A 50,000-nucleotide genomic window follows, 5' to 3' on the forward strand; every position below is an offset into this window, starting at 1 on the left:
GGGCTAAACACACCACCGAAGCTATGGCTTGATACTTTGTATCAGGGGTAGGGGAGCGTTGAATGAAGATTGAAGGTGTACCGCAAGGAGCGCTGGACCTCATTCAAGTGAGAATGCCGGTATGAGTAACGAAAAGATCAGTGAGAATCTGATCCGCCGAAAACCCAAGGATTCCTGAGGAAGGCTCGTCCTCTCAGGGTAAGTCGGGACCTAAGGCGAGGCCGAAAGGCGTAGTCGACGGACAACAGGTTGAAATTCCTGTACCACCGAAAGCCGTTATGAGCAATGGGATGACGCAGGAGGATAGTGACGCGGACTGATGGATGTCCGTTCAAGCAGTGAGGCTGGTATGTAGGCAAATCCGCATACCCCAAGGCCAGGCTGTGATGAGGAGCGAAAATTACAGTAGCGAAGGTCATGATTTCACACTGCCAAGAAAAGTCTCTAGCCAGGAAGCAGGTGCCCGTACCGTAAACCGACACAGGTGGGTGAGAAGAGAATTCTAAGGCGCGCGGAAGAACTCTCGTTAAGGAACTCGGCAAAATGACCCCGTAACTTCGGGAGAAGGGGTGCCCCGGTAGTGTGAATAGCACGAGGGGGCCGCAGTGAAAAGGCCCAAGCGACTGTTTAGCAAAAACACAGGTCTGTGCGAAGCCGCAAGGCGAAGTATACGGGCTGACGCCTGCCCGGTGCTGGAAGGTTAAGGGGAGTGGTTAGCGCAAGCGAAGCTATGAACCGAAGCCCCAGTAAACGGCGGCCGTAACTATAACGGTCCTAAGGTAGCGAAATTCCTTGTCAGGTAAATTCTGACCCGCACGAATGGCGTAACGATTTGGGCGCTGTCTCAACGAGAGATCCGGTGAAATTTTAATACCTGTGAAGATGCAGGTTACCCGCGACAAGACGGAAAGACCCCATGGAGCTTTACTGCAACTTGATATTGAACTGGGGTGCGATTTGTACAGGATAGGTGGGAGCCGTAGACATCGGAGCGCAAGCTTCGGTTGAGGCGCCGTTGGGATACCACCCTGATCGCATTTGAGTTCTAACCTCGTACCGTGATCCGGTACAGGGACCGTGTCAGGTGGGCAGTTTGACTGGGGCGGTCGCCTCCTAAAGTGTAACGGAGGCGCCCTAAGGTTCCCTCAGAATGGTTGGAAATCATTCGAAGAGTGTAAAGGCATAAGGGAGCTTGACTGCGAGACAGACACGTCGAGCAGGGACGAAAGTCGGGCTTAGTGATCCGGTGGTACCGCATGGAAGGGCCATCGCTCAACGGATAAAAGCTACCCTGGGGATAACAGGCTTATCTCCCCCAAGAGTCCACATCGACGGGGAGGTTTGGCACCTCGATGTCGGCTCATCGCATCCTGGGGCTGAAGTAGGTCCCAAGGGTTGGGCTGTTCGCCCATTAAAGCGGTACGCGAGCTGGGTTCAGAACGTCGTGAGACAGTTCGGTCCCTATCTGTCGTGGGCGTAGGAAATTTGAGAGGAGCTGTCCTTAGTACGAGAGGACCGGGATGGACGCACCGCTGGTGTACCAGTTGTTCCGCCAGGAGCATCGCTGGGTAGCTACGTGCGGAAGGGATAAGCGCTGAAAGCATCTAAGCGTGAAGCCCCCCTCAAGATGAGATTTCCCAGTATGTAAGACCCCTTGTAGACGACGAGGTTGATAGGTTGGGGGTGGAAGTGCCGCAAGGCATGGAGCTGACCAATACTAATCGGTCGAGGGCTTATCCAATAAGCTAACACGCGATGTTTTCGTTTTCGGATTCAGTTTTCAGGGAGCAACACACCTGCCTGTTTGGTAATGATGGCGGAGGGGTTCCACACGTACCCATCCCGAACACGACCGTTAAGCCCTCCAGCGCCGATGGTACTTGGACCGCAGGGTCCTGGGAGAGTAGGACGTTGCCAAGCAACGCGCAAGACCCAAAAGAGTGATTCCTGATTCCAGGATTCGCTCTTTTTTTGTGTATAAAAGAATGGAAACCATGGTGTTGGAACAAGTCTGATGAACGGGGTGGAGGGAAAAGTGTAGGTATAGGGTGTAGATGTAAATGGTCCACTGCTGATGGTGTAAGCGAGGAATGTGCAAACTCTGGTGGCTGGGTCGCTTCGTCTGATGAGTTTTGTCTAACCTTCTTCGATTAGTTTTTTTAGTAGGTTATTCCTTTGTCGCTCTAACGAAGCGTTTCCCATCTCTACTTTCACGTTCCATTATTTCTATTGTACTGTTGGTGTTCTTTTCTCTCTACTGATCGGCTCTGCCTAAATGTTGCTCTTTCCTTCTCCTACTGTCATTTATGATTTCCTGATAGTACATTACATATATATTAGTAGAGTTCTCTGTTTTTCTACTTTAGGCTTGTTGGATAGCTTTCCTTAAGTATTTTTACTTTGCTTTTCTAATTATGTTTATTTCTATCAGCTTTCTGCTATTTAAGGAGGGAGATTATAATTATTTGCGCTATCTCTTATTATCTATGTGTATACTTGTTAAGCTAAATATAAAAATATCACCATTTTATAGCCTATATACAGATAGAAAAATGAAAGTAGAATAATCCGTTTTATGCAGCATACTTATATTTCTTTTCCTTGATAAATAAGGAAAAACATAGGTGAATGTCTCTACTAGGTGGACATTCGTTTGCGAGGAGAAATCAATTGTAGATAATACTTTAACATTCTTGACAGTCTGTAATACGCTTTGCTAAGATTGCAATAATATATTTTCAGAAACTAATGCAGAAACTCATTTTCAGCTATTTTAACGCCTTATTTGTGTAAGGTTTTTTTATTATAGAATAAAAAAAGAATAAGGGAGGAACATCCTTGTGTGGGAAACAAAATTTGCTAAAGAGGGACTAACATTTGATGATGTATTGTTGGTACCCCGTAAGTCTGAAGTTTTACCAAAAGAGGTAAGTGTTGCTACAGTTCTTAGCAAGCACGTGAAATTAAATATTCCTTTGATCAGTGCAGGAATGGATACAGTAACCGAAGCAGCTTTAGCTATCGCTATGGCTCGTGAAGGCGGTATTGGTATTATTCACAAAAATATGTCTGTAGAACAACAAGCAGAAGAGGTAGACCGTGTAAAACGTTCTGAAAGTGGCGTTATCACTAATCCATTTTCTTTGACACCGGACAAAAAAGTATCTGATGCTGAAGCAGTAATGGCGAAATATCGTATTTCTGGTGTACCTATCGTAGATGAGAATAATGCATTAGTAGGTATTATTACTAACCGCGATCTTCGTTTTATTCATGATTACAATATTGATATTACAGAAGTGATGACTAGTGAGAAATTGGTCACTGCTCCTGTAGGAACTACTTTACAAGAAGCAGAAGTATTATTGCAACAACACAAAATCGAGAAATTACCTTTGGTGGATGAGAATAATATTCTTAAAGGTCTTATTACGATTAAAGATATTGAAAAAGCTATTCAATTCCCTAATGCAGCTAAAGATGCTCAAGGACGTTTGTTAGTAGGTGCGGCTATTGGCGTATCTCAAGATTCGTTTGTACGTGCCGAAGCATTAGTAAATGCAGGCGTGGATTTGTTAGTAGTGGATTCGGCTCATGGTCATCATATTAATATTTTGGATGCTGTACGCAAACTACGCTCGATGTTCCCTGAACTTACTATTGTAGCGGGTAATGTGGCTACTGGTGAAGCAACTCGTGATCTGATCCAAGCAGGAGCTTCTGTCGTTAAAGTCGGTATTGGCCCAGGTTCGATCTGTACAACACGTGTTATTGCAGGTATTGGTGTACCGCAAATTACCGCGATCTATGATTGTGCAACAGTAGCTCGTGAATATGGTATTCCGATCATTGCAGACGGTGGTATCAAGTATTCTGGTGAAATCACTAAAGCTTTAGCTGCTGGTGCAGATGCTGTTATGTTAGGAAGTCTATTTGCTGGAACAGAAGAAAGCCCAGGCGAATCTGAAATTTATCAAGGTCGTCGCTTTAAAGTGTATCGTGGTATGGGTTCTATGGCGGCAATGAAACAAGGAAGTAAAGATCGTTATTTCCAAGATGATGATAAAAAGCTTGTTCCTGAAGGTATTGAAGGACGTGTCGCTTATAAAGGGCCTTTATCTGAGACGATTCATCAGTTGATTGGTGGTCTTCGTTCTGGTATGGGTTACTGTGGTACAGGGGATCTAACTGAATTACGTAATGATACTCAATTTATTCGTATTACAGGTGCTGGATTACGCGAAAGTCATCCACATGATATTCAAATTACAAAAGAAGCTCCTAACTATTCGATGTAATTGTATTTATTCTATAATGTAGCTTTGACTAAAGCTAACGTATAGATATAAATACGCCAATATAAGCAAAAGAATGAAGATTTTACAGCTTCTTCTTTTACATTTTAATTGACGTTTAGACAAGCTTGTGATTTTAAGACAAGCTTGTCTTTTTTTGCGTTTAACCGTATGTTAAAATGAGAAAGTCGTTGTGATATTCGGTAATTTTCGGTATATACCTCTATATGGTGATACATAATGACCAAGAACAAGAAATTGTAGAGATTTATACGAATTTATTGGATTGTATGACTATTTTTGAATTTAATTTAGGTTAAATTGTACCGTTCATATAACTGTAAGCTACTTATTTGGAATAGACTCCTAATAAGGTCTTGGTATATTCACACATACCAAGTTTATTTTGAATTGAATTGCAATCAAGTAGTAGGTAGTCTTTGAACAATATTCACATGCTTAAACATTTGAGGGGAGCATCAGCACATTGAAACGCAACAAATGGTTAGAAAACGGAATTTGGAATAAGTCGAAACGTCAAATGGTTACAAAAGGAATTACAGTTATTATGGTGGCAAATATGTTCTGTATGGCGGTTATTCCTACAGTTACTATGGCTGCGGCATCTGCTACAGATTCGAAGAGCACCACTACAGACAGTAAATCTACACCAGCTACTTCAAATGCTACAGGCAAATTACCTACTGCTGAATCACTTGGTTTGGATGTAAAATCGGCTGTCTTAATGGAAGCTTCTACCGGTAAGATTTTATTATCTATTAATGCAGATGAAGCATTACCACCTGCTAGTATGTCCAAAATGATGACAGAATATCTAGTATCTGATTATGTCAAACAAGGTAAAATTAAATGGGACGATGTAGTAACTGTATCTGAAAATGCTGCTGCTCAAATCGGATCACGAGTATTTTTGGCTAAAGGCGACAAGCATACAGTACTTGATCTTTATAAAGCGATGGCTATAGGATCAGCAAATGATGCTTCGGTAGCGCTAGCAGAATTTATTGGTGGAACAGAACAAGACTTTGTAAAAATTATGAATGAAAAAGCAAAAGAATTTGGCATGAAAACTGCTCATTTTGCTAACTCTACAGGCTTAGATATTGCAGATATGCCTGCTGCAACAAGACCGGATTCAAATCAAGAAACGATCATGTCCGCAATGGATACTGCGTTGTTAGCTCAACATATTGTAGATGATCATCCTGATTTTAACGATGTTACTAAAATTCAATCGTTCAAATTCCGTCCAACGGATAAGGATCCGGTTGTCAACTGGAACTGGATGTTAGAATCCAATGCTTCGATCACTAACTTTAAAGCTTATGCTTATAAAGGATTAGACGGTCTAAAAACAGGACATACGAATGCAGCCGGACAATGTTTTACAGGAACAGCTGAGCGTAATGGTATGCGTCTAATTAGCGTCGTAATGGGTACAACTTCTGAACCTGAACGCTTTATTCAAACGAAAAAGATTCTTGATTATGGATTTGATAATTTTGAAGTCAAACAAGTAGTTGGTGCAAAAGCGGCTGTATCAGGTCTTGCTTCTCTACCGGTTGTAAAAGGTACAGCGAAAGAAGTTCCTGTTGTTACAGATGCAGCTGTCAATGTGGTTGTTCCTAAAGGGACAGCACCTAAAAATGTTACGTATACTGTAGCAGCGGCAAATGAAGCAACACGTACAGCACCGATAGCAGCAGGTAAAGCATTAGGAACGATTACGTACACGTATAAAGATTCCAATATGCCAGAAGATCAAGTTGAAACGGTAAACTTGATTGCCGCAGAACCTGTAGAAAAAGGTAGTTGGATACGATTATTTTTCCGGGCTATTGGTGATTTGTTCGTTGATTTATTCGATTCCGCTAAAAATATGTTTTAATATCTAAAAGTTGGCTGAATGCAATATAGATGATCCTATCAAATGTATTGTATATTCAATAGCTCTACTGTAAAATGATGAGTTAGATTCTGTCTCAAATTTAACGATGAATTTGAGACGTAAGCATCCAGTTATTTATGATTCCTTATGGAGTATAAATAGTCTTTGTAATCGAAGAATAATCTTATGTTATATATCGAATTCAGGGGGCATGAACATGGAAACCGGTACATCCAGAGTTAAAAGAGGTATGGCAGAAATGCAAAAAGGCGGCGTCATTATGGACGTTATGAATGCAGAGCAAGCTAAGATTGCAGAAGCTGCTGGTGCTACAGCAGTTATGGCTCTTGAACGTGTGCCTTCTGATATTCGCGCCGCTGGTGGCGTAGCTCGTATGGCTGATCCAACGATCGTAGAAGAAGTTATGAAAGTTGTATCAATTCCTGTAATGGCTAAGTCTCGTATCGGTCATTATGTAGAAGCTAAAGTATTAGAATCCCTAGGCGTAGATTATCTGGATGAGAGTGAAGTTTTGACTCCAGCGGATGAAGTGTTCCATATTGATAAACATGAATTTACAGTTCCATTTGTGTGCGGTGCTAAAGATTTGGGTGAAGCTCTTCGTCGTATTGGTGAAGGTGCATCAATGATCCGTACGAAAGGTGAGCCAGGAACAGGTAATATTGTAGAAGCTGTTCGTCATATGCGCTTTATCAATAGCCAAATTCGTAAAGTAACGAATATGTCTAAAGATGAGTTATATGCTGAAGCGAAAAATCTTGGTGTTTCTTACGATCTATTGGTAGGTGTACACGAAGCAGGTAGTCTTCCAGTAGTTAACTTTGCAGCAGGTGGAATTGCTACTCCAGCAGATGCAGCATTGATGATGTATTTGGGAGCAGACGGAGTATTTGTTGGTTCTGGTATTTTCAAATCAGATAGCCCTGAGAAATTCGCACGTGCTATCGTTGAAGCAACTACACATTTTGATGATTATAAATTGATTGCAGAAGTATCCAAAAACTTGGGTGCTCCTATGAAAGGTATCGAAATCTCCAAATTGGCTCCTTCAGAACGTATGCAGGATCGTGGCTGGTAAGAAAGAAGGTAGACCATGAAGATTGGTGTATTAGCATTACAAGGTGCTGTTGCAGAGCATTTGAAAAGCCTTCAACTGGCGGGTGCAGAAGCGATCAGTATTAAGCGTATCGAGCAATTAGAAGAGATTGATGGATTAGTAATCCCTGGTGGGGAAAGTACTACGATCGGTAAATTAATGCGTAAGTATGGATTTATCGAAGCGATTCAGCAATTTTCGGAGCAAGGAAAGCCACTGTTTGGAACGTGTGCAGGACTGATTGTATTATCAGAACGAATTGCCGGGCAAGATCAACCTCATCTTTCTTTAATGGATATGACCGTTTCACGTAATGCTTTTGGCAGACAACGTGAAAGCTTTGAAACCGATCTGGATGTGGTTGGAATTGACGAGCCGATTCGTGCAGTATTTATACGCGCTCCTCTTATTCAAGAAGTTGGAGAAGGCGTACAAGTATTGTCTACGTATCACGATGAGATTGTAACAGCAAGACAAGGGCATTTGTTAGCTTGTTCTTTTCATCCAGAGTTAACAGATGATTATCGCTTGCATCAGTATTTCGCAGACATGGTGCAAGAGTACGTCTCTCATAAGTAATCGCATGTTGTAATTAGCTAGATCGTTTAAATACATTACACCTTAACTCTTGGTAGCTTCTGTGATTAGGAATTTCTCCTGATACAGATGGCGGCAAGTTCTCACTTGCCCGGTATAAAGCGTTCACTCTTTTTGTAAAAGAATGAAGCTTGACGGCGGAAAAGAGAACCAGGAGTTAAGGTTATTTTCATTAGGAGGGGTTTATTGATGTTAGACGTAAAGATATTACGTAATGACTATGCACGTGTAGAACAAGCATTACAAAGCCGTGGCAAATCGTTAGATTTAATCGCAGAATTTCCTGCACTTGATTCCAAGCGTCGTGAATTATTACAAGAAACAGAATTACTTAAAAATCGCCGTAATGTAGTATCAGGTGATGTAGCTAAACGTAAAAAGAACAAAGAAGATGCAGAAGAATTAATTCTTGAAATGCGTGAAGTATCTGATCGTATTAAAGGATTAGATGAAGAGATTCGTCAATTGGAAGCACAAATCGATATGATGATGTTATCGATTCCTAATATTCCGCATAGCAGTGTACCTATTGGTGCTTCTGAAGACGATAATGTAGAGATTCGTCGTCATGGAGAACCACGTGAGTTCGCATTTACTCCAAAAGCACACTGGGATGTTGCTCAAGATCTAGATATTATTGATTTTGAAGCGGCTGCTAAAGTAACAGGTTCACGTTTTGCTTTTTATAAAGGGTTTGGAGCACGTTTAGAACGCGCATTGATTAACTTTATGATGGATCTGCATAGCAGTGAGCATGGGTATGAAGAAATTCTACCTCCATATATCGTAAACAAAGATAGTCTTGTAGGTACAGGACAATTACCTAAGTTTGAAGAAGATTTGTTTAAGCTAAATGATACAGAATATTATTTGATTCCTACAGCAGAAGTACCGGTGACCAATTATCATCGTGAAGAGATTTTGCCAGCCGATCAATTACCAAAACATTACGTAGCATATAGCTCTTGTTTCCGTTCTGAAGCAGGTGCTTCAGGTCGTGATACTCGTGGCTTGATTCGCCAACATCAATTTAACAAAGTTGAAATGATCAAAATCGTACAACCAGAGACATCTTATGATGAATTAGAAAAAATGACAGCTAATGCAGAGCGTGTATTGCAGTTATTGGGTCTACCTTATCGTGTACTTGCTCTATGTACAGGGGATATGAGCTTCACAGCTGCTAAGACGTATGATTTGGAAGTATGGTTGCCTGAGAGTAATATGTACCGCGAAATCTCTTCTTGCTCGAATGTAGAGGATTTCCAAGCACGTCGTGCCAATATCCGTTTCCGTCAAGATACGAAGAGCAAACCTGAATTTTTGCATACGTTAAATGGATCAGGATTGGCTGTAGGCCGTACGGTTGCAGCGATTCTAGAGAACTATCAACAGGAAGATGGCAGTGTCATTATCCCTGAAGTATTGCGTCCATATATGCGCGGGGCAGAAGTAATTACAAGCAAAAAATAATTTTTTAAATCTTTTTTTATAAAAAGCTTGTCAAATCTTAAAATCCATGATATGATATTTATGTTGTGCAAGATTGATAAAGCTTTTCTGGAGAGGTACCGAAGCGGTCATAACGGGGCGGTCTTGAAAACCGTTAGGGGGCAACTCCACGTGGGTTCGAATCCCACCCTCTCCGCCATATATTTAAATCCAAGTCGTTCCTTTACAGGAACGGCTTTTTTGTTGCTCATTGATAAGCTATAAGTATTTTTATACTATCTGCATTTGATTTATGTAGGACAACCCACTATTTTATGTCATAATAAATAGTGACTACTCTGATATATAGATTATGGACTCCTGATCATATGGTATGTGGTCATTTCACCCATTATCATCTACTGCAAGAAAAACATGTTACCAAACTCTATATCTCTACGTACATAAGAATAGGAGGACATACCATGGTAGATATGAATCAACCTCCCGATTTATCCACATTCGTGCCGATCAAGCACGGTAGACGGTCTTTGAAAAGTACAGTGATGCGTACATTGCTTATCGTGCTCGGTGCTATGATTGTAGCTGTCGCGTTAGAGCTGTTTCTGGTTCCTAACAATATTACAGATGGCGGAATTACAGGCATATCTATTATTTTGTCCTATATCACAAAGTGGCAATTAGGTCTGTTTCTATTTGTAATTAATATTCCGTTTTTGATTATTGGTTATAAGCAAATAGGTAAAACATTCGCTTTGTCTACTTTGTTAGGTATAACTGTGATGTCGATAGGCACATTTTTATTGCACCCTGTAGAAGCATTTGTCAAAGAAACCGTACTTGCTTTTGTATTTGGAGGTATGTTTCTCGGATTAGGCACAGGACTTGTACTACGTTCTGGCGGATCATTGGATGGTACAGAGATTGTAGCAATCTTATTGTCGCGACGGTCTATTTTTTCAGTAGGCGAGATTGTTATGATTATCAACGTGTTTATTCTATGCGGAGCAGGCTTTGTATTTGGCTGGGATCGAGCAATGTATTCTATTATTGCGTATTATATTGCAACCAAAGTGATCGATATTACAATTGATGGTCTGGATCAATCCAAGTCCGTATGGATTATAAGTGATCGTATTCAGGATATCGGAGATGCTATTATTCATCGTCTGGGACGAACAGTCACGTATCTGTCTGGTGAAGGTGGATTTTCCGGAGAAGAGAAGAAAGTCATTTTCTGTGTTATCACCCGCTTAGAAGAAGCCAAGTTAAAAGAAATTGTGAATCATTTTGATGAAACCGCATTTATGGCTGTTGGTAATATCCATGATGTTAAAGGTGGAAGATTCAAGAAAAAAGATATCCATTAACAAAGTGTAACTTCATTTTCCAGAATGTATGGTATGTTGGTAAAAGCTTCATCGTCAGTATATTCGTAAAAAGTAAGTATTAATAACCAATTTTGAGTTTTTGTATTTCAAAATTAGCTAAAATGGGTTATTATGTATGCTGGCTTTATACCTGTCGTATTTTGAAAATGAAGTAAAACTTCATCGCTGTAAAAAAAGAGAGGGGTAACAAAATGAAAAAAAGAATGACACTTGGGCTGTTAGTTATGCTCATGATACTTACAGTTGCACTTGTAGGTTGTACAAAGAAAGCTGAACCGAAAGAAGCGGTAAAGGCGGCAACAACCAACGCAGCTAAAATGACATCTTATGCAATTGCAACTAAGTTGAAAGTAAATGAATTATCTTTTACTACTGCTGATGGCAAAGCTACAACAGATGCTCAAAGTGCACAAATCGCAAGTTTACTTAAAAATGCAGAATTTAACGTAACAGGGGTATATCAAGGTGACCCTATGCAAACGGAATTGACGATGGAATTGAAATTGAGCGGCGATATGGCAATGACATTTACAGTGCCTATGGTTATGACTCAAGAAGTTCTGTATATCAAAATTCCACAGATCCCAATGTTGGCTTTGCCTGATACATTAGTAGGTAAATTCTTGAAATTGGATCTAAAAGAATTGGCTGCTCAACAAGGTCAAGAATACAAACCTTTAAGCCCAGCTACAACACAACAATTAACTCAAGACTTGTCTAATGCAGTGTTAGACAAATATGACCAAGCTAAATACTTCAAAGATGTAGATACAAAAGATGCTGCTCTTCCTGAAGGTGTAGATGCAAAACAAGTAGTTCAATTCGCAGTAACAAATGATAATGCTAAAGAAGCAGTAACAATCTTCGTAAAACAAGCATTGCCAGCTGTACTGGATGTATTGTCTAAAGAAGAATATCGTAATGCTTTGAATATCAAACAAACAGATATTGATGAAATGAAAAAAGAACTTCAATCTGAAGATTCTCAAAACAGCTTCAGCAAATCTGTCAACGAATTGGATAAATATTTGACTCTAAACCAATTCCATATCAATACAGCAATCAACAAAGATGATTTCCCTGTATATCAACAAATGGTAATGGATGCTGTATTCTCTGATCCTGATACTAAGCAGAATGTGAAATTGTCTGTAGATGGTAGCAGTCAGTATTCCAAAATCAACGAAAAACAAACATTTGCTATTGGTATCCCAGCAGATGCTGATGTTGTAACAATGGATGAATTCCAAAAACAAGTTGGTTCCATGTACGGTGGTAACTAATCATTTGGTAGCAAAAAGCTCACTGCTTATACGCAGTGAGCTTTTTTTATGTGTGAAATCAATCTAGATACCAGTCAGTTTAGTTATAATGTAGAAGTATCTACTGTAGAATCGGTTGAGAGACGCGTAAATTCTTCTTCTAAAATCGAAAACATCTGGTGGTCTTCCCACTGATCGTTGATTTTGACCAGCTTACGTGCAATTCCTTCTGCTTGAAAGCCGCATTTCTCCAGTACACGCCTTGAAGCAATATTATGAGGCAAAATACCTGCTTGTACCCGGTGAAGCCCTAGAGAGCGAAAAGCGTACGCTAAAAGCAATTTTACACCACCAGTCATATACCCTTTACCTTGAAAACTAGAATCCATAGAATAACCGATGTCTGCAAATTGACCTACACCACGTACTAGATGTGTCAGAGATAACGTACCTCGTAACTCATGATCTTCTGAAGAAAATAAGCCAAACAGATACGCTTTATCTTCCCAGGCTTCTTGTTGTCTGCGATAGATCAAGTCCAATTGACTAGGAAGTGTAAAAAACTCATTAGGATATCTTGGCTCAAAGACTTGATTGGCTTCACGACTATTGACTCGTAACTGGAGAAGGGCAGAGGCATCCTCTGGCTCAAGTAAACGAATATAAATACCTAATGTACGATCAGACAATTCTAGCGACATACAACCCCTCCTTATACAGAATTATGATTGTAACGGTTTGCGCTTTTTGAGTCGCAAGCGTAGCTGTTTGAAAAAGTCAGTTAATAGTAACGCACATTCAGGTTGCAATATATCTGTAATGATCTCTGTACGATGGTTAAATCTAGGTTCTTGTAGCAGATTCATCAATGTACCAGCACAGCCTGCTTTGGGATCTACAGTTCCGTAGACTACAGTTGGTACACGACTCTGTACAATCGCCCCTGCACACATCGGGCAAGGTTCTAAAGTAACATACAGGGTACAATCTAATAATCTCCAGGCGCCCAATGTTTCACTCGCCTGTCTAATCGCTATAATTTCGGCATGAGCAGTAGCATCGAATGAAGTTTCACGTAAATTATAACCCCGGCCAACGATCACATTATCTTTGACTACAATCGCTCCGATCGGTACTTCACCGAGCTGTTCAGCTTTGCGAGCTTCGGCTATCGCTTCTCGCATCCAATACTCATGTACTTCTTGAGAAATAATAAACCCAACCTTTCACTGTGGATACTTTCTTTACTTGTACATCGAACAGATATTCGTTGTTAACACGTTGTGGATAGAACTGTGGATAACTCTTGAAAAACGAAAATGATACCGTTTTAGCGGAAAAAGTTGTGGATAACTATATTTAAATGATAAAAATTAGCCCGTATTCTATTTTAGGCAAACTATTGTCTATTTTCAATCTATCGTTATTATTTTGAAATAAAAAAGAAACTTTAGAGAGATCTCTAAAGTTTCTTTTTTTTAGTTTGATTGTTATTTACCGTTGTTCGCCATAGATTGAAGTGTAGGATTCACATCTTCGTCTACATACTTACGAATAATCGATACTTCTACCCGGCGATTTTCTGCACGTCCTAGATTAGTAGAGTTACTAGCCACAGGTCGATATTGTCCATATCCGATTGCACTGAATTTACGAGGATCTAATTTGTTGTTTAACAATAGAATTTTCATAAAGTTGAGTGCACGGTCTGAACTTAGATTCCAGTTCGATTCATATTGCGAGTTCGAGATTGGAATATTGTCTGTATGACCAGACACGATAATATCGTAATTCGGGAATTGTTGCAAAATATTAGAGATTGATTTGGCAAGTATACGAGATTCTGGTTTTACGGTAGCTCGTCCAGAAGCAAATAACGTATTATCACTGATTGTGATACTTAATTGAGATTGATTGAGCTTGGTAGCTAACTGCTGGCTCAATCCATTGTTTTTGATATAACTATCTAATTGTTTTTTTAGTTTTTCTAAATTTTCTTGTTCTTGCTGTTTAAGTTTTTCACGTAAACTTTCTCTGCTTTTTTGAGTATTGTCTGCCGGTGAAGCCGCAGAAGCAGGTGTTTCATTATCGTCGGATTTAGGTGTTTGTCCGCTGGTTTCTTCCATAGCATTTTGATCCAAAACACCTGTACCACCGGTGAACGCTGCATTCATCGCTGCTGCCATTTGTTGAAACTTGGATGCATCCAATGAACTCATAGCAAATAGAGTAATAAATAATGCTAGCAAAAGGGTCATTAAGTCAGAATAAGGAAGCAACCAACTTTCATCTGGATGTTCTTCATGAGGCTCGTGTCTACCTTTTTTACTCACTGGCTACCGCCTCCCCTACAGCCCCACCGCTACTTTCTTCGCTGTTCATTTTTGCATTTTCAGTAGGTGTTAAGAACACAGCTAATTTCTGGCTAATCGCAATAGTAGATACACCGGATTGAATAGATAGTAGGCCTTCTACCATCATTAGCTTAACTTCTACTTCAGCTTTGGATAAACGTTTGAGCTTCGTTGCAATAGGATGCCATAATACATAACCACTAAAGATACCGAGCAATGTTGCCATAAAAGCCCCTGCAATCGCATGAGAAAGCTTTTCCAAGTCAGTCAAATCCGCCATCGCAGCAATCAGACCTACTACCGCTCCAAGTACACCCAGTGTAGGAGCATACATACCTGCTTGTGAGAAAAGAAGTGCGCCTGAACGGTGACGTTCTTCTGTCGCATTAATATCTTCCATCAATACATCTTGTACAAACTCTTGATCATTACCATCAATAATCATGCGCATTCCGTTACGAAGGAAAGGATGATCAATTTCTTCGACTTTGGATTCCAATGCAAGTAGACCTTCACGACGCGTAATAGAAGCCCACTCCATAAACATACCTACTAGATCTTTTTTGTCCATTAATTTTTGTTGAACAAAAACAACTTTAAACAATTTGCCAAGACGTTTAACTTCATTCATTGGAAAAGCCATAAAGATTGTTGCTGCTGTACCAACAAAAATGATGACATAAGCAGCCGGGTTATTAACCAGATTGATAAGGGGGGCACCTTTTAGAAGCATACCGAATATAAGTGAACCCAAACCAAGTATTAGACCAATAATTGTTGAAATTTGCATAATACACCTCGTCCGTGAGTATATAGTTTATCTCTCTCATCATCCACTTCCATGTAATGATGTGTTTTCCAAAAACATCTGATACTCTTTTATCGACAAGATATGCTGCATTGTTAAGAGTTTTTTAGTGTATATTTGCGTTATAATGTAAATAAGTTGGGAATTGTAACAATATCGACAGATCGGGAGGTTGAGTATGGGCGTTAAGCATGGAAGAGATTATGAAGAGATATTGAGTGATTTAACATCAGCAGTAGCCATGATTCCAGACAGTTATTTGTTTTTTGATATGGAACCTCAAGAGTGGGAAGTGCTTGCTGAAGGTGAACGAAATGAAGTAAATGAAGCGTTGGCAGAAGACTTATTTTTTGCGCTCGGCTCACAATCTATGATCCACGTAGGTAGTGGGGTAGTCATCTATGATGCAGACACACATCGCATTGATATTTTGATTGGCAAAGAAGAAATGACATTTGTGACCTTGATCTAACAAAAGATTAATAAAATACGTATATAGCAAAAGCACAGAGCAGATGAACTAGAAGATCATCTAAGCTGTGCTTTTTGTTTGTTTATATATCAAGATAACGTGCATCAGTAGGTGCTTGATAGACCATGCAGTAAAAAGGCTTCATACCATCAGGCGTTCTACGCTCATACATATCTGTAATATAAAAGCCTGCTTTTTGATACGTACGGATAGCCCGCTGATTCCAGGTCAACACTTCCAGATCGATTTCGGCTGTCGCGTTACGGTTTTGAGCCGTTTTTACAATAGCTTCTACAAAAGCTTCTCCATAACCATGACCACAAAGATCAGGACGCATACCAATCCCTAAGCGTATCGTATCTCCTAATGGAAAAAGTTGAGCAAATCCGGCTAACTGTTCTGTCTGATCCAATACCGATACATACTGTTGTTGCCGAATCTCAGGATCACCGAACTCAATCCCTAATTCTTTCATTTGATCCCAGGGCATCCAGCCGTAGATATTATAAGGAGGATCATATATCCATGTACATACTTGGGCAGCATGTTGTTCTGTCAAAGGAATCGTATGAAAAATAGAATGTGACAGTGAGCTCATGACATAACCTCCTCTGACTGTACTTTATATATACCATAAAAAAAACTTAAAAAATTTGCAATATCCTGTTTACCATAATTACGAGTAGGTTAATAATAAGTAGACATAATTATAAAGAACAATTGATATAAATTTATTATTTTATGTAACCTATTGGATGTTTAATACGTCTTACTTATATAGGAACATAAAAAAACCACTAAAGATTCTGGCGGGAATCTTCAATGGTTTATAGGTTCATTTATATGAGTTGTAAATACGATGATTAATTGTCAGTTGCGAAGGTGTTATATGTGGAATCGCTCATAACACGTTTAGCACCAACGTAACGATTTTGATAGTAATCCATGCTCAAACTGTCAATTCTCACACCTTTGGAAGTAGAAGCGTGTGCGAAGTTACCATTTCCTACATAAACCGCTACATGTGAAACGCCAGCCCCAGTAGTATTGAAAAATAACAGATCTCCAGCAATTAAATCACTTTTTGATACAGGCTCGCCTACTTGATATTGAGAGCTAGATTGGCGAGGAAGATCAATGTTCATTTTGCTGAATACATATTGTGTAAATCCCGAGCAGTCAAAACCGCTAAAAGATGTTCCACCAATACGATAAGGTGTTCCAATAGCTCCATCGATAACTTGATCCATTTTAGAATCTGCATGCGCACTTGTTACTCCAAGTGACGTAAATGCAATAGCAAGTCCCATTACTGCGGCTGTTAGTTTCTTTTTCATGTTCAAAATCAATTGTCCCCTTCCAATTGCCTACGAGGTTAGCTTAAGGATTCGGTAGAAGGTATTCCCCTATGATCCCTCCGAAACAAGATCAATTCACCCAAAACGGTTCCCCCGTTTCCCGGTACCACGGAATTTGGCTCAAAGCTTGGTGTGTACCGTACACGGATCATTACGACAAAACGACAAAATTTTCAGTTGCTATAAAGGTTACAGCATTTAGTTTTAAAGTTTACAAAGTTGTTACTAAAATCTCACTGGATTTATTCTACCAGAGGTTTTTTACTTTGGCAAACGTTTATTCATCTGTTTTTAAGATTTACTTTTGTATTTTAGTGTTAAATCTCTGTGAAAGCCTATGGTTATCGTCTTTTTAAAAGTTAAAAAATTTTAATCTTTTGCTCATATAGTGACTTTTGATGAAGAATTGTGATCACTATATATACTTTATTCGGTTCATCCATCTCAATAATGAACGTTTTTTTCCTTTTTTTATGAAAATTGATGACAATAATCGACTTTATTGGCTTTTAAGGCAATATTCGATACAATATGAATAATAAATCGAACCATAAATCTATGTATAATAACCTTATTTATACTGACCCCACAAAGGAGTATTTGAACGATATGGATGAAAATCAACCAAGTAAAAAGTCGATGTCACTTAATATTGTAAGTAGTAGTGCAAAAAGCAGTAAACACAAAGGTTTTGGAGCAGGAGCGATTAACCTCAATAATGTGTCCCCTATCATTATAGACCATGGCGAAGCAAAAATCGATGTTGGCGCAATGCACGCCAAAAGTAAAGTAGAAAAAGGGATCAAATTTACGACTAACCGCGAAGAAGTAAATGGTGGTCGTCAAGTATGGTTAGTATGGGTAGCAGTCGATAAATTAGCTGAAGGTGTCAATTATGCTGGCGCTACAGCTTGCGAAATGTGGATTAACGAAGAAGAGAAAAAAGGCTGGAAAATCCTCGCAGAGCATGTGAACAAATTGGATTATGCTATCAAGCGTCGCATTATGTTAGAAGGTTTGGGAAGCGAAGAAAAAGCTGCCCTTAAAAAATTATTGGTTGCTCATAACGAAGAATGGTGGAACCAATCTTCTGAAGAGTTTAAAACAGCATTAGAAGGTTAATAATACTTTATATAGTCTACTATTTACACAAAAGACCGACGACCCTCAGATCGTCGGTCTTTTATTATTCGTAGTGTTTTGAAGCATTCTCCAAATATGTAGCTTCTATAGAAGAATTATATTTTAAAAGCAATTATTCAGGATTCAAAATAGTAGGATTATCTTTATTTATATCATATAATAACAAGTAAAATATGGTAAAAAAGGTTGTGAATACAATGCGTCTTTTTCTGCCCTTACCGAAATTGGAAATTTGCTTTCTTCTATCGATAAAGCCTTGCTATAATTAAGATAAAGTTATCATCGTAAGAAGCTGTCCCTTGCTTGACTAAAATATTCTACAGATGGAGGGAACACTACATGCAAAAAAGTGAAGCTGCTTATATTAGTACATTAAAACAGCCAATTAGTACAGGTATCCCGGGACTGGATGATATTTTATGTGGAGGCATACCGCCAGGAGGCGTCGTGATTCTGGAAGGCGAACCAGGCACAGGAAAAACTACAATAGGCATGCAATTTTTGGTTGAAGGTGCTATTAAACATAATGAACCGGGGATATACATTACATTTGAAGAACTTCCTGAACAAATTTACGATGATATGGAACGGTTCGGTTGGAATTTGAAAGAATTGGAACGGCGTAACTTATTACGTGTGATCTGTATAGAACCCGAGATTTTATTAGAACAAATGCTTGAACCCAATGGTCTTTTTGAACATATGATCAAAGAAATTGGTTGTAAACGCGTAGTTATGGATAGTATTAGTTTATTTCGCTTACTCAGTAGTGAACAAGAAGCCAGGACAAATGTTTATACCATTCGTAACATTATGCGCAAGCATGCTTTAACTTCTTTTTTTATAAGAGAATATTCAGAAGTAGAAGGGATGAATATTCCTTTCGAGAATTATATCTGTGATGGGATTATCAGACTTTCGTTAAAGCCTTTAATGGAAAAGTATCGTAAGCGTACTATTGAAGTGCTTAAAATGCGTGGTACCCGAATTTTGGAAGGTGAACATACGTATAAATTTATCGAAGATGGAGTATATATCATTCCTTCGTTATCCATGGCAGAAGATAAAATATTGGTACAGGAAACTGAAGTGCTATCCACAGGTATTGATTCATTAGATGATCTGTTGATGGGTGGTATTCCTAAAGGCAGTGTCTTTATGATCGATACGAATAGTAAAGCCAACTATAGATATCTACTTTCTTCTATTTATGCACAACGTATCAAAGACGATGATTGTACCGTAACGATGATGTCTGGTAATACCACTTTAGATATGTTTGCCGATACGATCGATTTGTTTGGAGTGTCTTTGCGTCAGGCTGCCGATGAAGGGAAAGCTCATTTTATTGAGCACTATAAGCGTGCTGTAGACAGTGGATTAGAAAAAGCGCTTATTCGTGTAGATGATGTAGAGAATGATGAATATGCTAATACGTTAAATGAAAAGCTTTCTCCTATTTTTGAATGTGAAGAGCTTTGTGATAAGCGTTGGTTCATTTATTATGATCTAAATACAATTATTTCAGAACGTGGCAAAGATTTCGTTGTGAAATACTTCTCAGAAGAAATTTCACTTTGGCGGGCGTTAGGTATTACTGTAATGGCGCATTGTAATTTTAGTGAAATTGGAACAGAGACAGCTTCATTTTTGGAACGTACTTGTAATGGAGTAATCAGAACATGGGTTGATGGTAATTATCAGTATTTACAAGTAACTAAATCACCAAGCGGAAGAGTGTCAGCACCACACATCGTAGCTAATATTTCAGAAACACCATTTGTCCGGCTGGTATAAGGAGGGATTAAGCTTTTATGGTATCAGAAAGCGATGTAATCACATTACAGATGGAATGTACCTTATTTTTTGAAAATAATCCTTATGCATTAGAAACCAGTACGGGCATGTCCAAACGACTTGGACGCAATGCGCATTTAATTGAACGTGCGCTTGATCGTTTGACTGAATTATCGATTTTAGAAAAAAATGGTCAGGGTACGCGTGCTATTTATCGTTATAAAACGCCTTATATTCAAACAGAAGTGGACATGAATGCTTATGATTGAAAGCTATTTTATAAATGATAACTTGGACAGCTGTCAGGAACTCCAAAATGTATATGCAGAACTTACAGGTTTATTTATTTTTATCACAAATCATGAAGGGCATTTGTTAAGCACGCCTTCAGATGCTGAAATCGCTAATTTGTTCATCACGTATCCCAAAGAACTTGAAAGTATGTTAAAAACAGAAATCGATAAGTTGAAAAGGCTTCGAGTTACTGCTTTGTCTGATCAATGGATACCTGGGATCAAGTGGATTATTTCACCTGTTAGTATCGATCAGCAACCGATTGAGATGTATATCTGGGCAGGCATTATTATTCAAGAAAATACCAGACAAAACATTATCGATCATGTGAATTACAATAGCCCGGATTTGAAAGGGCCTGCGGAACTTTTCCGTCTCATGAGAGAACGAATACAAAGTACACCAGAAGACGATGTTACGCAAATAGAATATAAAAAAGATAAGATTAATAAATTATCTAAAGCTATCGCGCTTATCTTGAAATCAGGATACAAAGAGAAAAAGTTCGCAGAACGTCTGACGACTCTTAATGAAACGTTGCGGTCGGATTCCAGTCGCAATATGCCTATAGAAGAAGTGACACGAGCGGTGCTTGCTTCTAGCGATCTGGCAGATGTATTCGGATTTGCTTTAAAAACATCTTCTGGTACTTATCGTATTGTGAGCAGTACAGGGCCTGCCGCCGCTGAGTTAAAAGGAGCTATTTTCCACGAAGGCGAAGGTTTTCTTGGTCAAGCAGTCCTTAGCGAGCAATTAAGCCACTGGAAAGATGTAGGTAGAGATCCACGCAGTCACTTTTTTCTACAAAAAGGATTAGCTTCGATCTATGAAGTACAATGTTTTCCGATTCGGTATGACGATGAAAATTACGGGTTGTTATTTGGAATCGGTTTGGAAGAAAAATTATCAACAAATACCAATATTCGTTTTGAAGAAACATTGATCTCTTTAATTGGTTGGTACATTGGTAACCATATTACTCATAGCCGTATGGAAAAGCAGATTCAGCGCTTTAAGCCATTAATGGAGCTAGCCAGTGTGATGGTATCTGTGCAGGATATTCAGCGGGTTCTATTTATGCTGGTGGATATGAGTCTGAATCTGGTATGGAGTCCATCTGCGTCAATCGTTGTTCATCGAGCAAGTGAAGACGAAAAAGTGCAAATGGTCGCTCGTGGTATGGAAAGCCCGCGCGGAGAAACGTATGCCCGCGATATTGCTCGTCGCTATTTGGAAAATGGAAATAATCAACCGGCAACGAATTCATATCTGAATCGTTCAGTGCCTTCATCATTGATGATTGAATATCCTATCGTTTATGCAGACAAAACTAGAGCTGTACTTGCTGTTGCAATAGGAGATGAGCAAGAAGGCGAAGAATGTCGTGAGATTTTGTCTGCTCTGGCAACGATGGGCAGTGTCATTATGAAGCTACTTTATGATCGCCAACAGTTTTTATCAAACAGTAATCGATTTGCTCATATTTTGCATGAATCGATTCGGGAGTGGAATGTAGCGCAATATCAACTGGCTACCGATGCACAGAAAATCGTGATGGAATTTGCATTATGGGGCGGATTACGTAAGGACGAAGGAGAAACGATTGCACGTGCCTGTCTGATGTCGTTCTCAGATCCAGCCACTTTACGTAGTTTTCCTCACTTGTTTGAACAAGAAGCAGAAATGATTGAAGATTTTAGGAAAATTCAACAGAATCAAAATAGCCCAGCCTCTCATCCATATAGTAAAGGCGGGCAAACAATGGTATTGGTATTTGCTCTGGCTGCTTCAGGTGATAACGATATCCAGTTGATGAATGATTCCCAATTTACTAATATTGATCCTAGTTTGATTAGTCAGTTCCGTTTATTCATGCTTAGTCGTCATACTTTGCAAACGGAAATTAGCTTAATGGAAGAAAAGCCTGTTCCTCGTGCGTTAACTGCTGAAGTAGCAGAGGGACGTGGTCTGGAAGCGATCGTCAAAGAATTTGGATTATCTCCACGGGAAAAAGAAGTATTAGAGCTAGTCGTCAAAGCTTCCAGTAATAAAGAGATTGCGGCTGCTCTATTTATTAGTGAACATACTGTCAAAAATCACTTAACGAATATTTTTAATAAGATGAGTGTAACCGACCGTGCACAAGCAATTGCGGCTGTTTTTAACAAAAGTATAGGTTAAATAAAAAAGATCACCTTTATTTCAAAAAGGGTGATCTTTTTCCTTTTTATAGGCGAAAAAAAGAAAGAGGAGGGTTTTCCTATTTCCTAAAATGTATAAAATAGGAAATAAAGTCTATATATAACTGCCGCTGTTTCTAGGAAAATGAATCTGTAAGCTATAACAAGATGTGTTATTTGTTGCGACAGGCAATTTAACTAAAACAAAAGGGGAGAAAAATATGAAGAAACGGAGTTACTCGGTTTTTATAGTATTTTTAATCGTAACTTTGATTTTTACAGGCTTGCCTCGGTACGCAAGTGCAGCTGCAGGTTCGATGACTATTACTTCTGCTGATGGAGTACAAGTTGTGGGACAATCAGCTAATTTGAGTGTTACTTATAATTTAGGAGATGTAATTAGTCTTCTGGGCAGTATCACGTATACTTTACCTGCCGGAATTAAAGCAACAACAGCTGACCAGATTAACGGTAGAAATTTGGTAGCTAGTGAAATTACGAATAATGGACAAACAGTTACGATTACTACCGCAGCTCTTCTTTTATTACCTTCTACAACGTTGACCCTCAATAATAAAATATTACCAGCCGCTGGTAATTATCAATTTACCGGAACTTCTAAAAATACATTAAATGTTTCTATAGGCAGTGCAACACAGCAAGGAACCTTTACTATACTTCCTGCTCCTACTGCCCCTTCTTCTGCACAGATCAGTGTGAACAATGTAGTCGTCGGTTCTTCAACGGTTAAAGTTACAGGACAGACTCAAGGAGATACTATCTCTGTTTATAACACTAGCAATACATTGCTAGGCTCTGGAGTCGTCAATGCGCAAGGAACAGCCGTTATCGCAGCAACGCTAGTTCCAAGTGGTGGCACAATCAATGTTAGTACGGTTCGAGGTACTGCTGAAAGTACTAAAACATCTTTTACGTATGGTAGTGCTGTACTAAATTCTATTCCAGCCGCTAATATTGCTATTGATAATCAATATGGCGATCAAGATACAGTGACCGTTACAGGTGTAAGTGCTGGAGATGTAGTCACTGTCTATAATGGTACAACAGCTATTGGCAATGCTACAGCAAACGCAAGTGGAGTTGCTACTGTAACGACTACATTAACTCCTGATGGGGGTAGCGTAGGTGTTACTTTAAAACGAAATACGATTGAAAGTACTCCAACTACAGTAAGTTATGGAGCGCAGGTTATTCCACCTATCGTTTCTGGCAATATTACAGTAACCAATTCGTATGGAGGTACTTCTACGGTTAAAGTAAGTGGTTTGACAGTAGGAGATATCGTTACGGTTTCTTCAGGGAATACCGTATTAGCTACTGCTCCAGCAACAACAAGTAGCCTAAGTTTGCCGGTTGTTTTGGCTCCTACAGGTGGCAGTTTAAGTGTCACAATCAAGCAAGGATTATTACAAAGCGCAGCAACAACAGTCAATTACCCTTCGATTACTGTTCCTGTTATTGGATCAGCTAATATTCAGGTGAACAATCGTTCAGGTAATACTTCAGATACGGTTGTCGTAACAGGTCAATTGGCAGGCGATACTGTTAATGTATACAATGCTGATGGTTTGTTAGGTACAGGAACCGTCAATGCTCAAGGTACTGTGACAATTCCAGTAGTATTAACTCCTATCGGTGGGAGTGTAAATATCGGTTTGAATCATAATGGAGTAGATAGTGCTCCAACAGCAGTCAGTTATCTGGCAGAAGTGGTTACACCACTACTAACTAATCAGATTTCACTTTCTCCTATTGTTGCAGGGAACGCAACAGCAACAATTAGTGGTTTGACCAATGGAGATATTGTGAAAGTCTATGGAAATGGTACTGTTTTGGGAACTGCAACCGCTGGAGTGACAGGAACTGTTGCTATTCCAGTAGCTGTTAATCCTTTAGGTGGTAGCCTTGGAGTAGGCATTACACGAAATGGGATTGATAGTGTAACGACTTCGATTCCATATGGTGGCGTTGTTGTACCTGCTATTCCAGTTGCTAATATTACTGTAAACAATGCTTCTGGTAACTCGGATACTGTTCAAATTACTGGACAGACTGCGGGAAATATTGTAACCGTATATGGCAATGGAAGTGTAATTGGAACAGGTGTAGTTAATGCTCAAGGAACTGCATTATTAAATGTTACGTTGGTACCTCTTGGAGGAACGATTGGCGTAACGACTACAAATCAAGGAGTAGAAAGTATTGCGTCAACAGTGATTTATGGAGCAGAAGTGACTCCTGCTATTTCTGCTAATGCTATTTTAGTGACAAATAATTCGGGCGATAACGATATTGTGCAAGTAAGTGGCTTAACAGCAGGCGATAGTATTGATGTGTATGGAGCAGGATCATTATTAGGAACTGCAACTGTACAAGCTGATGGCAAAGCTACATTAAATACAACTTTATTGCCGATTGGTGGTACGGTGGGAGTGACTTTGATTCGTAATGGAGTCGAAAGTGCACCTACGCTTGCAAACTATACGACAGAAGTAGTAGCTGCTCTTTTACAAGAAAATGTAGCTATTGTGAATGATATTGCAGGCAACTCCTCAGTCACTGTCAAAGCATTACAATCAGGAGATATTATCAATGTGTATGCTAACGGTACACTAATTGGTACAAGTCCTGCTGATGCAAATGGATTAGCAAAAGTAAATACAGATTTGGCACCTAACGGTGGTGTAATCAGTGTAAGTCTGGTTCGCAACACGATAGAAAGTACAGCGATTCAGGTTGGATATGCTGCTGTTTTAATACCAGCTATTCCTTCAGAAGATATAGTGCCAGCTAACAATTATGGTGATAACGATACCGTAACTATTGAAGGTTTGGACGAAGGTCAAAAAGTAAATATCTATTCTGGCTCAGATCTTATCGGTACAGGAACAGCTCCAGCCAATGGTAATACTGTTATCAACTTAACATTAATACCAACTGGTGGCTCTGTCAGTGCTACTTTAGAATATTTAGGATTAGAAAGTCAGCCAGTCTCTGTAAACTATCCAACAGAAATTGTACCTCCTATCCCAGCCGCAGCGATTACTGTTCTCAATAATGCCGGCAATGCAGATAGTGTGACTGTTACTGGCTTACCAGAAGGTAATAAAGTCACTATATCTGAAGCAGGATCAATTTTAGGTACAGGAACAGTAACGTCATCTGGAGATGTCACTATCAATCTTACTTTAAATCCAACAGGCGGTACGATTTCAGCGATAAATACGCATAGCAATATAGACAGTGTGCCTACACCTGTTGTGTATCTGACTGAACCTGGTCCAGTTTTATTAGCAGCAGATGTACAAGTGATTAATAATATTGGTAGCAACGATACAGTCAAAGTAAGTAATGTGCAATCTGGAGATATGATTTGGGTTCTAGATGCCAATAATACTGTTTTGGGTACAGGATTAGCCGATGGTAGCGGATTAGTGACTATCCAACTTGCTCTGTTGCCTGAAGGTGGACAAGTATCTGTTATTTTATCTCGTAATCAAATTAATAGTAATCTTGTAAATGTTAATTATATAGCGGAAGAAGTAGCTCCACCCGCAGATACACCTACAGCAGAGATCACGCAAGTACAAGGTGTTGATGGAGTAATCACAGTGATCGGTATGACTGAAGGAGAAACAGCTAAAGTCTACGATGACGATGATCAAGTATTAGGTACAGGAGTAGCTAATATCGATGGACAAGCGATCATTAATTTCAAATTTTTGAAAGCTCAAGGTAGATTGTTTGTTCGTACAGTTGTAAATGGAGTAGAAACAACAGTAAACACATTTGATTATCAAGGTATCCCAATTCCAGTAAATCCAACGACACCAACAGCTGTATTATCTGATATCGATGGTGCACAAGGAACAATTGATATTGCTAATGGTGTAACAGGCGATATTGTAAAAGTGTACAGCGATGATGATCAAGTATTAGGTACAGCTACAATTGGATCAGACGGAACAGCGATTTTGAACTTTACTTTCCCGAATGTTCAAGGGGAACTGTCTGTTCGAGTAACGACAAATGGAACCGAAACCGAAATTGCTACATTGCCATACAGTGGAATCGATATTCCAACCACACCAACACCAGCTGCTACGATTACCGACATTACAGGTGATCAAGGAACTGTAGATATTACAGGCGTAGCTGTAGGAGAAGTCGTGAAAGTATACGACGAAGATAATAACGTTCTAGGAACAGCAGTGGCAGGAAGTAATGGATCTGCCCAGATCGTATTTACCTTCCCGAATGCTCAGGGTGAACTATCCGTACGAGTAACGGTGAATGGAACGGAAACCGAAATTACTACACTACCATATAGTGGAGTTGTCATTCCAACCACGCCAACACCTGGTGCTGCGATTACCGATATTGCAGGTGATCAAGGAACTATCAATATCACAGGAGTAGCTGTAGGCGAAGTCGTGAAAGTGTATGACGAAGATAATAACGTTCTAGGAACAGCAGTGGCAGGAAGTAATGGATCTGCCCAGATCATATTTACCTTCCCGAACGCTCAGGGTGAACTATCCGTACGAGTAACTACAAATGGAACGGAAACCGAAATTGCTACATTACCTTATAGCGGAATCGATATTCCAACAACGCCAACACCAGCTGCTGTGATCGCTGATATTACGGGTGATCAAGGAACAGTGAACATTACAGGCGTAGCTGTAGGTGAAGTAGTCAAAGTATACGACGAAGACAATAACGTTCTAGGAACAGCGGTAGCAGGAAGTAATGGATCTGCCCAGATCGTATTTACTTTCCCGAATGCACAAGGAGAACTATCCGTACGAGTAACGGTGAATGGAACGGAAACGGAAATTACTACACTACCATATAGTGGAATTGATATTCCAACGACACCAACACCAGGTGCTGCGATTACTGATATTGCAGGTGATCAAGGAACAGTAACAGTAAGTGGAGTAGCAGTAGGCAACACGATTTCGATTTATAGTGATGCTAATGAAGTACTCGCAACAGGAACAGCGAATGCAAACGGAGAAGCTATTTTAACCTTTACTTTCCCGAATGCACAAGGTGAACTGTCCGTACGAGTAACTATCAATGGAGCGGAAACGGAAATTGCCACATTACCTTATAGTGGAATCGATATTCCAACCACGCCAACACCAAGTGCGGTGATCACCGATATTACAGGTGATCAAGGAACAGTGAATATTACAGGAGTAGCTGTAGGAGAAGTCGTGAAAGTATACGACGAAGATAATAATGTTTTAGGAACCGCAGTAGTAGGAAGTAATGGATCTGCCCAGATCGATTTTACCTTCCCGAATGCACAAGGAGAATTGTCGGTACGAGTAACAGTGAATGGAACCGAAACGGAAATTGCTACACTACCATACAGCGGAATCGATATTCCAACTACGCCGTCTCCTAGTGCTGTGATTACCGATATTACAGGTGATCAAGGAACAGTGAACATTACCGGAGTAGCAGTAGGTGAAGTGGTCAAAGTATACGACGAAGATAACAATGTCTTGGGAACAGCAGTAGCAGGAAGTAATGGATCTGCCCAGATCGTATTTACTTTCCCGAACGCACAAGGAGAATTGTCCGTACGAGTAACAGTGAATGGAACGGAAACGGAAATTACCACATTGCCGTACAGCGGAATTGATATTCCGACGACGCCGTCTCCTAATGCTGTGATTACTGATATTACTGGTAGTCGTGGAACAGTGAATATTACTGGAGTTACAGCAAACTCTCCAGTTACTATTTACAGTGATGCTAATGAGGTGCTTGCTACAGGAACAGTAGATGGAAGTGGGCAGTTAACATTAACATTCATATTCCCGAACGCTCAAGGAGAACTGTCCGTACGAGTAACCGTAAATGGACTTGAAACCGAAATTGCTGCATTGCCATACAGTGGAATCGACATTCCAACGACACCAACACCAGCTGCTGTGATCGCTGATATTACGGGTGATCAAGGAACAGTGAACATTACAGACGTAGCTGTTGGTGAAGTCGTGAAAGTATACGACGAAGATAATAACGTTCTAGGAACAGCAGTGGCAGGAAGTAATGGATCTGCCCAGATCGTATTTACCTTCCCGAATGCACAAGGGGAATTGTCGGTACGAGTAACGGTCAATGGAACGGAAACCGAAATTACCACATTGCCATATAGTGGAGTGGTCATTCCAACCACGCCGTCTCCTAATGCTGTGATTACCGATATTGCAGGTGATCAAGGAACAGTGAACATTACCGGAGTAGCTGTAGGTGAAGTAGTCAAAGTGTATGACGAAGATAATAACGTTCTAGGAACAGCAGTAGCAGGAAGTAATGGATCTGCCCAGATCGTATTTACTTTCCCGAATGCACAAGGAGAATTGTCCGTACGAGTAACGATTAATGGAACGGAAACCGAAATTGCTACACTACCATACAGTGGAATTGATATTCCAACCACACCAACACCAGGTGCTGCGATTACCGATATTGCAGGTGATCAAGGAACAATAACAGTAAGTGGAGTAGCAGTAGGCAACACGATTTCAATCTATAGTGATGCTAATGAAGTACTCGCAACTGGAACAGCGAACGCAAACGGAGAAGCGGTATTAACGTTTACTTTCCCGAATGCACAAGGTGAACTGTCTGTACGAGTAACCATCAACGGAACGGAAACCGAAATTGCGACATTGCCATACAGCGGAATCGACATTCCGACCACACCAACCCCAGCCGCTGACTTAACAACGATCAATGGAGATCAAGGAACAGTAACAGTAAGTGGAGTAACAGTAGGCAACACGATTTCAATCTATAGTGATGCGAATGAAGTACTCGCAACTGGAACAGCGAACGCAAACGGAGAAGCGGTATTAACCTTTACTTTCCCGAATGCACAAGGTGAACTTTCTGTACGAGTAACCATCAACGGAACGGAAACCGAAATTGCGACATTGCCATACAGCGGAATCGATATTCCAACGACACCAACCCCAGCCGCTGACCTAACAACGATCAATGGAGATCAAGGAACAGTGACGGTAAGTGGAGTAGCAGTAGGCAACACGATTTCAATCTATAGTGATGCGAATGAAGTACTTGCAACAGGAACAGCGAATGCAAATGGAGAAGCGGTATTAACGTTTACTTTCCCGAATGCACAAGGTGAACTGTCTGTACGAGTAACGATCAATGGAACGGAAACCGAAATTGCGACATTGCCATACAGCGGAATCGATATTCCAACGACACCAACCCCAGCCGCTGACCTAACAACGATCAATGGAGATCAAGGAACAGTAACAGTAAGTGGAGTAGCAGTAGGCAACACGATTTCAATCTATAGTGATGCCAATGAAGTACTCGCGACAGGAACAGCGAACGCAAATGGAGAAGCGGTATTAACGTTTACCTTCCCGAATGCACAAGGCGAGCTGTCAGTACGAGTAACCATCAATGGAACCGAAACGGAAATTGCGACATTACCATACAGCGGAATCGATATTCCAACGACACCAACCCCAGCCGCTGACCTAACAACGATCAATGGAGATCAAGGAACAGTAACAGTAAGTGGAGTAGCAGTAGGTAACACGATTTCAATCTATAGTGATGCCAATGAAGTACTCGCAACAGGAACAGCGAACGCAAACGGAGAAGCTATTTTAACTTTTACCTTCCCGAATGCACAAGGCGAGCTGTCTGTACGAGTAACCATCAACGGAACGGAAACGGAAATTGCGACATTACCATACAGCGGAATCGATATTCCAACGACACCAACCCCAGCCGCTGACCTAACAACGATCAATGGAGATCAAGGAACAGTGACGGTAAGTGGAGTAACAGTAGGCAACACGATTTCAATCTATAGTGATGCGAATGAAGTACTTGCAACAGGAACAGCGAATGCAAACGGAGAAGCGGTATTAACGTTTACCTTCCCGAATGCACAAGGTGAACTGTCGGTACGAGTAACCATCAATGGAACGGAAACCGAAATAGGAACATTGCCATACAATGGAGTTGAAGTTCCACCTACTACACCACCAACCCCAGTTGTCAATTTGGTTGATGTACAAGGAACGCAAGGAACTATTCAATTGAGTGGTCTACAAGCCGGGGATATTGTTACTGTACAAAGCGATGTGTATGAGCAAGGTACAGTACAACTAGGAACGATTACGATTGGAGCAGATGGTAACGGAAATCTTAATATTCAACTTCCAGCCTCTGAAGGACAATTGGTAATTACACTGAATCGTAATGGCAATACAAGTGTACTTCAGACGATTAATTATCGTGAAGGAGAAACACCGCCGCCAACCAATCCACCAACGAATCCTGGAACATCGGATGATGACGATAATGTAGGTTCTAATCGTACACCAGGAGTTCTAGGAATACCGGCACCAGTAACTGCTGCTACAGTAGATACACCAGTGCCTGCTGTAGAAGAACCAGTAACACTACCAGCTGACAATGCTGTAGAAGCAGCTAGTGGAGAAGCGACAGATGTAGAGCTAGATAATACTACAAAAGTTACTTTAGTAACGACAAATAAACAAAACTTTAATGATGTGAGTGGACACTGGGCAGAATCAGAGATTAATAGACTACAAGACTTGTCCATTCTAAATGGTGTAGGCGATAATCAGTATAATCCAGATGCCTTGATTACGCGTGCACAATTCACACAAATGATTAGTAACTTATTACAAGTATCGTCTAGTACTGACAATGTAACGTATTCAGATGTTGCACCTGATAAATGGTACTACAATGCGATTAATGCTGTATCCGCTACGGGTATCACTAAAGGATATACAGACGATTCATATCAACCAGATCAACAGATTACACGTGAAGAAATGTCGAATATTCTTAATAACACATTAAGCTACTTGGAGCCGTCTACTTCATTTGCAGCAGATGCTAACCAGGCACTTACACCATTTACAGATCGCAACAACACATCCAATTGGGCTAAAAACAGCCTTGCTACAGCTGTAAACGAAGGTATTATGCAAGGTAGACCAAATGGACAGATTGCACCAAAAGATAATACAACACGTGCAGAAGCAGCTATGACGATTTCACGTTTAATGGACAAAATGGCAACACACTTCAACATCACAGAATAACTACAGTGGAGTGATATCTTTTTATTAACAAATAGATGGTATGATTCGTAACAGAATCTGCCATCTATTTTTTTAAAATAAAAATTGGGATAATTTACTATAACTAAAACAAGGAAAATAACCGTTTTATATAAGTAGAGAGTCGTTTGAAAGGAGGATGAGTATGGAACATATGGATATTCATTATAATACTGAAATTGTAGTACTATCATTAATCATTTCGATATTCGCTTCTTATTTAGCGCTTAATCTGGCAAATAAAGTCTCTCAATCGAGAGGTACGCATAAAATTATATGGTTGAGTTCAGGTTCTTTTGTCATGGGTGGCGGAATCTGGGCTATGCATTTTGTAGGCATGTTGGCTTTTCATACAGGTGTAAATATTCGTTATGATGTTGGAACTACATTTTTATCTGCTTTTGCCAGCATCACTGCTTCGTTGATTGCCTTTTATGTAACTTTAGATTCAGTGATGCGATTATGGAAAATAGCTGTCGGTGGAGCAGCCATGGGCATAGGAATCGTAACGATGCATTACACCGGCATGGCGGCGATGCAGATGGATGCAGATATTACGTATAATCCCTTCTACTTGATGCTATCTGTACTTGTAGCTTTGGGAGCTTCTTATGCTGCTTTATTTTTATTTCGGCGTTTTCGCAGTCGACCTAATTTTAGCCTGTGGAAATTGTATAGCGCGATCGTAATGGGTTTTGCTATATCAGGTATGCATTATACCGGTATGGCGGCAGCGCAATTTCATTATACTCATACGGCTTCCACTGATGAGTCAATGAAAGGACAACTGTTTTTGATTACAGGAGTAGCCGTAGTGACTTTTTTGATTTTGGCGATTTCGTGGGCAGCGATTTTTGTAGAACGTCATATTTTGGAACGGATGGCTTACAGTGATCCTTTAACCGGATTGCCTAATCGTCACGGCTTACAGCGTTATTTTGAAAAAGAATTTAAACTGCAAAAAGAAGGCGCAGTCTTATTTCTAGACTTGGACCGCTTCAAATCGATTAATGATACACTCGGGCATGATATTGGAGATGAATTATTAGTACAGGTAGCCCAAAGGCTTAAAGTTTGTATGGTGGATCAAGGGATTGTGTTTCGCTTGGGTGGCGATGAATTTTTGATTGCGACTAGCGAGGGAATCGCCAAAGATATTGAACAACTTGCAGAACATATTCTAGATGTTGTTAAAAAACCATATCAATTGGGCGGTATTGAATTATTTATAACTGTCAGTATAGGCATTGCTCTAGTACCTCAACATGGATATGAACGTTCTTTTTTAATGCGTGCAGCCGATACAGCGATGTATGTATCCAAAAATTCAGGCAAAAACAAATACAGTATCTTTAGTGAAGATATGAATCGTCGTCAGATTCGGAGAATGGAGCTTGAAAATGATCTGCGGCGAGCTTTTGAAAGTCAACAGCTTTTTATTGTATATCAGCCTAAATGGGATTCGATGCATAATCGTCTGACAGGAATGGAAGCATTATTACGTTGGAACCATCCAGAATTAGGTATGGTATCTCCGGCTGAATTTATTCCTGTAGCTGAAGAAACTGGCTTGATTATGCCTATTACGAATTGGATGTTAGAAGAAACCTGTCAACAGAACTTGATCTGGCAAAAACAGCATCATATCTACGTGCCTATTTCAGTTAATATGTCCGCGCGTATGTTCGAATGTCCTGGATTTGCAAATCGGGTAGAACAAATCATTGCTGAGACAGGTATCGAAGCTCGCTATTTGGAATTGGAGATCACAGAATCGATTGCGATGGATGGTATCGAAGGAACGGTAGAACAGTTGCAGTATATTCAACAACTTGGAGTAAAAATTTCTTTAGATGATTTTGGAACAGGATATTCATCATTAGGTATTTTGGATGAACTTCCGATAGATATTCTCAAAATCGATCAGATTTTTATTCGCAAAAGCGATATCGCTTCCAAGCAAGCGATTATTAGTACCATTGTAGCGATCGCTGATAATCTCAATTTAGACTTAGTGGCAGAAGGGGTAGAGACCCAAGCTCAAGTCGAATTTTTACAATCTAAAGGTTGTTATGTGATACAAGGGTATTATTATGGCCGACCGATGACCATTTCACAGATGGATCAATGGATACAGTCGATAGACAAAAAGATGTCGCTAGCAGAGTAACTATTCTGCATGAAGCGACATCTTTTTTTGTATCAAGAATCCAATAATAGTGAAGTGGGCGTCGAATTTTTGGCAGAGACATAGAGATGATCTTTGATATAAAAGCGCCACGGCTTGCTTGCATATTCTTCGGCATAATCAATATTAATACGTGGGCCACATTCAATTTCCAATGGATGTTGCTCCAAATCAGGTGACTGTTCTAAGCGAAGCAGACCCCCACTAGCTAACAGATTCAGACCATTTAAAGACTTATCAATCGCTAATGCCTGACAGAGCTTTCCAGGCCCATTTGATAAATTACGAATCCGACGTGAATCAGTCGGTCTTAATTGCAGCATCAATTGTTCATCTCGTGTTGATACAGGTTCTACCGCACGAATCAATACCGCTTGCGGATCATCTACATCACCAGTAACTACATTTACACAATGATACATACCGTAAATGAGATACACATACGAAGTACCTCCTTGTCTAAACATCATTTCTGTACGAGCAGTACGCCGATTACCGTAAGCATGACTGCCTTTATCTTCAGCGCCCCCATAGCTCTCTGTCTCGATGATCCGACAACGTATTTCACCTGCTGGCGTAATCCGGCTAATGATTTGACCGAGTAGACGTGGAGCCGCATCAAGTGCCTTCATTTGGACAATGTCTGAGATGTTCATCGAATCGACTCCTTTTTCAAATGTAAGATATTTTGGCAACGTATCCTTTTGTACAAATCGGTTTAAAGTTCCTTTTGCAGTCTAGGGTTATATCGCGTATAATGCGAAATGAATGTGGTAACATCGACCTTTCCAATTCCGATAAATATATGCGAAAGAAGGTAATAAATATGGAATTATGGTACACCGAAAAACAAACGCCGGTATTCGGCATTACAGCTAAAATTCGTGAGACACTGGTAACTGAAAAAACAGAATTTCAAGATTTAGCGATGATCGATACGGAAGAATTCGGACGCATGCTTGTACTAGACGGCATGGTAATGACTACAGTTAAAGATGAATTCGTTTATCATGAAATGGTCGCTCACCCTGCATTAAACACACACCCTAATCCTAAACACGTATTAGTTGTAGGTGGTGGCGATGGTGGTGTTATTCGTGAAGTCTTGAAGCACCCTGAAGTGGAAAAAGCGGTATTGGTTGAAATCGATGGTAAAGTGATCGAATATTCCAAAAAATACCTACCAGAAATCGCTGGAGAACTCGACAATCCGCGTGTTGAAGTATTGGTGAATGATGGCTATATGCACATTATCGAAAGCAAAAATAAATATGATGTTATTATGGTTGATTCTACTGAGCCTGTAGGACCTGCTGCGCCACTATTTGAGCGTGGATTCTATCAAGGTATCTATGAAGCACTTAAAGAAGATGGTATCTTTGTAGCGCAAACAGACAACCCTTGGTTCAAAGCAGAGCTTATTCAACAAGTAAACAAAGATGTTAAAGAAATCTTCCCGATCGTACATGTATATGGTGCGAATATTCCAACATACCCAAGTGGTCTATGGACATTTACAATGGGTAGCAAAGTACATGATCCACTTCAAGTCGACGAGACAGCGATCCCTGAAATGGAAAGCAACAAATATTATACACCACGTCTACACAAAGCAGCATTTGTGTTGCCTAAATTTGTAGAAGACCTTTGCAGATAAGGATTATAGATTGTACGTATTTATAAGTTGATTAAGAAGATCTGTATCCTCTTTTATATAATATAGAAGAAGACAGGTCTTCTTTTTATATGATTAAGGTTAATACTATAGTACATAGACTAATATTCCATGTATGTAACATATTCTAGGAGGCTGAATATATGAAGATGAAAGATAATCGTTTTCAATATGGATCGTATCCATCACTTAGTATTATGATGGCATTTGTATTGTTGTTAGGAATGGTTGGATTGAGTGGAACGCCTGCATCTGCGGCAACGTCTAAAGTATGCGATGTGAATGGAACTACGCTGCAATCTCAATTGGAACAAGGACGTTCATCTAGTATCCAAGAAGATATTCATTTTACCGATACCGACTTTTTGAGTCAGACAACAGGCCGAGTAGCAGGCAATGGATTTTTGATCGGTACTTCTGACGGTGGATGTCACTGGCAGAAGATTTATACAGGTACATGGCAGTTTAGTCAGATTGAATTTACAAGTAATACACAAGGTTGGGCTTTGGCAAGCGCTGCTTCTGGACAAAAACCTATCTTTTTAACGACAACCGATGGCGGTACGACTTGGAAAAAGCCATATAACGGAAATCTTCGCTTTACCAAAATCGATAAAAAATCTGGAAGTACTGGATTTGCATATACCACATCAGGTGTATACAAAACGATTAATGGTGGAGCAGCATGGACAGCGATCCCTACACCGGCTAATACACGCGGTGGTTATTTCCAGGATAGCAACACAGGATGGGTAGTCAAAACAGTATCTGGTAGCAATAGTGGATACCGTATTATGCAAACGATTGATGGCGGAAACAAATGGACAACTTCGCTTAGTGTAGGTTCGCTTGAAGTATCTGGCGGCGAAATTTATGCTAGTGGCAAGCAAGTATGGGCAATCTTATACAGTGGATCAGGAATGTCTCAAGTATCGTATTCGGTCTATGCCAGTGCAGATAGCGGTACAAGCTGGCGTCAAGTGTTTGGACAATCGACAGCAGGTGGCGGTAAAGCACCGGGTACAGGCGCTTTAGGTAATGGTGAAGGCCCTGCTCAGCCAGGTGGACAACCAGGTAATATGCAATTTGTAGGTAATACAATAGCGTATCTTGCAGGTGGATCACCAGCAGGTGGTAAAGTAGCTGTCGGAAGATCGTTAGACAGCGGCAAAACGTGGAAAAATATGCCGGCTACAATCGACGGTAGCAGTGCTAACATTTCATTTTTAAGTCAAAATGTAGGCTATCTTGCTGTTACCGATTCTTTAACACCATCGATCTATATGACCAAAGATGGCGGTAAAACATGGTCTGCTACATTAAAATTTACAGCAAAAGATAATAATTAATATAACCAAAAGCAATCTGTCTTTTTAGATAGGTTGCTTTTGGCTTTTATCTACTTCGTTGTGATGAAGTTTAGCAACATTTACGCATAATGAATTCGATAGGACCTCGATCTACTCGTTTACGCCAAAAGGAAGAAAAGATCAGCGCAACTACAAAATACAAAAATGCATAACACGTAGAAAACACTACATTTTTATTTTCTAAGTATCCAATCAATTGCAAAAATTCTAACCCTATCAAAATATGCCCGATATAATGCGTAAGAGAAAGTTGCCCTGTAGAGATTAAGCTTCTTGTTAACCAGAATTGACTCGTTTTATCAACAATATAAAAACAAGCAGTCAATACACATAAAGCTGAACAGGTGGCAGAACAAATATATAGGGTAGTAGGTGGCATAGGCTTGGTAGTGAATAAGTAGGTGGCTGATTCATAATCTAACCATGGAGACGAAAAGCGAATACATAGATACGAAATGATTTCGAAGATAAAAGTACCTGTTAATGATAACAAGAATATCTTTTTGCGATACTGCGGAGAAGTCCAATCTTTACGTCCCAACCACATACCGATTAGAAAAAAGCTGAACCATGGAAAAAGAGGATGAAATCCATTTAAAAATAGATTGCGAAAAAATCCTTGGAGCGTCCAGAAATCTATATATTCATGAAAAGAAGAATCCCAGCCTTTACCGTAATTAAAAACGATTAGAAATAACTGCGAACTCACTAAAATCAGAATAATTAATCGTACCAGTAGACGATCTGAAGCCGTAATGAGTAACGAACCCAAAATCATAAATACAGCATAATAATGCAATATATCTGCATTCCAACCTACAAGCAGTAATACGAATCCAGCAATCAATAAAAATAATGAACGGTAGTACAATTGTTGGCGATTTTTACGTATTAGTGTAGACTCCTTAGATATTCTGGCTCGACGTGTCATTAAAGAAATGCCAAACCCTGCTAAGATCACAAATAACGCTGAGGCTCTCCCTTCAAAGATTCTTGTAAATAAGTTGAGCCATGTCAAATGACTCTGAGTGGCTTCCATCGCTATTTTGTAGTTAACAATAATCATACCCAAAATCGCCAGTGCTCTTGCATAATCTATAGCTACAATACGAGAAAGCCTAGTATTCATGTTTAATCTCCTTTGATAATAGTCTGAACCGTTTTAATCCAAATATCCTCGTATCTGTAATGGAATCCATAGCCTACAAAGTTATCCATACCATCAATAATCATAGTGAGCGTTTGAGCGGCTAGAGAAAGATCTTGAGTATGAACAACTTCGCAAGAAGCCCCGTATTGTAGTAACTTTTCAAAACCTGTCTGAAATCCTTCCAAAATATTTATCAATGTCTGAGCATAATGCACTTCTCGATAACCGAGTGCTTGGTACTGATTCATAATTCGAGCATAATATTCGTCTGTCTGTTGAGCAGCTAAGATTTTTAATCCATCATTTATAAACTGTTGCTCAAAATTTTGCTTGGTATAGCTGGTAATATCAAAAAAATATTCAAATCTAATACTCTGGCAAATTTCATTAAATAAAGCGTCAATAATAGAATTTTTAGAGGGGAAATGATAATAAAGAGCAGGTTTGGTCATTTTCAATTCCTTACTGATCATAGACATACTGGTTTTATCAAAACCATGTTCAGCAAATAAACGATACGCAATTTCTAAAATGTCTGCATAAGTCGACTTTTTAACCATAGTTATATCATGACTCCTTTTATTTTACTTACCGGTAGGTAAAATTAGTTTATAACAAAAGAAATTAAATTTCAATCGCTAATTGTTAAACTATTCATGAAGATAACAAAATACGCATTTGGCTATAAAAACGGATTTTTTTGCTCAGAATCTCTACGTACGGTTCAATATAATGGTACAATAGAAAAGATTGAGCTTATTGAATTAATCGTGAAAATGTTCTATATTCAACAAGCTAACATGGCGCATCATCAAAAATGGAGCTGGATCTTATGACTGAATTCAATCAGGTACAATTGACATTGCAGAGCGATCAAGATGGAGAGCTAAGCACAACTCAATTTATCGGGCAGGCTTTTCAAAAAGGCAGCAGTTTATATATTCGTTACACCGAATCCGCAGATACTCTTCAGCAGGAAGTTCGTACTGTCGTGAAGATCGATGATCACGAAGTGAAAGTTATGAGACGTGGTGCTGTAGAATCGGATCAGACTTTTCGTCAAGAAGAGCGATTGCCGGGTTCGTACCGTTCACCGTTTACGACATTTACACTTTTGACACACACTACACAATTGACACAAGCGCTAGATGGACATCTTGGACGTGTAAACTGGGAATACGAATTGTATGTGCACGAAGAGCTTACAGGGACATTTAAGATCAGTTTACATATACAGGCATTGGATACACATGAAGTAGCAGAAATGTGAGCCATGCGAACACAGGAGGAGCAGTAGAAGATGACACGTAATCCATTGGAACAAAGTCGCAGTGCAGTAAAAGAAGCTGTGCATGCAGCGGTAATCGCAGCGAATATTGTAAGCAGTGAAGAAGTACCAGAAGTGGTGCTTGAAGTGCCCAAAGACAAAGCGCACGGAGACTTAGCAACCAATATTGCAATGCAATTAACTCGAATCGCTAAAAAGAATCCTCGTCAGATCGCAGAAGATATTATCGCTAATCTTGATCTTCAACAAGGCGATATTGAACATGCAGAGATCGCAGGACCTGGATTTATCAATTTCACATTGAACAAAAGTTATCTGTACCCGGTTATTCAAGTGGTAGCAGAGCAAGGTGAAAATTATGGTCGTATTGAGCATGGCAAAGGGGAAAAAGTAGAAGTTGAGTTTGTCAGTGCTAACCCAACAGGAAGTCTACATTTAGGACATGCTCGTGGAGCTGCTTTTGGCGACGCATTGTGTAATATTTTTGACTTTGCAGGCTATCAAGTAACCCGTGAATATTATATTAACGATGCAGGTAATCAGGTATCGAATTTAAGTAGCTCTATTGAAGCACGTTATTTGCAAGAGCTAGGTCAAGATGCAGCTATGCCAGAAGATGGTTATCATGGTGCAGATATCAAAGGATTTGCCAAAGAGTTAGTAGAGCAAGAAGGCGACCGCTTACTATCCCAATCACCAGGAGAACGTGCTGCCTTTTTCCGTCAATATGGTCTGGAAAAAGAATTGCAAAAAATCCAACGTGATCTAGAAGCGTTCCGTGTGAAGTTTGATATCTGGTTTAGTGAGACATCTCTTTATGAGACAGGTCAAGTACTGGATGCATTAGACGAGCTACGTGAGCGCGGAGAAGTCTACGAACTTGATGGTGCAACATGGCTTCGTACGACTGCTTATGGCGACGATAAAGACCGTGTATTGATCAAAAATGATGGAACGTACACGTATTTGACACCGGATATCGCTTATCACAAAGACAAATACGGTCGTGGTTACGATAAAATGATCAATATCTGGGGTGCTGATCATCATGGATATATTCCACGGATGAAAGCAGCGATGCAAGGATTGGGTAACGATCCTGAGAAATTAGTCGTATTGATCGCACAAATGGTAAGTCTGTTCCAAGATGGCGAAAAAGTTAAGATGTCCAAGCGTACAGGTAAAGCGGTAACGATGGAAGACTTGATGGCAGAAGTAGGCGTAGATGCTATTCGTTACTTCTTCACAATGCGCAGTATTGATTCTCATCTTGATTTTGATATGGACTTAGCGATTTCAACATCGAATGAAAATCCTGTATTTTATGTTCAATATGCACATGCACGTATCTGTAGTATTTATCGTCAAGCAGAAGAGCAAGGTATTCAATTACCTCCATTGTCTGAGATTGATTACAGCTTGTTAACAAGTGAGCATGAGTATAATCTATTGCACAAAATGGGCGAATTGCCTCAAGAAATAGCGCTAGCTGCTGATAACTATGCGCCACATCGCCTGATTCGCTATGTATACGAGCTAGCATCTATGATGCATAGCTATTACAAAGCAGAGCGTACATTGACAGATAATGAAGCACAAACGGCTGCTCGTCTAGCTCTATTAGGCAGCGTTCGTACAGTTATCGTGAACGTACTTCGCCTTGTTGGAGTATCTGCTCCAGAACGTATGTAATCGTCAGATATTGTCGTAAATCTAGAACGTTATATCTCAAAACACGCAAAACTTCCGATTTTTTGTAAAAAACTTGATTTTTGCTGATAAATAGGTTTTACTTAACTCAGCATTTTGCATTTTTTGTGCGAAAAAACGTGAATAATAAAGCGTGAAAATGGATCCGAGAGGAAGTGTCCGTAAGTGAGTACACCGCAAGAATTAAAAATCGATCCGGAAAAGGTACACGAAATTCCGATGGTAGATTTGGCTGTTGCTATTTTGAAAAAAATCAATACGCCTCTATATTATCGTGACCTTATGAAGGAAGTTGCAGAACTACGTGGCTTTACTAAAGAACAAACTGATGAGTATATCGCTCAACTATATACTGAAATTAATGTAGATGGACGTTTTGCATGTGTAGGTACTAACCTATGGGGTCTTAAACGTTGGTATCCGCTTGAGCGTGCAGAAGATCCAATCGCGAATGCGAAGCGCCCTCGTATCATCAACGATGAAGAAGATGATGATATCGAAGACGAAGAATTCAACAACGAAGATGTTGTTGATGCAGATGAAACAGAAGATGAGAACTACGATGCAGTAGACGAAGATTCTGATGATATCTTTGTTGACGGCGAAGATGACGATGAAGACAAAGCTGATCTTGTTATCGACGACGAAGATGACGATGACGACGATGAAGACGAAGATGAAGAATATGTAGAAGAAGACAATAAAGAGTAATCTTGAATAAAGAACGATGAAAGTCTGCCTGTTTTAGGCAGGCTTTTTTTCTTGCGGATATGTCTTGACATGGTACAAAGATACAGAGTAAACTATTGCTTGGGCTTATCATTTAAACCTATAACTAAACGTATACGCATTTTCTCAAATGCTGTAATAAATAAAAGTGCCCCGTAGCTACGGGTGTCACTTTTTTTGTTTTTTATAAGGAAAAGGGGCTGTGTAACCCCCCCATATATCGCCGGAATTTCTGGAAAATAATTAGGAGGTCATACAGTGGCAAAGTATATTTTTGTAACAGGCGGAGTTGTATCTTCACTCGGCAAAGGGATTACAGCAGCATCACTTGGTAGATTGTTAAAGAACAGAGGTTTGAAAGTAACGATTCAAAAGTTTGACCCGTACATCAATATCGATCCAGGTACGATGAGCCCTTATCAACATGGCGAAGTATTCGTAACAGATGATGGCGCAGAGACAGATCTAGATCTTGGACATTACGAGCGTTTTATCGATATTAACTTGTCCAAAAATAGTAACGTAACAACAGGTAAAGTATATTCCTCCGTAATTAGCAAAGAACGTCGTGGTGAATATTTGGGTGGAACAGTACAGGTTATCCCACATATTACAAATGAAATTAAAGAGCGTGTATTCCGTGCAGGTCGCGAATCTGGTTCTGATATTGTTATTACCGAAATCGGTGGTACTGTTGGTGATATCGAAAGCCTTCCGTTCCTTGAAGCGATTCGTCAGATCAAAAGCGATGTAGGTCGCGAAAATGTAATGTATATTCATGTTACCTTGATTCCTTATATCAAAGCAGCAGGTGAAGTAAAAACAAAACCGACTCAACATAGCGTTAAAGAATTACGCAGTATCGGTATTCAACCTAACGTGATTGTATGTCGTACAGAATATGAATTATCTGAAGATATGAAAGCCAAAATTGCATTGTTCTGTGATATTGATGCAAATGCAGTTGTAGAATGTCGTGATGCTTCTTCTCTTTATGAAGTACCACTTAATTTACGTGATGAAGGTCTAGACGAGATCGTTGTCAATCATCTCAAACTAGATACTCCTCAACCGGATATGACAGAATGGGAAAGCCTTCTTAATCGTATCAAAAACTTGGAAAAAACAGTTGAGATCGCGATTGTTGGTAAATATGTAGCTTTACATGATGCTTACTTGAGTGTGGTTGAATCGTTGTCACATGCAGGATATCATGCAAATGCTGACGTGAAATTGCGCTGGGTTAATGCAGAAGAAATCACTGACGAGAACGTACACGAATTACTTGGTGGTGTAGGTGGTATTCTGGTTCCAGGTGGATTCGGCGATCGTGGTATTGAAGGTAAAATCAGTGCAATTCGTTATTCACGCGAACGTAGCATTCCTTACTTTGGTATTTGCTTGGGTATGCAAGTATCGGTTATCGAATACGCTCGTGCTTTTGCAGGATTAGAAGGAGCGAATAGTTCTGAGATTAATCCAGCTACTCCTTATCCAGTAATTGATTTATTGCCAGAGCAAAAAGATATTGAAGATCTAGGCGGCACTATGCGTCTTGGCTTATATCCTTGTAAATTGCAACCAGGTTCACTGGCGATGGAATGTTACGGAGAAGAATTGGTATATGAACGTCACCGTCATCGGTACGAGTTCAACAATCAATACCGTGAACAAATTGAACAAATGGGTATGAAAATCTCTGGTACTTCTCCAGATGGTAGACTGGTAGAGATCGTAGAAGTTCCTGAACATCCGTGGTTCTTAGCAGTACAATTCCATCCAGAATTTACTTCTCGTCCGAACCGTCCACAACCGTTATTCCGTGAATTTGTCAAAGCTTCTATTAAGCATCAAGGTTAATATATACTAGATCGATAACAGGCGATTTCTTTCTCACTATAGAGGAAGAAATCGTCTTTTTTTGCAATACATCAAAGTGACATATTTTTATATTTTCTTCTATACGATGCACCGTTTATAATTAATAGAAGAAAAGAGTAATTATAAATAATGGTTATTATTAGAAAGTAAACCTAAATTTTGTTGGGACAAATTTGTAGAATAAGCAGGAATTTCGCAAGTCAGAGCGAATTTGTATATTATGTTATACAACATAAACTTTGACATCTATCTAACAACCGTTTGAATTGTGTATTCGTCATCATTCTAATTAAGAAAAAAATCACAGCATAATACTTTAGCAGCGATGAAGGGAAGGATGACAAGTGGAACAAAAGAAAATACTTATCGTAGACGATCAAAATGGAATTCGAATTTTACTGATGGAGCTTTTTGGAAATGAAGGATATCAGATGTATCAAGCAGCTAACGGTAAAGCAGCGCTTGAAGTGGTAGAGAAAGATAACCCGGATCTTGTTCTTCTAGATATGAAAATTCCAGGTATGGATGGACTGGAAATTTTGAAGCATATCAAATCTACTCATCCTCATATTAAAGTGATTATGATGACAGCTTATGGAGAATTGGACATCATCAAACAAGCCAAAGATCTAGGGGCGATTAGCCATTTTACCAAGCCATTTGATATTGATGAAATGAGAAATGTAGTAGATCAAAACCTAAGAGGTAATCAAGTGGATCAGCAAAAATAAAATCCTATCCTCTAAGATAGGTTTTTTGCTATGCAAAGACGCATAGCCCTTTTTAAATTGCTTGTTTAGTATTTGAAGTGGGTTGTGTTATAATAAGCAACGTATGCGAGTATCGGCTTACAAATACCATCATTCTCAAGGAGGATATCATTATGCCATTAGTATCTATGACAGACATGTTAAACAAAGCACTTGAAGGAAAGTATGCAGTTGGACAATACAACATCAATAACCTGGAGTGGACTCAAGCGATTCTGGGAGCAGCGGAAGAAGAAAAATCACCAGTAATCCTTGGTGTATCTGAAGGTGCTGCACGTCATATGGGCGGATTCACTACTGTTGTTAAAATGGTAGAAGGATTGCTTCATGACATGAAAATCACTGTTCCAGTTGCTATTCACTTGGATCATGGTTCAAGCTTTGACAAATGTAAAGAAGCGATCGACGCTGGATTTACATCTGTAATGATCGATGGATCTCACCATTCAATCGACGAAAATATCGAAATGACTAAAAAAGTAGTAGACTATGCACATGCTAAAGGTGTTTCTGTTGAAGCTGAAGTTGGTACTGTAGGCGGACAAGAAGATGACGTTATCGGTGGTATCATGTATGCTGATCTTAACGAATGTGTACGCATCGTTAAAGAAACAGGTATCGATACATTAGCTCCAGCATTGGGTTCTGTACATGGTCCTTACCACGGCGAGCCTAACTTAGGATTCAAAGAAATGGAAGAAGTGCGTGACGCAGTTCAAATTCCATTAGTATTGCACGGTGGTACTGGTATCCCTAAACACGATATCGACAAAGCAATCTCTTTGGGTACATCCAAAATCAACGTAAATACTGAGAACCAAATCGTATTTGCAAAAACAGTTCGTGAAGTACTTGCTGCTAAACCAGATGCTTACGATCCTCGTACATTTATTGCACCAGGTCGCGACGCTATCAAACAAACAGTTATCGGTAAAATCCGTGAGTTTGGAACAAGCAACAAAGCGTAATCATATTGTTTTTGTCAAAAACATTTTAAATAACAGATTGTGGGAAGCACACCGCCTAGTCGGTGTCTTTCCATTTTCATTACCAAAATTCAACATCACGTATCGTTTACCGGATGCAAAACACGTAGGGGGACATTAAGCTTTATGGAAAAATTAATGATTAGTGGCGGACGCCCGTTGCAGGGAACTGTAACGATCAGCGGTGCAAAAAATAGTGCCATTGCGCTTATTCCTGCGGCATTGCTTGCGGAATCGGAAGTCGTGTTGGATAACTTACCGCTATTAAGCGATGTAGCCGTTTATGCAGAAATTTTAGAAAATTTAGGAGCAAGTGTAAGCTGGCATGAAAGTGAAAACCAGATGCGCATTGATCCAAGTGACGTTCGATCAATTCCAATGCCCAATGGCCCTGTCAAAAAGCTAAGAGCTTCGTATTACATGATGGGTGCATTACTTGGACGTTTTGGAGAAGCAACGATCGGTTTACCGGGAGGATGTAATTTTGAACCTCGTCCAATCGATCAACATATCAAAGGATTTGAAGCGTTAGGTGCAACAGTAACAAATGAACACGGTTCGATTCATTTATATGCTAAAGAATTACGTGGAGCTAAGATTTACTTGGACGTTGCTAGTGTAGGAGCAACGATTAACATTATGCTTGCGGCTGCAAGAGCCAAAGGGCATACTATTATTGAAAACGCGGCGAAAGAGCCTGAGATTATAGATGTAGCAACACTGTTAAATGCTATGGGTGCAAGTATCAAAGGTGCAGGTACAGAGACTATTCGTATTGAAGGTGTCACTGAAATGCATGGCTGTAGACATTCTATTATTCCTGACCGTATTCAAGCAGGAACCTATATGGTAGCAGCAGCAGCGACTCGTGGTAACGTTTTAATTGATAATGTTATTCCTAAGCATTTGGAAGCTATTACTGCCAAATTATTAGAGATGGGCGTGCAAGTAGAAGAGCTAGATGAAGGTATCCGCGTGATGGGGAGACCTACGTATAACCATGTTGATGTAAAAGCATTAACGTATCCTGGATTTGCTACTGATTTGCAATCACCGATGACAAGTCTACTTACACAAGCTCAAGGTGTCAGTGTACTTAGCGATTTTGTGTATAGTAGCCGATTTAAGCATGTTCCTGAACTGGCGCGTATGGGCGCTAAGATCAAAGTAGAAGGTCGTTCTGCTATCATTGAAGGCGCACCACTTAATGCGGCCAAAGTCAAAGCGATGGACTTGCGTGCAGGAGCTGCGCTTGTTATTGCCGGCTTAACCGTGCCTGAAGGTATTACAGAAGTGTCTGGTGTTGAATTTATTGACCGTGGTTATGATCATTTGGTCGAGAATTTGCGTAATCTAGGCGCAGATGTGTGGAGAGAAATCGTCTAAATAGGTTATATCATCATATTTCAAGTCATCCCTCTGTTGGGGAGGAGAACTCTTTTGTATTTTTTATAAAATACATACCTCTTGAATATCTCCTCCCAAAATGGGTAATGCTATCCTATGAACAAATTTGAAAAATTCCACTCCTTTTACATGTAGTTTCTCAATCTTCCGAATAATAGTAGTTTTGTTTTAGTTTACTTATATTTGTCTCAACAATCTTGATAAAATTGAATAGGTGGTTATTTTATGGATTTACAAATTTCCGATTTGGAAGAAATGAAGCTGACTGATCTGTATAAGCTAGCCAAACAGTATCAGATTCCTTATTATGGACAGCTCAAGAAAAAAGAATTGATTTTTGCTATCTTGCGCGCACAAGCTGAAAAAAGTGGTTTGATGTTTATGCAAGGTGTACTTGAAATTTTACCTGAAGGTTACGGATTTTTACGACCAATTAATTATCTTCCCAGTCATGAAGATATCTATATTTCAGCCTCACAGATTCGTAAGTTCGATCTTCGTACAGGTGATCTAGTATCTGGTAAATGTAGAGCGCCAAAAGAAAATGAACGTTACTTTGGATTACTTCAAGTCAATGCAGTCAATGGAACAAGCCCTGAACAAGCCGCAGAGCGTCTTCATTTCCCAGCATTAACTCCTCTTTATCCACAGGAAAAATTAGTATTAGAAACCGCTCAAAACAAACTATCAACTCGTATTATGGATGTTCTTGCACCGGTTGGACTAGGACAACGTGGTCTAATTGTTGCACCTCCCAAAGCAGGTAAAACATTGCTTCTTAAAGAGATTGCTAACAGCATCTCCACCAACAATCCCGAGATTGATTTGTTTGTATTATTAATTGATGAGCGTCCTGAGGAAGTAACGGATATGCAGCGTTCGGTCAAAGGTGAAGTAGTTGCTTCTACATTTGACGAATTGCCAGAAAATCATATTAAAGTAGCTGAATTGGTACTTGAACGCGCACTTCGTCTTGTAGAACACAAAAAAGACGTTGTTATTTTGTTAGATAGTATTACTCGTCTGGCACGCGCGTATAACCTGGTTATTCCACCATCTGGACGTACACTAAGCGGTGGTATAGATCCAGCAGCTTTCCATCGTCCGAAGCGTTTCTTTGGTGCTGCCCGTAATGTAGAAGAAGGCGGTAGTCTTACAATTCTCGCTACAGCTTTGATCGATACAGGTTCACGTATGGATGATATTATCTACGAAGAATTTAAAGGTACAGGTAATATGGAACTTCATTTGGATCGCAAATTGGCAGAACGTCGTATTTTCCCGGCAATCGATATTCGTCGTTCCGGTACACGTCGTGAAGAAGATTTGTTAGGTAAAGAAGAATTAGATACGATCTGGCATATTCGCAAAAATATGAATGAAACCCCTGACTTTGTGGATGGTTTCCTCAAAAAAATGCGCAATACAGAGACTAACAAAGAGTTCTTAGCATCTTTCGATACCGCTGAAGAAACAAATGCAAAAGGCAAAAGCAGCAGTGCTAAAAAGCCAGCAAATAGCAGTACTTCAAGCAGTCCTGGAAGACGTCCAACACGTTCCACTGCTTCAGCTTCAACTAAATAATATTCAGATTATAATCTAGTAGCGGGTTACATTTGGAACGCTATTTTATTGGATAAAAATGAATTTTTTGAAAACAATATATCTGTCCATTGCAATAGAAGCTTCTCTCGGTTATAATAATTTAATGCCGTGCTAGACGGGGAGGTAGCGGTGCCCTGTAACTCGCAATCCGCTGTAGCGAGGTTGAATTCCTGTTTTAGGTTTTGTCGATGTGAGGCTGGTATCTGAATACGGTGTTGACGGCTGGGTCCTTCGCAAAGGACGTCTGTGAATCTGGTCAGGTTCGGAAGAAAGCAGCCATAAGCAGTTCTGTTCTTGTGCCGAAGGAGTGCCTATCCTGAGTCGTGGTTCAGAAGAACCGCTTGGATCGCAATAATCAATGACAGGTGCACGGTATATTATAATTGTATGTAATAACACCTTTTGTCTTAGGACATCAGGTGTTTTTTGTTTGTTAAATAAGGTTACTGCTGTTTTGCTTGGCTCTAATCTATAGTATAATTAAGTGAAGTATTAAAAGAAGAAAGAGGGTAAGCAAGTGGAGCATATCGCACTTTATCGTGCTTGGCGACCACAGTCGTTTCAGGACATGGTTGGACAGCAGCATATTATTCAGACGCTGCAAAATGCCATTCGGGAAGAGCGTATTTCACATGCCTATCTGTTCAGTGGTCCCAGAGGAACAGGTAAAACGTCTGCTGCCAAAATTTTTGCAAAAGCGATTAACTGTGAACATGGGCCAGCTATAGAGCCGTGTAATGAATGTGAAACTTGCAAAAGGATCACATCAGGCAATATTATGGATGTGCTTGAGATTGATGCTGCATCCAACCGTGGTGTAGAAGAAATTCGTGATCTACGGGAAAAAGTTAAATACGCGCCTACTGAAGTACGACGCAAAGTATATATTATTGATGAAGTTCATATGTTAACAACAGAAGCATTTAATGCGTTGCTTAAGACGCTTGAAGAACCACCCGCTCATGTTGTTTTTATTTTAGCTACAACAGAACCTCATCGATTGCCAGCTACGATTATATCGCGTTGTCAACGTTTTGATTTTCGTCGTGTATCTTTGATTGAGCAGACCGATCGTCTTGCATTGATCGCAGGCGAAGAACAGATTGAAGCCGATCGTGACGCATTAGAATATATTGCTCGCCTATCAGATGGTGGAATGCGTGATGCAGTAAGTATTCTGGATCAAGTATCTGCTTTTACAGATGGCAAAGTAACATATACTCAAGTGTTGCAAATGACAGGTGGTATCGCTTCTGAACAGTTTGCTGAACTTGCTTCTGCTTTGTTACATGGTGATATCGCCAAAGTATTACAGATGGTAGAGTCATTTATGCAAGAAGGTAAAAGTGCAGAGAAGTGTATGGAGAACCTGCTTTATTATTTCCGGGATGTTTTAATGATTAAGATGATTCCACAAGCAGGTGATTTGACAGAGCGAATGCTGGATCCTGAGATTTTTCGAGAAACAGCGTCCGCATTTACAAAAGAACAATTGTTTGCCATGATTGATACGTTGAATCATTATCAGACTGAAATGAAGTATGCTGCTCAGCCTCAGATGTTATTTGAGGTCGCTTTACTAAAATTAGGCAGTATCCCGACCAGTGGAGCCAATGGAAGTTCT

34 protein-coding genes, 1 tRNA gene, 2 rRNA genes, 1 other RNA gene and 1 riboswitch (2 of these 39 cut by a window edge) are annotated in these 50,000 nt (G+C 39.8%); of the genes, 29 read left to right on the top strand and 9 right to left on the bottom strand.

Annotation, left to right across the window (positions count from 1 at the left end):
- The 10 genes from PQ456_RS00320 to PQ456_RS00365 all read left to right on the top strand — a co-directional run.
- Positions 1-1,741, top strand: a 23S ribosomal RNA gene (locus PQ456_RS00320); it begins 1,182 nt to the left of the window's first position.
- A gap of 62 nt (positions 1,742-1,803) precedes the next feature.
- Positions 1,804-1,920, top strand: a 5S ribosomal RNA gene (gene rrf / locus PQ456_RS00325).
- Between the two features lie 920 nt (positions 1,921-2,840).
- Entirely contained in the window at positions 2,841-4,298 is a 1,458-nt protein-coding gene (gene guaB, locus PQ456_RS00330; RefSeq protein WP_273614342.1) for an IMP dehydrogenase, read from the top strand.
- Between the two features lie 484 nt (positions 4,299-4,782).
- Entirely contained in the window at positions 4,783-6,204 is a 1,422-nt protein-coding gene (locus PQ456_RS00335; protein WP_373462013.1) for a D-alanyl-D-alanine carboxypeptidase family protein, read from the top strand.
- Between the two features lie 217 nt (positions 6,205-6,421).
- On the top strand, positions 6,422-7,303 hold the full coding sequence (pdxS, locus tag PQ456_RS00340) for a pyridoxal 5'-phosphate synthase lyase subunit PdxS (RefSeq protein WP_273614343.1): 882 nt from the start codon (positions 6,422-6,424) through the stop codon (positions 7,301-7,303).
- A 15-nt stretch (positions 7,304-7,318) separates the two neighbouring features.
- The gene (pdxT, locus tag PQ456_RS00345) at positions 7,319-7,900 is read left to right on the top strand and encodes a pyridoxal 5'-phosphate synthase glutaminase subunit PdxT (RefSeq protein WP_273614344.1); all 582 of its coding nucleotides are present in this window, start codon (positions 7,319-7,321) and stop codon (positions 7,898-7,900) included.
- Positions 7,901-8,107: 207 nt separating this feature from the next.
- A complete protein-coding gene (serS, locus tag PQ456_RS00350; RefSeq protein WP_273614345.1) occupies positions 8,108-9,391 on the top strand; it encodes a serine--tRNA ligase in 1,284 nt (427 codons plus the stop codon).
- An 89-nt stretch (positions 9,392-9,480) separates the two neighbouring features.
- A tRNA-Ser gene (locus PQ456_RS00355) sits at positions 9,481-9,569 on the top strand.
- A 346-nt stretch (positions 9,570-9,915) separates the two neighbouring features.
- Positions 9,916-10,740, top strand: a complete 825-nt coding sequence (locus tag PQ456_RS00360) for a YitT family protein (RefSeq protein ID WP_273616210.1) — start codon at positions 9,916-9,918, stop codon at positions 10,738-10,740.
- A gap of 212 nt (positions 10,741-10,952) precedes the next feature.
- Positions 10,953-12,044: a hypothetical protein gene (locus PQ456_RS00365; RefSeq protein ID WP_273614346.1), complete on the top strand. Its 1,092-nt coding sequence runs from the start codon at positions 10,953-10,955 to the stop codon at positions 12,042-12,044.
- A gap of 83 nt (positions 12,045-12,127) precedes the next feature.
- Here PQ456_RS00365 and PQ456_RS00370 read toward each other — a convergent pair whose 3' ends face one another.
- From PQ456_RS00370 to motA, 4 genes are all read right to left on the bottom strand, one after another.
- Positions 12,128-12,724, bottom strand: coding sequence for a GNAT family N-acetyltransferase (locus PQ456_RS00370; protein WP_273614347.1), 597 nt, complete (start codon positions 12,722-12,724; stop codon positions 12,128-12,130).
- A 21-nt stretch (positions 12,725-12,745) separates the two neighbouring features.
- Positions 12,746-13,234, bottom strand: a complete 489-nt coding sequence (gene tadA / locus PQ456_RS00375) for a tRNA adenosine(34) deaminase TadA (protein ID WP_273616211.1) — start codon at positions 13,232-13,234, stop codon at positions 12,746-12,748.
- A gap of 279 nt (positions 13,235-13,513) precedes the next feature.
- Positions 13,514-14,356: a flagellar motor protein MotB gene (gene motB, locus PQ456_RS00380; RefSeq protein WP_273614348.1), complete on the bottom strand. Its 843-nt coding sequence runs from the start codon at positions 14,354-14,356 to the stop codon at positions 13,514-13,516.
- Positions 14,349-15,167, bottom strand: coding sequence for a flagellar motor stator protein MotA (motA, locus tag PQ456_RS00385; protein WP_273614349.1), 819 nt, complete (start codon positions 15,165-15,167; stop codon positions 14,349-14,351). Before motA ends, motB begins: the two co-directional genes overlap by 8 nt.
- Before the next feature lie 196 nt (positions 15,168-15,363).
- On the opposite strand from motA, the gene PQ456_RS00390 reads away from it, so the two are divergent.
- A complete protein-coding gene (locus PQ456_RS00390; RefSeq protein WP_273614350.1) occupies positions 15,364-15,657 on the top strand; it encodes a hypothetical protein in 294 nt (97 codons plus the stop codon).
- 82 nt (positions 15,658-15,739) lie between these two features.
- On the opposite strand, the gene PQ456_RS00395 is transcribed toward PQ456_RS00390, so the two are convergent.
- Positions 15,740-16,255 carry a GNAT family N-acetyltransferase gene (locus PQ456_RS00395; RefSeq protein WP_273614351.1) on the bottom strand — a complete coding sequence of 172 codons (516 nt, stop codon included), beginning with the start codon at positions 16,253-16,255 and terminating at the stop codon, positions 15,740-15,742.
- A 265-nt stretch (positions 16,256-16,520) separates the two neighbouring features.
- Positions 16,521-16,994, bottom strand: a complete 474-nt coding sequence (locus PQ456_RS00400) for a C40 family peptidase (protein WP_204827361.1) — start codon at positions 16,992-16,994, stop codon at positions 16,521-16,523.
- A gap of 12 nt (positions 16,995-17,006) precedes the next feature.
- Positions 17,007-17,146, bottom strand: a riboswitch (cyclic di-AMP (ydaO/yuaA leader).
- Between the two features lie 478 nt (positions 17,147-17,624).
- On the opposite strand from PQ456_RS00400, the gene PQ456_RS00405 reads away from it, so the two are divergent.
- The 6 genes from PQ456_RS00405 (at position 17,625) to PQ456_RS00430 (ending at position 33,787) form a co-directional block, all read left to right on the top strand.
- Positions 17,625-18,137, top strand: coding sequence for a YwhD family protein (locus PQ456_RS00405; protein WP_204827347.1), 513 nt, complete (start codon positions 17,625-17,627; stop codon positions 18,135-18,137).
- Positions 18,138-18,497: 360 nt separating this feature from the next.
- Positions 18,498-19,955: an ATPase domain-containing protein gene (locus tag PQ456_RS00410; RefSeq protein ID WP_273614352.1), complete on the top strand. Its 1,458-nt coding sequence runs from the start codon at positions 18,498-18,500 to the stop codon at positions 19,953-19,955.
- A 17-nt stretch (positions 19,956-19,972) separates the two neighbouring features.
- On the top strand, positions 19,973-20,224 hold the full coding sequence (locus PQ456_RS00415) for a hypothetical protein (protein ID WP_273614353.1): 252 nt from the start codon (positions 19,973-19,975) through the stop codon (positions 20,222-20,224).
- Positions 20,211-22,430 (top strand): LuxR C-terminal-related transcriptional regulator, encoded by a 2,220-nt coding sequence (locus tag PQ456_RS00420; protein ID WP_273614354.1) that lies wholly within the window; start codon positions 20,211-20,213, stop codon positions 22,428-22,430. The genes PQ456_RS00415 and PQ456_RS00420 overlap by 14 nt, the downstream gene beginning before the upstream one ends.
- Before the next feature lie 220 nt (positions 22,431-22,650).
- Entirely contained in the window at positions 22,651-31,599 is an 8,949-nt protein-coding gene (locus tag PQ456_RS00425) for an S-layer homology domain-containing protein (protein ID WP_273614355.1), read from the top strand.
- Between the two features lie 163 nt (positions 31,600-31,762).
- Entirely contained in the window at positions 31,763-33,787 is a 2,025-nt protein-coding gene (locus tag PQ456_RS00430) for a putative bifunctional diguanylate cyclase/phosphodiesterase (protein ID WP_273614356.1), read from the top strand.
- 32 nt (positions 33,788-33,819) lie between these two features.
- On the opposite strand, the gene PQ456_RS00435 is transcribed toward PQ456_RS00430, so the two are convergent.
- Positions 33,820-34,461: a DNA-3-methyladenine glycosylase gene (locus PQ456_RS00435; RefSeq protein ID WP_273614357.1), complete on the bottom strand. Its 642-nt coding sequence runs from the start codon at positions 34,459-34,461 to the stop codon at positions 33,820-33,822.
- 170 nt (positions 34,462-34,631) lie between these two features.
- On the opposite strand from PQ456_RS00435, the gene speE reads away from it, so the two are divergent.
- Positions 34,632-35,462, top strand: a complete 831-nt coding sequence (gene speE, locus PQ456_RS00440) for a polyamine aminopropyltransferase (RefSeq protein ID WP_273614358.1) — start codon at positions 34,632-34,634, stop codon at positions 35,460-35,462.
- Between the two features lie 161 nt (positions 35,463-35,623).
- A complete protein-coding gene (locus tag PQ456_RS00445; protein WP_273614359.1) occupies positions 35,624-36,829 on the top strand; it encodes a WD40/YVTN/BNR-like repeat-containing protein in 1,206 nt (401 codons plus the stop codon).
- A gap of 70 nt (positions 36,830-36,899) precedes the next feature.
- Here PQ456_RS00445 and PQ456_RS00450 read toward each other — a convergent pair whose 3' ends face one another.
- Complete coding sequence (locus PQ456_RS00450; RefSeq protein WP_273614360.1) at positions 36,900-37,979, bottom strand: DUF418 domain-containing protein; 1,080 nt, start codon at positions 37,977-37,979, stop codon at positions 36,900-36,902.
- A 2-nt stretch (positions 37,980-37,981) separates the two neighbouring features.
- Entirely contained in the window at positions 37,982-38,560 is a 579-nt protein-coding gene (locus PQ456_RS00455; RefSeq protein WP_273614361.1) for a TetR/AcrR family transcriptional regulator, read from the bottom strand.
- A gap of 272 nt (positions 38,561-38,832) precedes the next feature.
- On the opposite strand from PQ456_RS00455, the gene PQ456_RS00460 reads away from it, so the two are divergent.
- From PQ456_RS00460 to dnaX, 10 genes are all read left to right on the top strand, one after another.
- The gene (locus PQ456_RS00460; protein ID WP_273614362.1) at positions 38,833-39,270 is read left to right on the top strand and encodes a YwiB family protein; all 438 of its coding nucleotides are present in this window, start codon (positions 38,833-38,835) and stop codon (positions 39,268-39,270) included.
- A gap of 30 nt (positions 39,271-39,300) precedes the next feature.
- Entirely contained in the window at positions 39,301-40,980 is a 1,680-nt protein-coding gene (gene argS, locus PQ456_RS00465; RefSeq protein ID WP_273614363.1) for an arginine--tRNA ligase, read from the top strand.
- 183 nt (positions 40,981-41,163) lie between these two features.
- Positions 41,164-41,709: a DNA-directed RNA polymerase subunit delta gene (gene rpoE, locus PQ456_RS00470; RefSeq protein ID WP_273614364.1), complete on the top strand. Its 546-nt coding sequence runs from the start codon at positions 41,164-41,166 to the stop codon at positions 41,707-41,709.
- A gap of 276 nt (positions 41,710-41,985) precedes the next feature.
- On the top strand, positions 41,986-43,587 hold the full coding sequence (locus PQ456_RS00475) for a CTP synthase (protein WP_204827335.1): 1,602 nt from the start codon (positions 41,986-41,988) through the stop codon (positions 43,585-43,587).
- 365 nt (positions 43,588-43,952) lie between these two features.
- Positions 43,953-44,339: a response regulator gene (locus PQ456_RS00480; protein ID WP_273614365.1), complete on the top strand. Its 387-nt coding sequence runs from the start codon at positions 43,953-43,955 to the stop codon at positions 44,337-44,339.
- A gap of 152 nt (positions 44,340-44,491) precedes the next feature.
- Positions 44,492-45,346 carry a class II fructose-1,6-bisphosphate aldolase gene (gene fba / locus PQ456_RS00485; RefSeq protein ID WP_204827334.1) on the top strand — a complete coding sequence of 285 codons (855 nt, stop codon included), beginning with the start codon at positions 44,492-44,494 and terminating at the stop codon, positions 45,344-45,346.
- Between the two features lie 144 nt (positions 45,347-45,490).
- The gene (locus tag PQ456_RS00490; RefSeq protein WP_273614366.1) at positions 45,491-46,750 is read left to right on the top strand and encodes a UDP-N-acetylglucosamine 1-carboxyvinyltransferase; all 1,260 of its coding nucleotides are present in this window, start codon (positions 45,491-45,493) and stop codon (positions 46,748-46,750) included.
- 246 nt (positions 46,751-46,996) lie between these two features.
- A complete protein-coding gene (gene rho / locus PQ456_RS00495) occupies positions 46,997-48,355 on the top strand; it encodes a transcription termination factor Rho (protein WP_273614367.1) in 1,359 nt (452 codons plus the stop codon).
- A gap of 127 nt (positions 48,356-48,482) precedes the next feature.
- An RNA gene (gene ffs / locus PQ456_RS00500) (signal recognition particle sRNA large type) lies at positions 48,483-48,749 on the top strand.
- Positions 48,750-48,893: 144 nt separating this feature from the next.
- Positions 48,894-50,000, top strand: the 5' portion of a protein-coding gene (gene dnaX, locus PQ456_RS00505; RefSeq protein ID WP_273614368.1) for a DNA polymerase III subunit gamma/tau. Its footprint extends 645 nt past the window's final position; 1,107 of the gene's 1,752 nt are visible here — the first part of the coding sequence; it begins with the start codon at positions 48,894-48,896; its stop codon lies off the right edge, out of view.

The sequence above is a fragment of the Paenibacillus kyungheensis genome (assembly GCF_028606985.1).
Classification (GTDB): Bacteria; Bacillota; Bacilli; order Paenibacillales; family Paenibacillaceae; genus Saccharibacillus; species Saccharibacillus kyungheensis.

Bases quoted from the DNA above. Each gene is read 5' to 3' on its own strand.
- serS (WP_273614345.1), top strand. From the start codon at position 8,108: ATGTTAGACGTAAAGATATTACGTAATGACTATGCACGTGTAGAACAA.
- fba (WP_204827334.1), top strand. From the start codon at position 44,492: ATGCCATTAGTATCTATGACAGACATGTTAAACAAAGCACTTGAAGGA.
- PQ456_RS00420 (WP_273614354.1), top strand. From the start codon at position 20,211: ATGCTTATGATTGAAAGCTATTTTATAAATGATAACTTGGACAGCTGT.
- motA (WP_273614349.1), bottom strand. From the start codon at position 15,167: ATGCAAATTTCAACAATTATTGGTCTAATACTTGGTTTGGGTTCACTT.
- PQ456_RS00430 (WP_273614356.1), top strand. From the start codon at position 31,763: ATGGAACATATGGATATTCATTATAATACTGAAATTGTAGTACTATCA.
- PQ456_RS00410 (WP_273614352.1), top strand. From the start codon at position 18,498: ATGCAAAAAAGTGAAGCTGCTTATATTAGTACATTAAAACAGCCAATT.
- rho (WP_273614367.1), top strand. From the start codon at position 46,997: ATGGATTTACAAATTTCCGATTTGGAAGAAATGAAGCTGACTGATCTG.
- PQ456_RS00425 (WP_273614355.1), top strand. From the start codon at position 22,651: ATGAAGAAACGGAGTTACTCGGTTTTTATAGTATTTTTAATCGTAACT.
- PQ456_RS00450 (WP_273614360.1), bottom strand. From the start codon at position 37,979: ATGAATACTAGGCTTTCTCGTATTGTAGCTATAGATTATGCAAGAGCA.
- PQ456_RS00370 (WP_273614347.1), bottom strand. From the start codon at position 12,724: ATGTCGCTAGAATTGTCTGATCGTACATTAGGTATTTATATTCGTTTA.
- PQ456_RS00390 (WP_273614350.1), top strand. From the start codon at position 15,364: ATGGGCGTTAAGCATGGAAGAGATTATGAAGAGATATTGAGTGATTTA.
- PQ456_RS00360 (WP_273616210.1), top strand. From the start codon at position 9,916: ATGCGTACATTGCTTATCGTGCTCGGTGCTATGATTGTAGCTGTCGCG.
- PQ456_RS00415 (WP_273614353.1), top strand. From the start codon at position 19,973: ATGGTATCAGAAAGCGATGTAATCACATTACAGATGGAATGTACCTTA.
- PQ456_RS00400 (WP_204827361.1), bottom strand. From the start codon at position 16,994: ATGAAAAAGAAACTAACAGCCGCAGTAATGGGACTTGCTATTGCATTT.
- PQ456_RS00460 (WP_273614362.1), top strand. From the start codon at position 38,833: ATGACTGAATTCAATCAGGTACAATTGACATTGCAGAGCGATCAAGAT.
- PQ456_RS00405 (WP_204827347.1), top strand. From the start codon at position 17,625: ATGGATGAAAATCAACCAAGTAAAAAGTCGATGTCACTTAATATTGTA.
- PQ456_RS00455 (WP_273614361.1), bottom strand. From the start codon at position 38,560: ATGGTTAAAAAGTCGACTTATGCAGACATTTTAGAAATTGCGTATCGT.
- PQ456_RS00365 (WP_273614346.1), top strand. From the start codon at position 10,953: ATGAAAAAAAGAATGACACTTGGGCTGTTAGTTATGCTCATGATACTT.
- pdxS (WP_273614343.1), top strand. From the start codon at position 6,422: ATGGAAACCGGTACATCCAGAGTTAAAAGAGGTATGGCAGAAATGCAA.
- pdxT (WP_273614344.1), top strand. From the start codon at position 7,319: ATGAAGATTGGTGTATTAGCATTACAAGGTGCTGTTGCAGAGCATTTG.
- speE (WP_273614358.1), top strand. From the start codon at position 34,632: ATGGAATTATGGTACACCGAAAAACAAACGCCGGTATTCGGCATTACA.
- PQ456_RS00445 (WP_273614359.1), top strand. From the start codon at position 35,624: ATGAAGATGAAAGATAATCGTTTTCAATATGGATCGTATCCATCACTT.
- PQ456_RS00435 (WP_273614357.1), bottom strand. From the start codon at position 34,461: ATGAACATCTCAGACATTGTCCAAATGAAGGCACTTGATGCGGCTCCA.
- argS (WP_273614363.1), top strand. From the start codon at position 39,301: ATGACACGTAATCCATTGGAACAAAGTCGCAGTGCAGTAAAAGAAGCT.
- PQ456_RS00490 (WP_273614366.1), top strand. From the start codon at position 45,491: ATGGAAAAATTAATGATTAGTGGCGGACGCCCGTTGCAGGGAACTGTA.
- PQ456_RS00395 (WP_273614351.1), bottom strand. From the start codon at position 16,255: ATGAGCTCACTGTCACATTCTATTTTTCATACGATTCCTTTGACAGAA.